The organism is Streptomyces hokutonensis (assembly GCF_000376565.1).
Classification (GTDB): domain Bacteria; phylum Actinomycetota; class Actinomycetes; order Streptomycetales; family Streptomycetaceae; genus Streptomyces; species Streptomyces hokutonensis.
In genome coordinates this window covers 167,154-224,824 of the sequence record NZ_BARG01000024.1, presented here as the reverse complement: position 1 = coordinate 224,824, position 57,671 = coordinate 167,154, and the positions used below count along the sequence as shown (strand labels likewise).

The following is a 57,671-nucleotide window of genomic DNA, read 5'->3' as shown; positions in this document are numbered from 1 at the left end:
GCTCCAGCATGTTGGTGCCGTAGTCGTCCTCCTCCTGGTACACCTTCCAGCTCACGCCGGCGTTCTGGAGGCGTTCCGCGTACGTCGTCCAGCGGTACGGCGTCGGCGCGACGTTGCTGATGATCGGGCCGCCCTGCGTGCCGGCGGGATCGATCGAACCGGTCATCCACATCAGGCGGTTGGGCCAGGTGGGCCCGAACACCGAGCAGAAGTAGTTGTCGCAGATGGTGAAGGTCTCGGCGAGCGCGAACTGGAACGGGATGTCCTCGCGCGTGTAATAGCCCATCACATAGGGGCCGTTGACGCCGTCGGCCTTGCGGTGGGCGGGCAGCCACTGGTCCATCTTGCCGTTGTTCCAGGCCTGGTGCTGCACCGACCAGGCGTGGCTGGTGGACGGGATGGCCTGGGCGCTGGAGGTGTGGGTGTCGAGGTGGAACGGGAGGAGGTAGCCCTTCGGGTTCACCGCGTCCGGCTGGTAGAAGACGCTGCGCCCGGTGTCGAGTTTGCGAGCGTGCGGATCGGCGAATCCGCGAACGCCGGACAGCGTGCCGAAGTAGTGGTCGAACGACCGGTTCTCCTGCATCAGGATGACGACGTGTTCGATGTCCCGCAGCGAGCCGTTCTTCGGCGGCTCGGCGGCGACGGCCTTCTGGACGCTCGGCGGGAGGAGGGAGAGCGCCGCGGCACCGCCCAGTGCCCCGGCGGCCGAACCCAGGAGTCTGCGACGTGTCAACTCGGCCATGATTGCCCCTTCTTGAAGAGCATCGAGGGATCTCGTGGACCAGACCTCGGATCACTCTCCGCCCGTGCGGGTATGGGGCGTCAGGGGCGTGCGGTGAATTTGCGGCCAACGTGCGGAAAGGGGTTGGCCAAGCCGTGACCGGCAACACCCGGGCGTTGCCGGGGTGTTGCCGAACCTTGGGTGACGACTGGCCGGGGCATGATCCGACCCGGCCGAGGGCATCGACCGCCGTACTTGTTTCCCGTTTGCGAAGTTATCCGGGAATCGAACCTCTGGGGCGCAGCCGGGCGGCGATCGCGGCGACGTCGTCCTCGGCCTCCTGGACGTGGAGGCGGAGCACGATGTCGTCGAGGAGACGGGAGACGCCCTGGCCGGGGTGGAGGCGCAGCCGGGCCAGGCGGGACAGGGAGACGTCGATGTCCTCGCCGCGCCGCTCGACCAGCCCGTCGGTGAACATGACCAGGGTGTCGTCGGGGGTGAGGGTGAGCGTGGTCATCTCGTAGTCGGCGGAGCCCGTGCCGAGGGGCGGGCCGACGGGGACGGGGATCAGTTCACCGGCGCCGTCCCGGTGGAAGACGGCGGGCGGCAGATGACCGGCGCTCGCGAAGGCGGCGGTGCCGCGGTCCGGGTCGAGGAGCGCGAGCAGGCAGGTCGCGGGGCGGCGGTTGTGCTCCTCGGACATGGCGGTGTCCATCTGGCGCAGGATGCGATGGGGCGGCAGGTCGGTGGAGGCGACGTAGCGCAGCATCGAGCGGTAGGCGTTCATGTCGACCGCCGCGTCCAGGCCGTGTCCCATGACGTCGCCGATGACGAGGAGGGTGCGGCCGTAGTGCAGTCGTACGGCCTCGAACCAGTCGCCGCCGACGAGGGTGCCGGTGCCCGCGGGCAGGTAGCGGGTGGCCATCTCGATGTTGGGATGGGGGCGGCTGGGCTCGGTGAGCAGGACCTGTTGGAGGTTCAGGGCGGTGGTGCGCAGTCGGTGGTGTTCGACGGCGTGGTGCAGATGGGCGGCGGTGAGACGGGCCGCGTAGTGCACGGCGGCGGCCTCGTCGTCGCCGAAGGTCCGTCCGGCGCGGATCGCGAGGAGCGCGCCGTAGGCCTTGCCCCATGCGGTCAGCGGCACGGACAGGGCGGCCAGGACGCCGTGGTCGTTGGTGGTGAAGGACGTGGTGATCGGGTGGCCGGCGTCCAGGGCGCGGACCATGACGTCCTCGCGTGGTGCGCTGCGCAGGCTGTCCAGCAGTTCCTTGCGGCCGACGGCCGCCATCGGGTGCAGCATGCCGTGCGGTGCCGGGCGCGCCTCGTCCTGCGCGAACAGGTCGACGGCCGCGGCCTCGCACAGCTCGTCGACAAGGAACCTCGCGCACTCCGCCGCGGTTCTGCGTTCGTCGAGCGTCGACCCGATCGCGGACACCGCCCGCCCCGCGAGCACGAACCGATCCGCCAAGCCCTGCTCGGCCCCGGTCACCTCGTCGTCGCTGTCCACCACGGCCCCTTTCTGCCACCTCCATCCCAACACCCGCGCGGGCGTTCGGACGGTAGCGACCCGTGGTGGGGTGCGATCGGGTGGGGCGACGAGGGGGCGGTCGCACCTCCGCCGGGAAGGGAACTCCGTGGCCGCGCCGCCCGTACGGCCGACGTTGACCGCCTGCGAGGACCGACCTGTGACCGACGGCCAGGGTGCGCTGCCTCACCGACCCAAGGGCCCGAATCCGGTAGGAGAGTTCAACCGGTGTGCCTGGCCGCCCCAGTTGGCCGAGCGGGTGCCGGGCGGGGAACCCGGAGTGCTCCACGACCACAGCGCCGGCTGGGGCAGGAACTCCGGCGACCTGCGGAAGCGCTGCTTCCCGGACGGCGACTCCCGGCCATCGGACGTACGGGCACCGTAGGACCCTCGTCCCGAGCCAGGCACGAAAGTGTTTCGTAACCGAGGAATTTCCCGTGCTTGTCCTGGGTGTGAATTCCGTGTCAGTGTCCCGGCCAGCAGGCAGGCGAGCCGCGGTGGGGCATCCGAAAGCCTTTCGGGCCGGTAGCCGTTTCCGCCTCTGTCCTGCGCACCTACGGCATGCCGAAAGAAGAGAGGCACACCATGCGGGGAATCCCGGTCACCGGACATCTCGGAAGCCCGAGAATTCGACGCGCCGTCGCGGCGGCGGTCACCCTGGCCGCCGCCGCGAGCCTGGCCGCCTGCGGCTCCTCGGGACCGTCCACCACCTCGTCGTCCAAGGGCCTGACGATGTGGGCGCTCAACGACCAGACGATCCTCAAGCAGTCGGTGGACGCCTACAACAAGGACCACCCCGACGCGAAGATCACCCTGCGGCTGTTCGCGAACGACGACTACAAGCAGAAGCTGCGCGTGGCCTTCGGCGCGAACCAGGCCCCGGACCTCTTCTTCAGCTGGGGCGGCGGCGCCCTGAACGACTACGTCAAGGCCGGCAAGGTCGACGTCCTGAACGCCACGGACGTGAACTCGGACCGCTACACCGACAGCGTGATGCAGAGCGCGACCTTCGACGGCAAGGTCTACGGCGTGCCCGTCAACGGTCTCGCCCCGGTCGTCCTCTACTACAACAAGAAGGTGCTGTCCGACGCGGGCGTCCAGCCGCCGAAGACCTACGACGACCTCCTCGCGGCCGTGAAGAAGCTCAAGGGCAAGGGCGTGACCCCGCTGTCGCTCGCGGCGAACTCCAAGTGGCCGACGCTGATGTACCTGGAGTACCTGCTCGACCGGACCGGCGGCTCGCGTGTGTTCGCGAACATAGCCTCCGGCGACGCCGCCGCCTGGAAGGACCCGTCGGTCACCAAGGCGAACCAGAAACTCCAGGACCTGGCGAAGGCCGGCGCCTTCGGCGACAACGCGTCCTCCGTCAGCTACGACCAGGGCGCCTCGACCGCGCTGCTGTACACGGGCAAGGCGGCGATGGAGGTGATGGGCACCTGGGAGTACGCCAACATCGCCAAGGCCGCGCCCGACTTCCTGAAGAAGGGCGAGCTGGGCTACACCGCGTTCCCGGCCCTCACCGGCGGCGCCGGCAGCCCGGCGAACATCGTCGGCAACCCGTCGAACTTCCTGTCGCTGAACAAGTCGTCCAAGCACAAGTCGGACGCGCTGACCTACCTGAAGGACTACATCCTCAACGGCTCCCAGGTCGACGCCTACCTCGCCGCGGGCAGCGTCCCGCCGGTCAAGGGCCTGGACTCCAAGCTGGCCGCAGTGTCGTCGGCCTCCGACAAGGCGTGGCTGACCTTCGTCTACGACCTGGTGGACAAGGCTCCGAGCTTCCAGCTCTCCTGGGACCAGGCGCTGCCGTCCGACCAGGCCGACCCGCTGCTGACCAACACCGACAAGTCGTTCCTGCGGCAGATCTCGCCGGCCGACTTCGGGGTGAACATGAGCAAGGCGGGGTCGTGACGATCACCACCACCCCCGTACGCCGGAGAGGAGGGAGCGGCCTCCTCATGGTCGCCCCAGCCCTGCTCCTCTTCGGTCTCTTCGGTCTCGTCCCCCTGGTCGGCGTGGCGGCGCTCAGCGTCGCCCGCTGGGACGGTCTCGGTTCCATCAGCTGGGCGGGCCTCACCAACTGGACGTCCGTCCTCACCGACAGCGCCACCTGGCAGTCGCTGTGGCTCACCGTCAAAGTGATGGTGGTCAGCTGGCTGGTGCAGACGCCCATCGCCCTGGCGCTCGGCCTGTTCCAGGCGCCCAGGGGCCGACTGCGCGCGCTGTTCGCCGTGCTGTTCTTCCTGCCGCTGCTGCTCTCCGCGGTGGCGATCGGTCTGACCTGGCAGGCACTGCTCGACCCGTCCTTCGGCATCGGTTCCACGCCCGGCCTGCACTGGCTGGCCAAGCCGCTGCTCGGCTCGCCCGAACTCGCCCTGTACACGGTGATCTTCGTGATCGCCTGGCAGTTTGTACCGTTCCACGCCCTGCTCTACCAGGCGGGCATACGGCAGATCCCGACCGCCCTGTACGAGGCCGCCGCGCTCGACGGTGCCGGGCCGGTGACCCGGTTCCTGCACATCACGCTGCCGCAGCTGAAGTACACGCTGGTCACGTCGAGCACGCTGATGCTGGTGGGCTCGCTCACCTACTTCGACCTGATCTTCGTCCTGTCGGGCGGCACCGGCGGGCCCGGCACCGCGACCCGCGTCCTTCCCCTCTCCATGTACATCACCGGTTTCCAGGCCCACGACATGGGCCGGGCCAGCGCGGTGGCCACCCTGCTGGTGGTCTTCGGCCTCGGCCTGTCGCTGCTGACCACCCGCCTGTCCGGCTTCACCCGGATGGACAGCCAGCAGGAGGGCATGTGAGCACCACCGTGACCAAGACCCGTACCCCCGCCACCGAACGGCGGACCGTTCCAAGCCACCGGGCCGCGACGCCCGGCCCCGTCCGGAAGAACCCCGTTCCGGGGATCCTGCGCCGCGCCCTCACCGGCGGCGCCGCGCTCTTCTGGACGGCGATCGTCGTCGTCCCCATCTACTGGCTGGTGGTCACCAGTCTGCGCAGCAAGTCCGACTTCACCTCGGACAGCCCCCTCGCCCTGCCCAGCCACCCGACGCTGGACAGCTACCGCACCGTCCTGGACGGCGACTTCACCACCTACCTCCTCAACAGCGTGGTCGTCACCGCGGGCACGGTCGTCATCGCCGTGGCCGTCGCCCTGATGGCCGCGTTCTCCATCGTCCGCAACGCGGGCAGCCGCTTCTCCCGGGTGTCGTTCCGCGTGTTCCTGCTGGGCCTGGCGATCCCGCTGCAAGCCGTGATCATCCCGGTCTACCTGCTGATCATCCGGATGCATCTCTACGACAGCCTGCTCGCGATCGTCCTGCCCTCGGCGGCGTTCGCGCTGCCGATCACCGTGATGATCCTGGTCAGCTTCCTGCGGGACGTACCCCGTTCGCTGTTCGAGGCGATGATCGTCGACGGCGCCGGCGACTGGCGGATGCTCTGGTCGCTCGCGGCGCCCCTGGCCCGCCCCGCGCTGATGACGGTCGCCGTCTACGACGGCCTCCAGGTCTGGAACGGCTTCCTCTTCCCCCTCATCCTCACCCAGAGCGGCGACAAGGCCGTACTGCCGCTGGCGCTGACCCTGTTCAGGGGCCAGTTCGGCATCGACGTACCGGCCACGATGGCCGCGGTGGTGCTCTCCACCCTGCCGATGCTGGCCCTGTTCATCCTGGCCCGCCGTCAGCTCGTCGCCGGTCTCACCGCCGGTTTCTCCAAGTAGCCCCCACTACCGGGCAGTTCACGCGCTACGACGGCCGGGCCAGGCGCCCGGCCCCGTCGGCGTGCCCGCGCAACACCGAGGAGTCGTGAATGACGACCACCATGCCCGACCACGGCGGCCTCCCCCAGGAGGAGAGCGACCGCCCCTGGACCGACCCCGCCCTGCCCGTCGCCGAACGCGTCGAGGCGCTGCTCGCCCGGCTCACCCTGCCGGAGAAGGTCGCGCAGTTGAGCAGCACCTGGGAGGACATCGAGGCCGACGGCCCCGAAGTGGCCCCGGGCAGCAACCACTTCGGCCGGGTCGGCGACCTCGACGAGACCGCCCGGCACGGCCTGGGCCAGCTCACCCGGCCCTACGGCACCCTGCCCCGGCCCGCGTTGGAGCACGCCCGCCTGCTGGCCGAGCACCAGCGGCAGGTGGTGGCGCAGAGCAGGTTCGACATCCCGGCCATGGCCCACGACGAGTGCCTGACCGGCTTCACCGCGTACGGCGCCACCATCTACCCCACCTCGCTGGGCATGGCGGCCACCTTCGACCCGGCGCTGATCCGCAGGGTGGGCGAGGCCATCGGCTCCGACATGGCCGAGGCGGGAGTCCATCAGGGTCTGTCCCCCGTGGTCGACGTCATCCGTGACTACCGCTGGGGCCGCTGCGAGGAGACCTACGGCGAAGACCCCTACCTGGTGGGCGAGTTGGCCGAGGCGTATGTCACCGGGCTGCAGAGCGCCGGGGTGTACGCGACCCTCAAGCACTTCGCCGGATACTCCGCCTCGATGGGCGGCCGCAACCACGCACCCGTGGGGATCGGCCGCCGTGAACTCTTCGACGTCATCCTGCCGCCCTTCGAACGGCTCGTCGCCGCGGGTGTGCGGTCGGTGATGAACTCGTACGCCGAGATCGACGGCGAGGCACCGGCCGCGAGCCGCTGGCTGCTGACCGAAGTCCTGCGCGACGCCTGGGGTTTCGAGGGAACCGTCGTCTCCGACTACTGGTCCCTGCCCTTCCTGGTCAACGACCACCGGGTCGCGGCCGATCTGCCGGAGGCCGGCGCGCTCGCCCTGACCGCCGGGCTGGACGTCGAACTGCCCGACCAGCGCGGCTTCGGCGACGCGCTCGTGCATGCCGTCGAACAGGGCCTGGTCGGTGAGGAGTTGGTCGACCGGGCTGTACGCCGGGTTCTGTTCCAGAAAGTCGAACTCGGACTGCTCGACGCCGACTGGGACCCGCGGCCGCCCGCCCTGATCGCGGGTGAACTGGACCTCGACAAGCCGACAAGTCGTCAACTCGCCCACGCCGTGGCCCAGTCGAGTGCCGTCCTGCTGTCGAACGACGGGACGCTGCCCCTCCCCGCGACCGGCCGCATCGCGCTCATCGGCCCGTGCGCCGACGACGTGCGCACGATGTTCGGCTGCTACAGCTTCCCCAACCATGTCCTCGCCGAGCGCGACGACCTTGGCAACGGTGTCGAGGCGGTCTCCCTTCGCCACGCTCTCGCGGCCGAACTGTCCTCCGTGGACTGGGACTTCGAGCCGGGCTGCCCGATCCGGGAGGCGGACCGCTCCGGTATCGCCGCCGCTGTCGAGGCGTCCGCCGGCTCCGACCTGACCGTGCTGGTCGTCGGTGACAAGGCAGGCATGTTCGGGATCGGCACCTCCGGCGAGGGCTGTGACGTGGAGGATCTGCGACTGCCGGGCGTGCAGGAGGAACTGGTCGAGGCGGTGTTGGCGACCGGTCGGCCGGTCGTCCTGGTCGTCAGCAGTGGCCGCCCCTACGCGGTGGGCCGGTTCGCGTCCACCGCGGCGGCCATGGTGCAGGTCTTCCTGCCGGGCGAGGAGGGCGGCCGTGCGGTGGCCCAACTCCTGGCGGGGAAGGCGAACTTCAGCGGCAAGCTGCCCGTGCAGATCCCGACCACGCCCGGCGGCCAGCCCTACACCTACCTCCACGCGCCGCTCGGCGACCGGCAGAGCTGGCTCTCCAACCTCGACCCGACACCGGCGTTCCCCTTCGGACACGGTCTGTCGTACACGGGCTTCGAGATCGAGGGGCTCGGCGTGGACCGTGAACTGGTGCCGGTGGACGGCGAGTTCACCGTCAGCGCGCGGGTGCGGAACACGGGGGCGGTCGCGGGGGCCGAGACGGTCCAGCTGTACGCGATCGACCCGGTCGCCCAGGTGACCCGGCCGGTGCGGTCCCTGCTCGGCTTCGCCAAGGTGGCCCTTGAGCCGGGCGAGGAGGCGACGGTCCGTTTCCACGTCCACACCGACCGGCTGGCCTTCACCGGTCTGGCGGGGCGGCGCATCGTCGAGCCCGGCGAGATCCTGCTGCAGATCGGCTCCTCCAGCCTGGACACTCTGGTGCGGGAGACGGTCCGACTCGTCGGCGAGGAAAGGGACGCGACGGTACTAGGGCGCCACGCGGTGCCGGTGAGCGTCGAGCGCGCGTAGCGAACCACCCGTACGAGAAGTGGCCCCGCCGGTCGATCCGATCGGCGGGGCCACTTTCTCGTTGAGCGATGACTAGCTGCGGGTCCACTGCTGGGTGGCGTTGCCGAGCCCGGTCCACAGCTCGACCTTCGAGCCGTTGGCCGTACCCCAGTTGGTCACGTCGATGACCAGGCCGTTGGAGCGGTTGACGATGGTGCCGTCCACCCGGAACGCCCACTTCTGGCTGGACTTCCCGTTGCAGGCCCAGAGGATGAGCGTGGTGCCCGCGGTGGTGCCGTCGCCGTTCGCGGCCAGGCAGTTGCCGTTGACGCGGAGTTCACCGGCCGCGGTCTGCGTGATGGTCTGATTGGCGTTGCCGGAGCAGTCGTAGATCTGGACCTGGACGCCCGTCGCACCGTTCGGGACGTCGAGGCAGCGGCCGGAGTTGGTGCCCTTCAGGGTGAAGGTGGCGGCCGTGGGCAGTGGGTCCTGGACCAGTTGCCAGTCCTGGGAGCCGTCGGTGGTGGCCGCCGCGACGGTGACGGAGCCGCCGGCGGTCGAACCGGTCATGTAGAGGCTGGTGTTGAGGACCGAGCGGAGCTTGTAGTAACCGCTGGTCGAGGACGCGACCTGGGTCCACTGTTTGTCGGTGGCTCCGTCGTCGACCCACTGGGCCAGTTTCTGTCCCGCCGTCGCGGTGCCGGTCCAGATGGCGACCGAGCGGCCCCCGGCCTTGTTGAGCAGCGTGATGTTGCTGCCCTTGGCGGTGAGGTGCCAACGCTGGGTGGCGTCGGTGGAGTTGGCGGCGCTCAGGATCAGGTCGGGGGTGTTCCCGGTGAGGTTGGCGTCCTGGGTCTTGCCGGACGCGGGGCTGAGCACCTGCCCGGTGAGCCGGTTGACGAGGCTGTAGTAGGCGCCGTCGGAGCGGCCGAGGTCGACCTCGGCGTACTTGACCGGGCCGACGCTGCTGCCGCTCCAGGACGCCTGGAGGATGAGTACGCGTCCGGTGCCGTCGACGTACTGGAGCGTGCGGCTGTAGCCGGCCGCGATCGACGTCTTGTACTCCTTCCAGGTGCCCGTGCTCGACCCGGACTCGTTCACCCAGACGTCGCCACTGCCCGCCGCGTTGTAGACGATCCGGCCGTCCGGCATGGGGAGGAGGACCGGGCTGCCGCCGGTGGCGAGGGTGGCTCCGCCCGAAGGGACGGGCAGTGAGGTGATCGGGTTGTCCGTGGCGGAGAAGAACTTCGTCGGGTCGTCGGATATCCGGTAGCGGACGTTCGTACCGCCGCCCCAGTACTCGTACGTCAGCAGCCACTTGCCGTCGGTCGTCGGGGCGATGGTCGTCATGCCGGGCCGGCCGCCGCCGATCTCCGTCTTGCCGCCGCTCATGGTCACCGTGGAACCGGGGACGTCAACGACCGGGGAACTCCAGGCAGTTGAGCTGGAGCCGTCCCAGGTGCGGTGGACGAGGACCTGGCCGCCGGAGTCCGTCGCCGTGTCGTTGGCCGGGTCGAGGGTCGGCGCACCGGTGGTGGTGCTGTAGCCGGTGTAGTCGTCCTCGTCGGAGTAGTAGGCGATGAGCCGGCCGTTGTGGGCGAGGAGATGGGGTTCCCACACGGGGTCGACCTGGGCGGAGGTGTTGGCCGTGGAGACCCGGCCGATGCTGCCCGCGCTGCCCCCCTGCCAGCCGCCGGCGGCGATGATGTTCTGGATGGTCCAGGTCGCGCCGTCGTCCGTGCTGGAGTACAGGGCCAGCGCCACGTCCTTGCGGTCGCCGTCACTGGTGGGCGTCCAGCTGGAGTTGGCCGCCTTCTGCTCCTGGTAGTAGTAGTCGTCCCCGGAGACGATGCTCGCGAGCAGCAGGGTGCCCGCGCTCAGGCTGCCGACGTTCTGCGGGAGAACGTAGAGATACGGGTTGGTCCAATTGCTCGTGTATTTCGCGTATTTGGAGTCGCTGGAGAGATAGGCGGGCGCTTGGACGTCGGACAGTTTCGCCCATGTCGTGCCGCTGTCGTCGCTCTTGTAGATGGGAAGCGTCTGGCCGACCGCAGCGGTCTGGTCGTTCTCGAACGTGGCCACGATCCGGCCGTCCGGCAACTGCGCCGACTTCGGATAGAGCACGCACGGACTCTTGTTGCAGGCGGCGGTGTTGGTCGCCGTATACAGATTGGCGGGACTCGGCTGATAGGCCGACGCGCTTGTCGCGGAGGCGATGGCGAATGCCACGCCTGTGCCGAAGGCTGCCGCCCACGCGAAAGCCTTTCGCACCCAGGATCTTGTCAACGGCTTTCCTTTCACCGGGAGGGGGTCCGGGCAGGAAGCCAGTATTCGCAGCGGACATGGCAATGTCACCGCCGCGTTTCGAAAGTGTTTCGCGGAATGGGGAGTTACGTGGTATTGACGCGTCTCCGCACGGACGTGGAAGTCCGCAGGACGAGTTCTGTCGCCAGCTCGATGCGCGGGGACACGGGCGGCCGGCCCTGGGCGAGTTCGAGGAGCACCCGGGTCGCCTCACGGCCGAGTTCCTCGAAGGGCTGGCGTACCGCGCTCAGCGGTGGGCAGGCCATCGCCGCGACGAGCGTGTCGTCGAAGGACATCACCGCGAGGTCGTCCGGTACGGCGAGCCCATGCTGCCGGGCCGCCTCCAGCACGCCGAGCGCCTGTGCGTCGCTGGCCGCGAAGACAGCGGTGGGCGGGTCGTCGGCACTCAGGATCTGGGCGCCGGTGGCGAGCGCCTCGGCGTAGTCGAAGTCGGTGGAGCGGACGATCGCCGGGTCGTAGGCGATCCCGGCCTCCTCCAGCGCGGCCCGGTAGCCGTGCACGCGGGCCGCCCCGGCCAGCGAGTGGGAGCGGCCCGCGACCATGCCGATCCGGGTGTGTCCGAGTCCCAGCAGGTGCTGTACGGCGTCACGGGCGCCGCTCCAGTTCGTCACGCCGATGCTGGGGATGTCCTCGGAAGGCGCGCTGAGCGGGTCGATGAGGACCACCGGGAGGCGCTGTTCGACGATGCGGCGCTGGTCCTCCTCGGACAGCATCGAGATCACGATGACGATCCCGGCGGCGCCGAGCGCGACGCACTGCTCCAGCCACCCGGAGATCGAGCGGCGGCCGGTCGTGCCGGTGACCACGTCGATGCCGAGCTCTCCGGCCGCGTCGACGATGCCGCGGACCACCTCCAGCGTGTACGGCCCGGAAAGGTCGCGGAAGACCGCGATGATCTGCCGGGGTGTCGCGGGGTCCCGCTCCCAGGGGCGTACGAAGCCGTGCCGCGCGAGGAGCTCCTCGACCCGCTCGCGTGTCCGGGCGCCGACGTCCCGGCGCCGGTGCACCACCTTGGACACCGTGCTGAGCGAGACGCCCGCCTCGGTGGCGATGCTCGTGAGGAGGCCGTACTGCGCCTCCAGTTGTCCCTTGCCGCGACCTGTCACCCGATGCCCGTTCCGCTCGCCGAACACCGATGCGCCGGACCGCATCGCGTAGCTGGCCTGTAACTTTGCCGCAAGGTAACGGGGCGCGGGCCGTGGAGGCAATACCGGTGCACGGCGTCCCGTACGGTTCGGCCTGCGGGGACGGCCCGGGTCGCGCGGTGTGCCGATCACCTGCTGTGCGCGACGCGCCGGTCAGTCCGCGATGTCGGTGCCCGGCACCCGCTCCGTGGCGGACGCGTGGTTCGCCGCCACGTGTCCGAACACCGCCGAGGCGGCGATGCTGGCTCCGGCGCCCAAGTACTTGCGCCCCATCACGGACGCGGTGCAGTTGCCCGTGGCGTAGAGCCCGTCGACCGGGTTGCCTTCGGTGTCGAGCACCCGGGCGAACTCGTCGCAGAGGATTCCCCCGCTGGTGCCGATGTCCCCCGGGTACAGGGCGACCGCGTAGAACGGCGGCTTCGCGACCGGCCCGAGGCAGGGATTCGGGGCATGGGTGGGGTCGCCGTAGAACCGTTCGTGGTCGCCCTCTCCCCGGTGGAAGTCCTCGTCGACGCCCCGCGCCGCGAACGTGTTGAACCGCTCGACGGTCTTGAGGAGTCCGCCGGCGTCGATCCCGCACTGGCTGGCGAGGTCCTCAAGGCTGTCGGCGCGCTTCATCGCGCCGCTGGTGATCCACTCCTTCGGTGTGCGGCCGGGGGGAGACATGCCGAACGGGTAGTGGCCGCGGTGCCGGGAGTCGACGACGAGCCAGGACGGGACGGCGCCTCCCACCTCCCGGTCGTGCGCGTACATCTGCTGGCCGGCCTCCTGGTAGGCAACGGCCTCGTTGAAATAGCGGCGGCCCTCCGCGTCGACGACGATCGAGCCCGGCCTGGTGCGCTCGGACATGCACATGTTGGGGGTGCCGTCGGGCATGATCCACGAGGGCATCCACCACGCCTCGTCCAGCATGTCCGTCGCGGCCCCGTGCGCCATGGCGATCCGGATCACCTCCCCGGTGTCGCCCGGGTTGGCCGAGGTCCACCGGTCGCTGGTGAGCCGGCCTCCCGAGTGCTCTTCGCGCATCTCCTTGTTGCGGGCGAAACCTCCGGCGGCGAGCAGCACGCCGTCCCGTGCCCGTACCCGGAGGTCACGACCGCCCCGGTGGACGACGGCGCCGACGACCCGCCCGTCCTCGACCACGAGGTCGGACAAGGCGGACTCCAGCCACACGGCCACGTCCTGTCGCAGCAGTATCTGGAGCAGACGAGCGGACAATGCCACCCCGTTCGTCACGAGCCGCTGCCTGCGGAGCCGGCCAAGGGCGGTCCGCAGTCCCACCCTGGCCAGGACGGTCAGCCCGGCCCGGGTCCGCATAAGCGTCAGACGGGACGCCTCACCGGTGTAGACGGCGAGGCCGCCCGAGAAGCCGGGGCGGATCCGGTCCTGCCAGGTCCCGAGCAGTTTCCTGTCGAAGGCCTTCGCCTCGATCGACCTGCCGCGTGCCGAGCCTCCCTCGCAGCCCCGGACTCCGGAGTAGTAGTCGCTGTAGCCCTCGCAGCGCCGCAGTTCCAGTCCTTCGGACTCCAGGAAGTCCACCATCTCGGCACCCGCGCGGACGTAGGCCTTCCTGCGGGCGGTCGACGACGCCAGGCCCGCGTCACCGACGACGGTGGCGAAGTACGTGAGTGCGGCGTCGGCCGAGTCGGGAACTCCCTCGCGTCGCATGAGCGGGTTGTCGGGAAGCCACATCACACCGCCCGACATACAGGTCGACCCGCCGAACCGGTCGGTCTTCTCCACGACGAGAACGTCCTTGCCGAGCGCGCGGGCGCGGATCGCCCCGGTGACGCCCGCGCCGCTCCCCACCACCAAGAAGTCGGTCGAGTGGTCCCAGTCGGTCATCGGACTGTCTCCCTCCGCGATCCGGCGCGGCAGCCCCTGACCGGGGTGCCGACAGGTGAGCCACACCGTAGGTTCGGGGACCGGGTCCGGCGTTCGTACTCCCGGTGAGTGGAACAACACCCCGTCGCCCCCAACTACGCCCGGACCGCGGTCACTTCGGCGTCGGCGTCCCGGCGGTCACCGGCGCCTGCCACAGCGCGACGATCGCGTCGACAAGACCGTCGGCGGTGTCGTGCCAGGTCGACCGGGTGGTGGGGGTGTCGTCGGCGAGGGCCCGTTCCCTCTCGACGGACATCTGCACGATCAAGTGCCGGGTCATCACGGCGCGATCGGTGTGCACCCCTGCGGGCAGGACGGGCACGCAGCGGGTGAGACCGTCCTCCAGTTTCCGCAGCGACGGGGAGGCTCCGAAGAACTCCTCCTCCGTGATCGCGTAGAGGGCGGGATCCGCCGAGACCTGCGCGATGAACCGGGCGTACCAGCTCGGACGCCCGAGTGCCGCCAGGTGCCGGGTGACCGGGCGCACCGAACAGTCCACCCAGTCCCGCAGGTCGGTGGAGTCCCCGATGTCGGCCAGCATGGCCACGCGAATGTTCTCGATCTCCTCCGCGTGTCTTCGGACGATGGCCCGCACCAGGTCCGTCTTGGTGCCGAAGTGGTAGCCGACCGCGGTGTTGTTGCCCTGCCCCGCCGCCTCGCTGATCCGGCGGTTGGACATCGCGTGCACCCCGTGCTCGGCGAACAGGCGCTCCGCCGTGTCCAGGAGCGCTTTCCGTGTCGCCCTGACCTGTTCGTCCCGCCGCGTACTGTCGGCCATCGTCACCACCGCCGTTCCGGGACATGGCGCCGCCCCGCGACGACTTGTCCCGTTGGTCCGACGCGCCTAGAACGTAGGTCACTTCGTTGATTTCCGTCCAGGGGCAGGTGGGAGCGACCGGCCGGGCACGGCCCCGGTACCGTGGTGGACATGACGGGTAGGAGTGTCCGGGCCGAACAGGTCAGAGTGACCCGGGAGCTCATCCGGAGCACGGCGGAGCGGCTGTTCGCCGAGCGTGGTGTGTACGCCGTGTCGAACCGGCAGATCAGCGAGGCGGCGGGGCAGGGCAACACCGCCGTGGTCGGCTACCACTTCGGCACCAAGACGGATCTGGTGCGCGCGATCGCCCGCCATCACGCCGAGCGGATCGAGCGCGTGAGCCGGCGTCTGCTGGCCGAGACCGGTGACTCCACCGACCTGCGGGACTGGGTGGCGTGCCTGGTGCGGCCGACCCCCGAGTACCTGGCGGAGTCGGGCAACCCCACGTGGTACGCGCGGTTCTGCGCCCAGGTGATGGCCGACCCCGCGCTGCACGAGATCCTGGTCGCCGAGACCCTGGACCTGCCCGTGTGGCGGCAGATCCTCGACGACCTGCACCGGTGCCTGCCCGACCTGCCGGCCGAGGTGCGCGCGGAACGAACCTCCATGACCCGCAACGTGATCCTCTACACGTGCGCCGAGCGTGAGCGCGCTCTCGCCCTCAACACGCCTACGCCGAGAGCCAGTTGGCACGATGCCGCGGACGGGCTGGTCGACGCGATCGTCGGACTGTGGACGGCGCCCGTGACCGAGAGTTCCTGACTGATCGTCAACTACAGCCCCCTCCACCCGTCTCGGTAAATTTTGAATCAGCCGATTGACTTACGAATGCGGCGGGAGTTCACTCGGAGGCGCGGTCGACGGAGCCCACAAGGGTGCCGCCTTGCCCCGACGCCAATGAGGGAGCAGCCCGTGAAAATAACCGTCGAGCAGGACAAATGCGTTGCGGCCGGCCAGTGCACGGCCACCGCGCCCGACGTGTTCGACCAGCGTGACGAGGACGGCGTCGTCGTCCTGCTGACCGACGACCCGCCCGCCGAACTGGCCGACGACGCCCGTGACGCGGCCGCCGTCTGTCCCGCGCTGGCGATCCACATCGCGCCATGACACTCCGGACGACACCTTGAGGACGGACATGTCCGACGCACCGACGAGCGCCGCAACCGGCAGCCCCGCCGAGGTCCCCGAGTGGCCGATGCCCCGGGCGGAGGGCTGCCCGTTCGATCCGCCCCCGGCCCTGCGGGAGTTGACCGCCCAGAAGCCCCTCGCCAGGGTGCGGATCTGGGACGGCAGCACTCCCTGGATCGTCACCGGCCACGCCGAGCAGCGCGCTCTGCTCGGCGACCCCCGTGTCAGCGTCGACGAACGGCTGCCCGGTTTCCCGCACTGGCACGAGGGCATGGCGGCGGCGGTGGCGTACCGCCCCCGGTCGGTCTTCAACTCGGACGCCCCCGAGCACACCGGGTTCCGCCGGATCATGACCCGGCCGTTCACCTTCAAGCGGGTGGAGGCGCTGCGCCCCACCATCCAGAAGATCACCGACGATCTGATCGACACGATGCTCGCCGGACCGAGGCCCGCCGACCTCGTCGAGGCGCTGGCGCTGCCCTTACCGACCCTGATGATCAGCGAACTGCTGGGCGTGCCGTACGAGGACCACGACTTCTTCCAGGAGAACGCGGCACGCGGTATCGCCCACGACGTGTCCGCCGAGGAGAGCATGCGGACCTTCGGGGCACTCAACGACTACCTGGTGCGGCTCGTCGAGAAGAAGGCCGCCGAACCCGCGGACGACGCGCTGTCCGAGATCGCGGCGCTCGTCACCGCCGGCGACATCAGCGTGTCCGAGGCGGCCATGATGGGCACGGGACTGCTCATCGCGGGCCACGAGACCAGCGCCAACATGATCGGCCTCGCCGTCGTCGCGCTGCTGGAGCACCCCGACCAACTCGCGGTCCTGCGTGACGCCGACGACCCGAAGGTCGTCGCGGGCGCGGTCGAGGAACTGCTGCGCTACCTGGGCATCATCCACGGCGGCCAGCGGCGGATCGCCACGGAGGACATCGAGATCGGCGGTGAGGTGATCCGCGCCGGCGAGGGCATCGTCGTGGAACTCTTCAGCGCCAACCGGGACGCGCACGTCTTCCCCGATCCCGACCTGCTGGACCTGCGCCGGGAGAACGCCCGTCACCACAACGCGTTCGGCTTCGGCATCCACCAGTGCGTGGGCCAGCAACTCGCCCGCGTGGAGCTCCAGGTGGTCTACGGCACGCTCTTCCGCCGGATCCCCACCCTGCGCCTGGCCGAGCCGCTGGACCGGATCGAGTTCAAGCACGACCGGCTGGCCTACGGGGTCTACTCGCTCCCCGTCACATGGGAGTGACCGCGATGGACAAGGAACTGTCGGAGAAGGTCGCCGTGGTCACCGGCGGTGCGGCGGGCCTGGGGCGCGCGACCGTCGAGAGGCTTCTCGAGGACGGTGCCCGGGTCGTCGTCGCCGATCTCGACCGGGACACCGGCGAGTCCCTGGCGACCGACTACGGCCCGGACGTGCGTTTCCGGCGGACGGACGTCGCGGACGCCGAGCAGGTCCGGTCGCTCGTCGGCTTCGCGGTGGCGGAGTTCGGCGGACTGCATCTCATGGTCAACAACGCGGGCGTGTCGGGCGCCATGCACCAGCGCTTCCTCGACGAGGACTTCAGCGATTTCCAGCGCGTCCTCTCGGTCAACCTGCTCGGCGTGATGGTCGGTACCCAGGCGGCGGCCCGGCACATGGCGGCGAACGGCGGCGGATCCATCGTCAACGTCAGTTCCGTGGGCGGGATCCAGGCCGGCGCGAGCGTGCCGACCTACCGCTCCTCGAAGGCCGCGGTCATCCACTTCACCAAAGGCGTCGCCGTCGATCTCGCCGAGTACGGAATCCGCGTCAACTGCGTGGCGCCGGGCGGCATCCCGACGCAGCTGCTGGCCTCGGCGACGGCGGCCGCGCAGGAGGGGGACGCCGAGGAAACCACCCGACGCATCCGCGCCCACATGGCGGCCGTCCAGCCGCTGAAGCGGCAGGGCACCCCCAGGGACGTCGCGGAAGCCGTCGCCTACCTGGCCGGCGACCGGTCGCTGCACATCACCGGAACTGTATTGACGATCGACGGCGGGATGACCGCGGGCCCGAAGCCCCTGCGGGCCTGACCCGCCCACTCCCCCGCCCGGCAGGAGCAGACGCACCACGCACGGACGTGAAACCCGCGGCTCCCCTTGGAGGACAATGATGTCCAGCCAGCCATCCACCCTGTATCCCCCCGAGGGCTTCGGCCCGCCCAAGGAACGGCACGGCCACTCCGACGGCTCCTCCCTTGGCCTTCCGCCGGGCACCGAGGTGTTCTCCGCCGACAACCACATCTCCCTCGCGGACGACATCTTCTACGACCGCTTCCCCGAGCGGCTCAGGAACCAGGCGCCGCGGGTGTGGTACGAGGACGGCGCCTACGAGCTGGGAATGGGCGGCAAGTCTTTCCTGCCGGGCGAGTTCAGCCATGTGCTCATGCAGTACGACCCCCTGACCGGCGCCGGCAGCGACAACCTCGAAGGACGTATCCAGGAACTCGGCTCGGACGGCATCACGAAGGAACTGGCGTTTCCCAACGCCCTGTTGGCCCTGTTCCACTACCCCGACAAGGAGGTCCGCGAGCTCTGCTTCCGCATCTACAACGAGTACATCGCGGAACTCCAGGAGCGCTCGAACGGCCGCTTCCACGGCGTCGGACTCATCAACTGGTGGGACGCGGAAGGGACTCGCAGGACCCTGGAGGAGATGAAGGGCCTGGGGCTGAGGACTTTCCTCATGCCGCTGAACCCCGGACAGGACGACGCGGGCAACCCCATCGACTACTCCGGCGCCGCGATGATCCCGGTCTGGGACGTGATCGAGGAGGTGGGGCTCCCGGTCTCGCACCACATCGGCGAGACCGGCCTCAAGGCCCCGTGCGAGGTCAACGCCATCGCCGTCGGAATGGTGGCCAACGTGGCGCCGTACCGGGAGATGTTCGGGAGGTACGTGCTCGGCGGCATCCTCGACCGTCATCCGGGGCTGCGCGTCGGCTGGTTCGAAGGGGGCGTGAACTGGGTTCCCTCCGCGCTCCAGGACGCCGAACACCTCCTCGCCTCCTACCGGCACATGCTGGACCGGCCCGTCGAGCACGACGTCCAGCACTACTGGGACCACCACATGTACGCGTCCTTCATGGTCGACCCGCTCGGTCTTGAACTGGTCGACCGCATCGGGGTGGACCGGGTGATGTGGTCCGCCGACTACCCGCACAACGAGAGCACGTTCGGCTACTCGGAGAAGTCGATCGCCCTGGTCGTGGACGCCGTCGGGCCCGAGAAGGCCGCCCGCGTGGTCAGCGGCAACGTCAAGGAGTACCTCGGCCTGTAGCACCGGCCGGGACCACGACAACCGACGGCGAAGCTCCATGACCTCGTGAGAGGAGACGGGAATGACCGTCATCGACATCCCGGCCGAACCCGACCTGCCCCGCATGAACCGCGAACGCGGCGCACGACTGCGAACCGCCATGGCGGGACAGGGCGTTGACGCCCTGATCCTGCTCGGCAACAACGCGGTGACCTACGCGACCGGAGCGAGCTGGCCGCTCGGCGACTCCGGTCTCGCCCACGTCGACCGTCCCGTGGCGGTGGTCGTGACGGACGATCCGTGGCCCCATCTGTTCATGCCGTTCCGCGAAGGGACCTCGGCACGGTCCCCGCTGCCCGCCGACCACGTCCATCCCCCGGTCTACCTCGAATTCGACGAAGGGGTACGGAACTTCGCCGCCGTGGTGGCCGACCTCGTGCCCGGCGGGGCGCGGGTCGCCGTCGACGAGGTGACCGGGGCGATGCGCAGAGCACAGAAGGCGCTGTTCCCGGGCGGGCCTCCCGGCGACGCCGCGCTGGTCCTTACCGCGGCCAAGGTGATCAAGACGCCCGACGAACTGGCCTGCATCCGCACGGCTTTACGGATCACCGAGCGGGCCATGGCCGACGTCGAGGGCGCACTCGCACCGGGGATGCGGCAGATCGACCTGTCGGCGGCGTTCGTGCGCCGGGCCCACGAACACGGCGCCCTGGCCAATGTGCTCGACCCCATCTGGCAGGTGATGCCGGCCTCCCGGGAGGCCGGGGTGTGGACCACCCACGGCGACCTCGCCCTCCCCCTCCTGACGACGGAGCGGGAACTGGCCCGGGGCGACGTCCTGTGGACCGACGTGAGCATCAACTACGCCGGATACTGCTCGGACTTCGGCCGCACCTGGATCGTCGGACAGGACCCGGACCCGCGCCAGCGAGAGCAGTTCGCGAAGTGGTGGGACATCCACAGTGCGGTGAAAGACGTACTGCGGGCAGGGGCCACCGCCGCCGACCTGACCCGGGCAGCCGTCGCCGCGAACGGCGGCTCGAAGCCCTGGCTCCCCCACTTCTACCTGGGCCACGGCATGGGCACCGACCCCGCCGAGATGCCCTTCGTCGGCACCGACCTGGGCGAGGAGTTCGACGCGCAGCTGGTGCTCGAAGCCGGCATGGTGCTCGTCCTGGAACCCGTGGTCTGGGAGGACGGCACCGGCGGCTACCGCAGCGAGGAGGTCCTGGTGATCGAGGAAGAGGGCTGGACAGCCCTGACCGACTACTCCTACGCCCCTTATGGCGACTGAGGTCCTGCCGGACGACCGCGCTCTCCGCAGTGGGCGGCGGAAGCGTGCGCTGGCACACATGGAAGCCCACGACCTCGACGTCCTCGTCCTCGGGCGGAGCGCCAACGTCCGCTACGTCACCGGGGCCCGCGGACTGTGGACCGCGGGCACCCATCCGTTCGCGCCCGCCGCCGTGGTGGTCCGCGCCACCGGTGCCATCCACATGCTCAGCACCTGGGACGAGGGCATCCCCGACGACATCCCGCACGAGCAGCTGTACGGCCTGACCTGGAACCCGATGAACTGGGTGACGGTGATCCGGGACATCGAGGGAGCGGCCACCGCCCGCCGGGTGGGCACGGACACCATCTCGCCGACCTTCGCCCAACTCCTGCCCCTGGCCTTCCCGTTCGCCGAGCTGGTCGACGGCGAACCGGCCATGCGCGCGGCCCGGCGGGTCAAGACGGCCGAGGAGGTGTCGGCCCTCCGGCAGGCCATCGGCGTGGCCGAGGCGAGCCTGGCGGCGGCGGTCGGCGAGTTGCGGCCGAGCGTCAGCGAACGGCACCTGTCGGGCGTACTGCTGGAGGCCGCGGCGGCCGGTGGCGTGACCACACCGGCGACCCAGGAGGTGGCGTGGGTGACGTCCCGGGACCACCCGTGGCGGCGGGTGGACACGGACAGCCGGGTGGGCCCCGGCGACCTCGTCGCCCTGACCGCGGGCGTGGTCGCGGGCGGCTACATCGGTGAGGTCGGACGGACCTGGCCGGTCGAGGGCGGTGATCCGGCCGCCGTCCGTGACCTGTACCGGCGATCCGCCGGCCTGTGGGAGCTGCTGTTCGCCGCCTGCCGGCCGGGCGCACCGGCCGGTGATCTGCTCGCCGCGTACGACACGGCCGGCGAGCCGCTGCCCCCGATGCCCGTCGCCCGAGGCCTCGGCCTGGGTTTCGACCCGCCCGTCGTCACCTCCGGGCTGCCGGCCACCGCGGCCGAGGAACGGCTCGAACCCGGCATGGCCCTGGCCGTGACCGCCTACGTCTGGCGGCGTGGCGTGGGCGCCGTCCTGCGCCGGGAGGCGGTGCTCATCACCCCGGACGGCGCCGAACGGCTGACCTCAAGTCCCGTCTGGAAACGGTAGTTAGGACCTACATGGCTGACAGCTCGCGTCCCTCGGCGGAGGAGATCATCCGCTACGAGAAGGACCCCAGGACGAAGATCGCCACCCTCACGCTGGACCGGCCCGACGCCCTCAACGCACCGACCGCGGCGGCCCGGCTGCGCTTCGGCGACCTGCTGCACCGCGCCAACGTCGACGACGAGGTGAAGGTCCTGGTGATCCGGGGCATCGGCGACGACCTGGGCTCGGGCGCCGACATCACGGAAACCATGGAGATGCACGCCGCGCCGACCGCCGGACCACTCCTCTCGGAGCTCGGGCTCGGCGAGGCGAACGACGTCCGCTATCCCCCCAAGGGCTCCTACCGCTACGGCGGCACCCCCGCGCAGTGGTACGCGAATCCGGGAGCCGGCTGCCGGAGCCTCCAGGACTTCAAGAAGATCAGCATCCTGGAGGTCAAGGGCTACTGCTACGGCTGGCACTTCTACCAGGCGGCCGACGCCGACCTGGTGATCTCCGCCGACGACGCCCTCTTCGGCCACCCCTCCTTCCGCTACGTCGGCTGGGCACCGCGCATGTGGACCTGGGCGCAGACGATGGGCCTGCGGAAGTTCCAGGAGATGGTGTTCACCGGCAGACCCTTCACCGCCCTGGAGATGTACGAGTGCAACTTCCTCAACAGCGTCGTCCCCCGGGACGAGTTGGAGAGGGAAGTGGAGAAGTACGCGCTGGCCTGCGCACGCAACCGGCCGACCGACACCGTGTTCATGCAGAAGGTCTTCTTCGAGATCTTCAAGCAGCACCAGGGCGAGTACATGGGCTCCCTGCTCACCGGTCTCCTCGAATCGGTCGGCGGGATGGCCCGGACCGACGGCGACGACCTGATGCTCGACGAGGAGACGATCGACGGCGGCGTACCCAACGCGGTCCGCAGCAACGACGACCGCTTCCCGCCGGACTTCCGGCTCAGCAGGTCGGGCCGCGAGCGAAGGGGCGACTCTTGAACCCCGCTCCGGCCCAACTCCCGCTCGGCGACTGCCTGGTGGTGGACCTGTCCACGGGAATCCCCGGCGCCTACTGCACGAAGCTGCTCGCCGACGGCGGCGCGGAAGTCGTCAAGGTCGAACCCCCGGAAGGCGATCCGCTACGACGGTGGTCGGCATCCGGCGCCACGCTTCAACCCGGCGACGACGGAGCCTTGTTCGGCTTCCTGGCCTGCTCGAAGGAGAGTGTCGTCGGCGATCCGGAGCTGGTGCGCGGACTCCTGGAGACCGCGGACGTCGCGGTGTGGTCGCCGGGCTCGCCGCTGTCACCGCAGGAGATCCACCGGGCCCACCCCCACCTCGTCGTCACGTCGATCACACCGTTCGGTCTTGAGGGACCGTGGCGGGACCGCGCGGCCACCGAGTTCACGCTCCAGGCCTGGTCCGGCGGCATCATCGGCCTGGGGCGCGGCGACCCGGACCGGGCGCCGGTCCACGTGGGAGGTCAGGTCGGTGACTGGGTCTCGGGGGCGTACGCCGCCGCCGCGACCATGGCCGTACGACTGCGCGCGCCCGGCACCGGCGAACTGGTCGACCTCTCCATGCTCGAAGCGCATGTCCTGTCCCTGACCTACCACCCGGTGACGTTCCGGGACATGCTGGACCGGCCGTGGCAGCAGACCCGCAGGCTGAACATGCCGGGCGTGGCCACCGCCAAGGACGGACTGGTGGCGCTCGGGTGCGCGACGGCCCAGCAGTTTTTCGACCTGTGTGCGATGGTCGGCCACCCGGAGTGGATCGACGAGAAGAACCCGGTCTCGATCGGCGCGCGCACCACCGAGGCGGCCCCGGTGATCCAGGAGTGGATCGCCGGCCGGACGGTCGCGGAGATCCGCGAGCTGGCCACCGCGTTCCGCATCCCCAACTCCGCGGTCGTCAACGGCGCCAACGCCCCCGCCATGGACCATTTCGAAGCACGCCGAAGCTTCCTGTCCAACCCGCGCGACGGCTTCCTCCAGCCCGCCCCGCCCTTCCGTCTGGAGCCCGCCCGGCTACGGCCGCCGACCCCGGCCCCGCGCCTCGGCGAGCACACCGAAAGCCGCCGTGGCGCGGCACGCCGGGCGAGCGGGAAGTCGGAGTCCGGACTGTCGTTCAGCGGTCTGCGGGTCCTCGACATGACCGCCTTCTGGGCCGGTCCCTCGTGCACGCACGTGCTCGCCCTGCTCGGGGCCGAGGTGATCCACCTGGAGTCCACCTCGCGGCCGGACGGGACCCGGTTGATCGCGGGCGTGCCGCCGACCGTGGACCAGTGGTGGGAACGGTCGCCGATCTTCGCGGGCCTCAACAGCGACAAGAAGAGCCTGACCATCGACTTCCGCACCGAGCGGGGGCGGGACCTGCTGCGCCGGCTGATCCCGACCTGCGATGTGCTCGTCGAGAACTACACCCCGCGCGTGCTGGACCAACTCGGCCTGGACTACGAGGCGGTACGGGCCCTGCGCCCCGACATGATCATGGTCCGCATGCCCGGCTTCGGCCTCGACGGACCGTGGCGCGACAACGCCGCGTTCGCCTTCGTCATCGAGGACGCGTCGGGGCTGACCTGGCTCACCGGCCATCCGGAGCGGAACCCGATCGAGCCGTACTCGATCGGTGATCCGAACGCCGGTGTCCACGCGCTGAACGGTCTGCTGCTGGCCCTGGAGCACCGGCGCCGCACCGGCGAGGGAGTGCTGGTCGAGGCGGCCATGGTCGACGCGGCCCTCAACGTGGCCGCCGAGCAGGTCATCGAGTACTCGGCCTACGGCGCGCTGCTGGAGCGGGCCGGGAACCGGGGGCCTCGCGCGGCCCCGCAGAACCTCTATCTCACCGCCGACACCGACGAGTTCGGCCGGGAGGACTCCTGGGTGGCCATCGCCGTGGCCACCGACGAACAGTGGGAGGCGCTGCGTGACGCCCTCGACCGCCCCGGCTGGGCGTCGGCCCCCGAGCTGTCCACCGCCGAAGGACGGCGTGCGCGTCACGACGCCCTCGACACACAACTCGCCGCCTGGTGCCGTGTGCGTGGTGCGGACGAGATCGTCGACCGTCTCTGGCCGGCCGGTGTCCCGGTGGGCAAAGTGCTGCAGCCGCACCGGCAGGCCGAGTTGGAGCAGTTGCGGTTCCGCGGCTTCTTCGAGGAGATCGACCACCCCGTGAGCGGCCGGGCCCGCTACAGCACCTTCCCGGCCCGGCTCTCCCGAAGCCCCGGCCCCCGCCGCACTCGCCCCGCGCCCCTGCTCGGGCAGCACAACCACGAACTGCTGACCGAACTCGGGCTGACAGCACGGGAGATCACCGCACTGGAGGCCGACGGGGTCATCGGCCGGGCGCCGTCCCGGTAGCCGGCCGGACACCCCGGCCAAGCCGGCGAGTTACGACGCGTTGGTCACGAAGCCGTCCCGGGCCGTGTCGAAGACGGGACGGTAGCTGTCCCACTTCGCGTCCGGGGCCGAGAGGTAGATGTCGTACTCGCGGTCGCCCTCCTTGCCGAAGCCGAGGTCGATGGCGCGGAACACCCGGACCCGGCCCTGGAAGGTGAACTCCCAGATCGCGGCGGGCAGTTGGCGGAAGGTGGTCTGCTGCATGCGGAGCCTGCGATAGGTCGGGTAGTTGACCTTGGTGTTGGCCTCGATGTCCGCGAAGTGCGTGCTCGGGTTGGGGCCCGCCGGGTCCACGACGCCGACGGTGAGTCCGGCGAGGCCCGTCGCGTCGGTGTAGGTGACGCTTTCGGCGGACCGCTTGCCGGCCTTCCAGTCGTCCGGGACCGGGAAGGAGACGCCGAGTTGGCGGTCCCGGACGAGGTGATAGCCCTCCGGGACAGGTGACGCGGAGGGCGTGGTGGTGGGCCGGCTCGTCGTGTGCCCGGGTGGCGATGTCGATGTCCCGTGCAGCGCGAACGCCGTGACCGCCGCGGCGAGGGCGAGCACCCCGACGACGATCCCCTTGCGGCCCCGGCGGCGCCCGCGACCCGCGTCTCCCGTCGGCTCCACGGTCGTCAACTCGGGTGCGGGCGGCGGCAGTTCGGCCGTCGCCTCGCCCCACCAGGCGGTCTGCAGGGCGCGCTCGGTCTGTTGTGCCGTTGGCCGCTCGTCGGGCTCCTTGATCAGAAGTGCCTCGATCAGCGGCTCCAGGGGTCCGGCCTGCTTCATGGGTTCGAGGGGGTCGACGGCGATGGCGTAGGCGGTCTCCATCGCGGTGGCCCGGCGGAACGGCGGGCGGCCCTCGACGGCCTGGTAGAGGGTGGCGCCCAGGGCCCACAGGTCGGAGGCGGTGCCGGGGGTGAGGCCGCGGATCCGCTCCGGGGCCATGTAGTGGATGGAGCCGACCATCTCGCCGGTCTTCGTCAGCGTCGACGCCCCGTCCGTCATGGCGATGCCGAAGTCGGTGAGGACGGTGCGGTCGCCGGTGCCGAGCAGGACGTTGCCGGGCTTGACGTCGCGGTGCAGTACGCCGGCGGCGTGGGCCGCGCGCAGGGCGGCGACCGTGTCCAGGCCGATGCGGGCGGCCTCCTCGTGCGGGAGGGTCCGGCCGTCCTTGAGGAGGTCGGCGAGCGTGGGGCCGGGGACGTACTCCATGACGATGCAGGGGCGGCCGTCGTCGTCGACGACGTCATGGACGACGATCACGTTCGGGTGCTGGATCCGGGCGGCGCTGCGGGCCTCGCGGCGGGTGCGCTCGTAGAGGGTGGCTAGTTCGTCGGCGGAGAGTTCCGGCCGCGCGTGGAGCCGTTTGATCGCGACCTGACGGCCGAGGACCTCGTCGTCGGCACGCCAGACGGTGCCCATGCCGCCGCGGCCGATCTGCTCGGCCAGCCGGTAGCGCCCGGCGATGCGACGCCCTTCGTCCGACACGGTGTCCTCCGCCGGTTCTGTCCCTGTTCGATTCGCCTGGTCACCATAACCGGCTCTTGTCCGGGATCGTGTGGGGCGGATCACGGCGCCCGCCCGGACCGGAGGGCCGCCCACCTCGACTGGAGGGTGGAGAGGGCCTAGTACCCCGGTACTAGTCACCCCGGCCGTTTTCACTTCCCCGGTGCTGCGGAGGGGAGGAAGAGCCCTCCTAGCGTGAAGTCGTGGGTCGAACAGACCCTCCTTCTTCTCTCTCGAACCTCTTTCTCTCGAACCTGGTGGGAGTACTCCGTGGCCACCTTCCTCTACCGACTGGGCCGGTTCTCGTTCCGGCGCCGACGGCTCGTCCTGATGCTGTGGATCGCCGTCCTGGCGGCCGTCGGTATCGGTGCGGCGAGCGTGTCGTCCAACACGTCCGACAGCTTCACCCTGCCCGGCACGCAGTCGCAGAAGGCGATCGACCTGCTGGGCAAGGAGTTCCCGCAGGCATCGGCCGCCGGCGCCACCGCCCGGGTGGTGTTCGAGGCGCCCGACGGGCAGCAGCTGAAGTCCGGGGCCAACAAGACCGAGGTCGAGTCGCTGATCGCCGACCTCAAGAAGGCGCCCCAGGTCGCGAACGTCAGCGACCCGTACCAGAGCGGTCTGATCAGCAAGTCCGGCACCATCACCTACGCCCAGGTCACCTACAAGGTCGCCCAGCCCGACGTCACCGACGCGGCCCGCGACGCGCTGCACTCCGTGGCCGACCGGGGCGAGAAGGCCGGACTCGCGGTCAGCCTGGGCGGCAACGCCGTACAGGAGAAGGCGGGCGGCGGCGCGACCGAGCTGATCGGTCTGCTGGTCGCCGCCGTGGCGCTGGTCATCACGTTCGGGTCGATGCTCGCGGCCGGGCTGCCGCTGCTGACCGCGATCTTCGGGGTCGGGGCGGCGGTCGCCTCCATCACGGTCGCGAGCGCCTTCGTCGACCTCAGCTCGACCGCCACGACCCTGGCGCTGATGCTGGGCCTGGCGGTTGCCATCGACTACGCCCTGTTCATCGTCTCCCGCTACCGCGGCGAGATCCGGGCCGGCCACGAACCGGAGGAGGCGGCGGGCCGCGCGCTGGGCACCGCCGGTTCCGCGGTGGTATTCGCCGGTCTCACCGTCGTCATCGCCCTGGTCGGTCTGAGCATCATCGGCATCAGCATGCTGACCTCCATGGGCCTGGGCGCCGCCTTCTCGGTCGTCGTCGCCGTACTGATCGCGCTGACCCTGCTGCCCGCGATGCTGGGCTTCGCCGGGATGCGGATCATGAGCGGCCGGTTCACCAGCCGCCGGATGCGCGCCTTCCAGGAGCGCGGCCAGGGCGAGACGACGGGCGTGCGCTGGGCCCGGTTCGTGACCCGCAACCCGGTGAAGATGCTGCTCGTCTCGGTCGCCGGACTCGGCATCCTCGCCATACCCGCCCTGTCGATGCGGCTGTCCCTGCCCGACGACAGCATGTCCGCGCCCGGCACCAGCGAGCGCATCGCCTACGACACCATCACCAAGGGCTTCGGCGACGGCTACAACGGCCCGCTCACGGTGGTCGTCGACGGTCGCGGCAGCAGCGACGCCAAGACCGCCGCGCAGGACACGGTCACGCAACTGGGCAAGCTGTCCGACGTCGCCGCCGTGCGTCCCGCGGTGTTCAACCAGAACGGCGACGTGGCCCTGATCTCCGTCGTCCCGAAGAGCTCCCCCAGCAGCCAGGACACCGTCGACCTGGTCTCCCAGATCCGCGACCGGGGCCCGGCGCTGAAGTCCGACACGGGTTCCGAGCTGATGGTGACCGGCACGACCGCGCTCAACATCGACGTGTCCAAGAAGCTCAGCGGCGCCCTGATCCCCTACCTCGGTGTGGTCGTCGGCCTGGCCCTGGTCCTGCTGCTCCTGGTGTTCCGCTCGATCCTGGTCCCGCTCAAGGCCGCCCTCGGCTTCCTCCTCAGCGTGGTCGCCACGCTCGGTGTCGTCGTCGCGGTGTTCCAGTGGGGCTGGCTGGCGGACCTGTTCGGCGTCGACGGGACCTCGCCGATCGTGAGCGTGCTGCCGATCTTCATGATCGGCGTGGTGTTCGGACTCGCCATGGACTACGAGGTGTTCCTGGTGACCCGGATGCGGGAGGAGTACGTCCACGGGGCCGAGCCCACCGAGGCCGTGATCGCGGGCTTCCGGCACGGGGCCCGGGTGGTCACGGCCGCCGCGGTCATCATGATCTCGGTGTTCGCCGGCTTCCTGCTGGACGACGTGGCGCTGGTCAAGTCGATCGGCCTGGGCCTCGCCTCCGCCGTCCTCTTCGACGCGTTCGTCGTCCGCATGACGCTCGTACCGGCGGTCATGACCCTGCTCGGCCGCCGCGCCTGGGCCCTGCCCGGCTGGCTGGACCGGATCCTGCCCAACGTGGACGTCGAGGGCGAACGCCTGCGCCACCTGCTGGCCGAGACCCCGGACGACGGCTCCGGCAGCCCGGACCGGGCACCCGTGTCGCCCGTCACCACCGGGAAGCGCTGAGGCCGCGGCCGTACGATCCACACCAGGACGCCGGTCCGGGCCCGCCCCGGCCGCACCGTCCCCGCCCGCCTGCACCATGGAGGGTGTGTCCCGTGACCTCACCACCGATGACGGCCCGGTCCTTCATGCCCGAGACCCTGATGGGCGGGGCCCGGCTGGGCGACTCCGAGTACCGCGCGGTCGTCGGGCTGCTCACCTGGCTGGGGCGGGTGCGGCAGGCCGACACGGCCCATCCGCGGGTCAGGCTGTGGGGGGTGCCGGCCTGTTACGCGCTGGCCGGGATTCCGGGCCTGGTGCGCGCGGCCCACGACTCCGCCTCCGCGTTCGTGCTGATGCTGGCGGTGACCGCGGGGTTCACCGTGCCGCTGCTGTGGCGGAGGCAGCGGCCGGTGCTGGTGTTCGTCGCCCTCGTCGTCCTCTCCGAGGTGTGCCTCGCCCTGAGGGTGGACTCCGGTTCGGGCGCGACCCAGCTGGTGGCGCTGCTCAACCTGGGGCGCTTCGGCACTCCGAGCCAGCTGGCCGTCGGCCTCGCGTACAACCTCCTGCAGACTTTCGTGTCGACCTTCTTCTTCGACGGCCTCAAGGGGGCGGACAAACAGGCCAGTACCCCGGTGCTGTTGTTCCTGGCCGTGGTCGCCATCCTGTCGATGGCCGCGCTCGGTCTGGCCGGGAAACTCGTGAACGCCTACATCGAGGCCCTCAAGGACCACGCCGTCCGTCTCGAGGTGGAGCGCGACCAGCGGGCCCGGCTGGCCGCCGCCGGTGAACGCGCCCGGGTGGCACGGGAGATGCACGACATCCTCGGCCACACCCTCGCCGTGATCGTCGGCCTCGCGGGCGGCGCCGCCGGGCTCGCCGAGAGCAAACCCAAGCGGGGCGCGGACACCTTGCGGATCATCGCGGAGAGCGGACGCGGCGCCCTGGCCGAACTGCGCAGACTGCTCGCCGTCATCCACGAGGACGAACCCGACGACACCCCGTTCGCGCCCCAGCCCGGACTGTCCGACCTCGGCCCCCTGATGGAGCGGGTCCGGGCCGCGGGCCCCGCCGCCGCCCTGCGCCTCAAGGGCGAACTCACCGGACTCCCCCAGGGACTTCAGCTCGCCGTCTACCGCATCGTGCAGGAAGCCCTCACCAACACGCTCAAGCACGCGGCACCGGACACGACCGTCGAGGTCACGGTCGCGGCCGCCCCCGAGGCCGTGCACGTCACCGTCGAGGACACCGGCCCGCGCCTGCCCCCCGGCACCGACGAGCAGGGCAAGGGCCTGGTCGGCATGCGCGAACGGGCCTCGCTCTACGGCGGACAGGTCGCCGCGGGCCCCAACTCCCGGGGCGGCTGGACCGTCCGCGCCCTCCTCCTGCCCACCTCGACCGCCCCCGACCTCTTGGAGAAGCACCCCGCATGACCACCGTCCTCATCGTCGACGACCAGGCACTGCAGCGCCTCGGCTTCAGCATGCTCATCGAGCAGTACCCCGACCTGAGCACCGTCGGCGAGGCCACGCACGGCGTCGAGGCGGTCCGGCTGACGGCCGAACTCCGTCCGGACGTGGTCCTGATGGACGTACGGATGCCCGGTATGGACGGCATCGAGGCCACCCGCCGGATCGTGCAGTCCGGGGGCCGCTCCCGCGTCCTCGTCCTGACCACCTTCGACCTCGACGAGTACGCGTACGCCGCGCTGCGCGCCGGGGCCAGCGGGTTCCTCCTCAAGGACGCGCTGCCCGAGGAACTGGTCGCGGGCATCCGGGCGGTGGCCGCCGGGGACGCGGTCATCTCCCCCGGCCTGACCCGCAAGCTCATCGACGCCTTCGGCGACCGGATGCCCGGCCGCACCCCCGAGCAGGACCGCCGCCTCGACACCCTCACCGACCGCGAGCGCGAGGTCCTCACCGTCATGGCCTCGGGCTGGAGCAACACCGAGATCGCCGAACGCCTCTGCCTCGCCGAGTCCACCGTCAAGTCCCACGTCAGCCGCATCCTCGCCAAGATCGGCGCGCGGGACCGGGTCCAGGCGGTGATCTTCGCGTACGACGCGGGACTGGTACGGCCGGCCTGAGGCCGGCGGGGGGCTCAGACCGTCGGCGTGGTCACGAACTTCCTTATGAGCGCGGTGAGTTCGGCCGGTTTCTCCACGGGCAGTTCATGACCGGCGTCGACGATCCGGACGACCGCGTCGCGCCGACGAACCCGTAGGGTGGCGTGCTCAGGCAGCCTCGGTCGCGATCTGTTCGGGTGCCGTCAGTACGGCTGTGGCGTCGGTCAGGTGGAGGACGGCGTCGGCCAGGGCGGCCAGGCGGTGGTCGTGGGTGAAGAGGAAGGTCGTGCGGCCGGCGGTGAGGTGGCGGAGGGGGGCCATGATGCGGGCGGCCGCCGCGTCGTCCAGGCCGGTCGTGGGTTCGTCGAGGACGAGTACGGGTGCGGTGCGCAGCATGGCGCGGGCCAGGGCGATCCTGCGGCGCTGGCCGCCGGAGAGGTTGTTGCCGTGCTTGCCGACCGGGGTGTCGTAGCCCTCGGGCAGCGCGCTGACGAATCCGTGCGCGTCGGCAGCGACTGCGGCGGCGAGGATCTCGCTGTCGGCGGCGGCCGGGCGGCCGTAGACGATGTTGGCGCGGACGGTGTCGTCGAAGAGCATGCTGTCCTGCGGGAGCAGGGTGATGTGGCGGCGCACCTCGTCCACCGGGAGTTCGGCGATGTCCCGGCCGTCGAGGAGGATGCGGCCCCGGGTGGGTTCGTGGAAGCGGAGCAGGAGTTTGCCGAGGGTGGACTTGCCGGCGCCGCTGGGGCCGGTGACGGCGACCAACAGGCCCGGGGGGATGTCGAGTTGGACGTGGTCGAGGACGGGGCCCGGCGCTCCGGGGTAGGAGAAGCCGACGTCCTGGAAGGTGACGGCGCCGCGTACGGGTTCGGGGAGTGGCCGGGCGTCGGGGCGGGAGGTGGGTTCGGGGGTGGTGCGCAGGACCTCGATCAGGCGCTCGCAGGCCGCCGTGGCCGTCGAGGCGCCTACGAGCAGTTCGCCGAGCTCTTGCAGTCTGGGGTGGAGATAGCTGAGGAAGGCGGCGAAGGAGAGCAGGCCACCCACGGTGAGGTGGTGTTCGGAGATCTGCCACGCCCCGGCGCCGATCACCGCCAACACGCTGAGGGTTTCCAGGAGTTCGCCGAGCGGGCCGTACACGGAGGACAGCCGGATCTGGCGGAGTCCGGCCCGCATCCAGGTGCGTCCCTCGCGGTGCACCTTGCTGCGTTCCGCGCGCTGACGGCCGTAGGCCTGCACGAGGGGCATGTTGGCGAGGCTCTCCTCCAGGAGGGAGGCGAGGCGTCCGTTGCTGTCGCGTTCCGCGCGGGTGGCGGTGCGCATCAGGGTGCCGAAGACGCGGGCGCCGAGCCAGATCAGCGGGGCGGCGCCGAGAGTGATGAGCGCCAGCTGCCAGCTGGTGCGGAACGCGGCGGCGGCGAAGACGAGGGCGCCCGCGGCGGAGGTGATCAGCTCGACGGGGGCGGAGGCGACCAGGGTCTCGACGACCTCGATGTCCCCGGTGAGGCGGGTGACCAGGTCGCCGGTGCCGTAGCGGTCGAGGGTGTCCGGCGGGATGCGCTGGAGGTGCTCGAAGACGTGGTCGCGCAGGCCCAGGAGGAAGTGCTCGCTGGTCCAGCCGGACAGGTAGCTGCCCGCGGCTGAGGCCGCCGCGCCCGCCACGGCGAGGCCGAGCCAGAGCGTGGCCGGGCCCCAGAAGGCGTCGAGGTCGCCGGGGGCGAGGACGTCGTCGGTGAGGCGGCCCGCGATGGCGATCGCGACGGCGTCGGCGGCGGACGAGGCGATGAGGAGCAGCGCGGAGAAGACGACGGCGAGGCGGTTGCCGCGGACCAGGGGCCAGAAGGCGCGGAAGGCGGCGAGCGGGGAGACGCGGGCGTGCCGCATCCGGGACGGGCGGTGTTCCCCTGCCGCCGTCCGGTCCCAAGGCGTGCCGGGGTCCATGTCAGGCGGACGGGCGGACCCCGGCACAGCCGTCACTTGCCGTGCTTCTTGTGCTTGCGGTGGTGCTTCTTCTCGTGGTGCTTGTGATGCGCCTCCTTGGCGCACTCCTTCTTCTTGGCCTTCTTGGCCAGGGTGATCTTCGCGAAGGACACGGCGTTCCCCTTTCCCGGAGTTGGCAACCGGTAGTACGGGGGCGGGAGTTGGCCAACTCAGGAAGGGAGGTGAGGGTTGGATGATGTTCCCTTACCGAGTCCCTTACCCGGTCGGTCCGTGCCATGCGGTGCCTGCCCCGACGTTACGGATGCGTTCCGGACTCTTGACGACAGCCGTATGACTGCGTAGACATGACAGCGCAGACATGACTGCGCAGCCAGACGGAGAAACCGGCCATCGGGAGACACCATGACGCGAGGGACAGCGCGGAGCGGGAACACCGCGGCTCCGCGCAGCGTGGACGTCGCGCGCCTGGCCGGGGTCTCGCAGAAGACGGTGTCGCGGGTCTTCAACGACGAGCAGTACGTCTCCGCCGACGTCCGCCGGCGCGTTCTCGAAGCCGCCGAGGAACTCGGCTACCGGCGCAACAACGCCGCCCGGGCACTGGCCTCCGGACGCACCCGCTCGATCGGAGTGGTGACGCTGGGGACGGCCCTGTACGGTCCGGCCTCGCTGCTCATGGGGGTCGAGCGGGTCGTCCGGGACACCGGCTACGCGCTCCGCGTGGTCAACACGATGGAAGGCGACCCGGCGGGCATGGCCGGTGCCGTGGACTCGCTCCTCGATCAGGGCGTGGACGGCATCGTCATCTCCGAGCCGATCGACGAGGAGGGCATCCCCGGGGACGACGCAAGTGCCGCTCCCCCTCTGAACGTTCCGATCCTCGTCCTCGGTGCGCCCTCCCCGGTCTCCGCGCCGCTCGTGCTGACCGCGGGCGACGGCGCCGACCTGATGGCCCACACCGCGACCGAACACCTCCTGGAACTCGGGCATGTGACGGTCCATCACCTCGCGGGCCCGCAACGCTGGTACGCCGCGCGGGACCGTCTCGACGGCTGGCGGGCCACCCTGACCGCACACGGCAGGACCGTACCGCCGCCCGTCGAGGGCGACTGGTCGGCCGCGTCCGGGTACCGGGCGGGACGCCAACTGGCCGAGGACAGTGGGGTCACGGCGGTGTTCGCCGCCAACGACGACATGGCGATCGGACTGATCCGCGCGCTGACGGAGGCCGGGCTGCGGGTGCCCGAGGATGTCAGTGTGGTCGGCTTCGACGACATCCCGGTCGCCGCCTATGTGACCCCTCCGCTGACCACGGTGCGCCAGCCGTTCGACGCCGTGGCACAGGAAGGGCTCAAGCGTCTGGTGCACGCCATCGAGAACCCGAACGCGGCGCCCTTACCGTCGAGCCCCCCGCCGGTCGACCTCATCATCCGTACCTCGACCGCGCCACCGCCCGGCCGGACGACCCCGGCCCGCGGCAGACGTACCGCCGCCCGTTCCCGAGGGCACGCGCACCACACTCCGCCGCCGAACGGGGGCCCGGCCAGCCACCACTGACGACGCCGGTCAGCCCGGACAGCACAAGCGCACGGCCGGTGCGTGACCAGAGGACGAGCCGCAGGTCCCGGTCACGCCCCGTCCCTCCGAACGCCCTTGCCAGGCAAGGCCGTTCCTGAAGCCGGCCGACGGCGAGCCGCCCTCCCCCACCGTCTCCGTCACCGGTTCACCACCTTCTTCCTCGGCCACGACCTCCCTCTCCGCATCCGGAGAAGTCGTCGGCCCGGTCCACGAGGACGTGTGCCCGACCCCGTCGGCGTCCGCTCCTCGGCCGGCGCGTCCGCGCCCTCCTTCACCACGCCTCCGCACGCCCTTGCCAGGCGTGCCGTCAACTTCGCCACCGGCGGGAGTTCACCATGCCCAGAATCACCTCTTCGTCCACGCCCGGCCCCTTCTCGATGAGCCGTCGCGGCTTCCTCGCCACGACCGGGGCCCTGTCGCTCGGCGTCACTCTCACCGCCTGCGGCGGCAGCGGCTCCGGCGGCTCGACCGCGTCCAGCAAGCCGGTCAGCCAGGCCGACATCGACAAGGCGATGAAGACGCCGACCGAGCTGACGTTCTGGACCTGGGTCCCGAACATCGACAAGGAGGTCGCGCTCTTCGAGAAGAAGTACCCGGCGGTCAAGGTCAAGGTCGTCAACGCCGGTCAGGGCACCCCGCAGTACACCAAGCTGCGCACCGCGCTCAAGGCGAACAGCGGCGCCCCGGACATGGTGCAGATCGAGTACCAGGCCATCCCGACCTTCACCATCACCGACAGCCTCCTGGACCTGCGCCCCTACGGCGCCTCGGCCCTCAAGTCGACGTTCGTGGACTGGACTTGGGGCCAGGTCACCGGCAGCGGCGGCCAGATCTGGGCGATCCCGCAGGACACCGGCCCGATGGGCATGCTGTACCGCAAGGACATCTTCGACAAGCACGGCATCGAAGTCCCCACCACCTGGGACGAGTTCGCCGCCGCCGCGCGCAAGCTGCACAAGGCCGACCCGGACGTCTACCTCACCAACCTCGCAGCCAACCAAGTGGCCGCCTGGCACGGCCTGTTGTGGCAGGCGGGCGCCAAGCCCTACGCGCTGTCCGGCAAGAGCGACATCACCATCGGGGTGGACGACGCCGTCTCCCAGAAGCTCGGCGACTACTGGGGCGGGCTCGCCAAGGAGGGCGTCATCGGCGTGGAGCCGGACTTCACCGACTCCTGGTACGCGGCCCTCAACAAGGGCAAGTACGCGACCTGGCTGACCGCAGCCTGGGGCCCGGTGTTCCTGTCCGGCTCCGCCAAGGCCACCGCGGGCAAGTGGCGCGCTGCCCCGCTCCCGCAGTGGGACGCGGCCAAGCCCAGCTCGGGCAACTGGGGCGGCTCGACCACCGCGGTCATCCGCTCCACCAAGAACCCCATCCAGGCGGCGGTGTTCGCCCAGTTCCTCAACACCGACCCGGCCAGCGCCAAGATGTTCGCCACCGAGCAGTTCTTCTTCCCGGCGACCAAGGCCCTGCTCACGGAGGCCGACTTCGTGTCGGACGCGCCGGCCTTCTACGGCGGCCAGAAGGTCAACCAGGTCTTCGCCGACATCAGCTCCACGGTCAACTCCTCCTTCCAGTGGCCCCCGTTCCTCGACCAGGCGGCCACCGACTGGACCGAGACCGTCGGCAAGTCCCTCGCCGACAAGACCAACACCGTTCGCGCGCTGGGCAGTTGGCAGTCGCGGCTGACCACGTACGCCAAGACCCAGGGCTTCACGGTCCACTCGGCCTGACGGCGTGCCGGGTCCCGCGCGGCGGCGCGGGGCCCGGTCCCCGGCACACCCCACCCCTCAGAAAGGCCCGATGATGACTGCCACAACCGCGGCCTCCCCCAAGGGCCGGCGCGGCGGCGCGCGCCGCCGCCGGTCGGCAGGGCCACTGTTCGTCGCGCCCTTCATGGCGCTGTTCCTGCTGCTCTTCCTCGCCCCGCTCGGCTACGCCGCCTACCTCAGCCTCTTCCAGGAACGGCTCATCGGCGGAACGGCGTTCGTCGGCCTCGACAACTACGTCCGGGCCCTGGGCGATCCCCAGCTCATCCACGGTGTCGTACGCGTCGCCCTGTTCTTCGTGATCCAGGTCCCGTTGATGCTGCTGCTGGCGCTGCTGTTCGCGCTCGCCCTCGACAGCGGGCTGCTGCGGTTCGCCAAGGTGATCCGGCTCGGCATCTTCGTCCCGTACGCCGTGCCGAGCGTGGTCGCCGCGCTCATGTGGGGCTATCTGTACGGACCGGACTTCGGCCCGTTCGCCCAGCTGAGCCACGATCTGCATCTGCCGGCCCCGGCCTTCCTCAGCGACGGCTGGATGCTCGGCAGCCTGTCGAACATCGTGACCTGGGAGTTCGTCGGCTACAACATGATCATCCTGTACGCCGCGCTGCGCACCATTCCCGAGGAGCTGTACGAGGCCGCCGCGATGGACGGCGCGGGTGCCTGGCGCATCGCCTGGTCCATCAAACTGCCCGCCCTGCGGCCCGCGTTGATGCTCACCCTGCTGTTCTCGGTGATCGGCAGCTTCCAGCTCTTCAACGAGCCGAAGCTGTTGATGAGCATCGCCCCGGACGTGATCAGCAGTTCCTACACCGCCAACCTCTACGCCTACACGCTCGCGTTCACCGGACAGCAGGTCAACTACGCGGCCACGGTGTCCTTCCTCCTCGGCCTCGTCATCGTGATCGTCTCCTACGCCGTCCTGCTCACCGCCAACCGCAGGAGGACATCATGACGACCACCCTTCCCACGGCCGAGCTCGCTCCGCCGTCGAAGCGGGTGCCGGCCACCGCGGGCAAGCGGCGGCGGAAGCGGCACAGCACCCCGCTGACGATCGCCATGCTGGCCGTCCTGGCGTACTTCCTGCTGCCGCTGCTGTGGCTGCTGGTCGCCTCGACCAAGAGCACCCAGGACCTCTTCAACACCTTCGGCCTGTGGTTCTCGCACGCCCCGCAGCTGCTGACGAACGTCAGGGCCACCTTCACCCAGGACGACGGCGTCTTCGTCCACTGGCTGCTCAACACGGTCATGTACGCGGGTGTCAGCTCGGTCGGCGCCGCGCTGCTCGCGGCGGCCGGCGGCTACGGGTTCGCCAAGTTCCGCTTCCGCGGCGACCGGGTGGCGTTCAACCTCGTCGTGGGCGCCGTGATGGTCCCGGCCACCGCGCTGGCGATCCCGACCTACCTGCTGTTCGCCAAGGCGGGCCTGGTCAACACCCCTTGGGCCGTCATCCTGCCGTCCCTGGTCAACCCGTTCGGCCTGTACCTGATGCGCGTGTACGCCGAGGACGCCGTCCCCGACAGCATCCTGGAGGCCGCCCGGATCGACGGCGCGGGCGAGGCGCGGATCTTCTTCCGCATCGTCCTGAGGCTGCTCGGCCCCGGACTGGTGACTGTGCTGCTGTTCACGCTGGTGGCGACCTGGAACAACTACTTCCTGCCGCTGATCATGCTCAACAACCCGAGCCTCTACCCCGTCACCGTCGGCCTCTCCTCCTGGGCCGCGCAGGCCCAGAACGGCGGGGCGGGCTCCAGCAGCGACATGCTCGCCCTGGTGGTGACCGGCTCCCTGATCTCGATCGTCCCGCTGGTCGTGGCCTTCCTGATGCTCCAGCGGTACTGGCAGAGCGGCCTGGCGTCCGGCGGCGTCAAGCAGTAGCGCGCGTCCGCGTCCCTCGTACCACTTCCCGTTTCCCCGGAGGTTTCCCCCCATGGCGGCTCTGCCTGCCCGTGTCCTGTTCGGTGCCGCGTACTACCACGAGTACACACCTGCCTACGGCTCCACAGCGCGGCCCGACGAACAGCTCAAGACCGACCTGGACCTCATGGCCGAGGCGCACTTCACCGTGATCCGGGTCGGCGAGTCCGTCTGGTCGACGTGGGAACCGGAGAACGGCCGGTTCGAACTCGACTGGCTGCAACCGGTGTTGGACGGCGCCCACGAGCGCGGCATCTCCGTGATCATCGGCACCCCGACCTACGCCGCGCCGCAGTGGCTGGTCCGCCTGTACCCGGAGATCACCGCCGAGTACGCCACCGGGCGGCGGCTCGGCTGGGGTGCCCGCCAGGAGATCGACTTCACCCACCCCGCGTTCCGTTTCCACGCGGAGCGGCTCATCCGCGCGATGGTCGCCCGGTACGCCGACCACCCGGCGGTCATCGGCTGGCAGGTGGACAACGAGCCGGGCCTGCACCTCCTCCACAACAACGGCGTCTTCCAGCGCTTCGTGGACCATCTGCGAGAGAAGTACGGCGACGTCGAGACCCTCAACCGCGAGTGGGGACTGGTCTATTGGTCCCACCGCCTGTCCACCTGGGCCGACCTGTGGACCCCGGACGGCAACGAACAGCCCCAATACGACGTCGCCTGGCGGGAGTTCCAGGCCCGCCAGGTCACCGAGTTCATCGGCTGGCAGGCCGACCTCGTCCGCGAGTACGCGCGGCCCGGCCAGTTCGTCACCACCTGCATCTCGTACACCCGCCAGGGAGTCGAGGACGACGAGCTGTCGGACCGCCTCGACATCGCCTCCGGCAACCCGTACTACGACATGCAGGACGGCCTCCTCCTGCCCGACCCCACCCCCGACGACCACGAACAGCAGTGGAAGACCACCGGGGTCTGGTCGATGTACCAGACGGCCGACTGGATGTTCTCCTCGCGCCAGGAGCCGTTCCTCGTCACCGAGACCAACGCCCAGAGCATCGGTTTCCCCTGGGACAACCGGCCCGGTTACGACGGCCAGTGGCGCCAGGCCGCCTGGGCGCATGTCGCGCGCGGGGCACGGATGATCGAGTACTGGCAGTGGCAGACGCTGCGCTTCGGCGCGGAGACCTACTGGGGCGGAGTCCTCCCGCACAGCGGGCAGCCGGGCCGTACGTATGCCGAAATCGCCCGTCTGGGCGCGGAGTTCAGCGCCGCGGGCGCACTCGTCGCCGGTCTCGAACCGGACGCGGACATCACGATGGTCTACTCGATGCCGAGCAAGTGGCTGATGCAGAAGTACCCGCCGCTCGCCAACGCCGACGGTGAACCGGACGCCGCCGCCTACCACCGCTTCTTCGACCCCTTCTACCGGGGCGCCTTCGACGCGGGCCGCCAGGTGCGCATCGTGCACGCCCGCCAACTGCACGATCCGCGCGGCGAACGGGACGGCATGACACCGGAGGAGGCCGTTCGACGCCACCCCGTGCTCGTCGCCCCGGCCCTGTATGTCGTCGACGACTCCACGCTCGACTGGCTGGAGGCGTACGCCCACGCCGGCGGCCACCTGGTCCTCGGCCCGCGCACCGGCTACGCCGACCACGAGGCACGGGCCCGCCAGGAGCCCGCGCCCGGACGGCTCGTCGCGGCGGCGGGCGTCCAGTACGACGAGTTCGGCAACCTCACGCCGGACGTGCCGGTCCGCGCGGTGCCCGGCGGCCCCTTCGAGGTGCCCGCCAACGCCCGTGCCACGCGGTGGATCGAGGGCCTCACGGCCGTCGACGCCGAGGTCCTCGCCGCGTACGAGCACCCGCACTACGGCCGCTGGCCTGCGGTGACCACCCGCAGCCACGGCGCGGGCCGGATCACCTGCGTCGGCACGGCGCCGGACCGTGACCTCGCCCGGGCACTGGCCGAGTGGCTGTCCCCGGCCGCGGCCAGCGGCTGGCAGCGCCTCCCCGCGACCGTCACCGCGACCACCGGCACCTCCCCCGACGGCCGCCGTGTCCACATCGTCCACAACTGGAGCTGGGAGCCCACGAGCGTCCCCGCCCCGACGGACCTCACCGACGCCCTGACCGGCGACGCGGTCGTCGCCGGCTCGGCCCTGAACCTCGGCGCCTGGGACGTACGCGTCCTCGTCGCCGCGACAGCCAATCGATCGTGATCCAACTCCCCTGAGGAGGGGCCATGCAGAGAAGACGGCTTGGACGAGCCCTCGGAACCTTTGCCGCTACATCCGCGATCCTCGCCATCCCCCTGGTCAGTGCGCAGGCGTACAACCCGACGGGCGGGACTCTCTACCAACTCGGCGGCGACGCCTGCCTGAAGGGGCGCGGCAACTGCGCGATCTACCCGAAGTCGGCGCAGCTGCCGAGCGGCCGGCTCGTCGCGTCCTTCGAGAAGTCGACGGTCGTGCCGGCGTCGGGCAGCGCCGACGGGCAGACCCTCCCGGTCTACAAGAGCGACGACGAGGGCACGAGCTGGCAGCCGCTGTCGGAGGTCAAGGCTCCGGCGTATCTCTCCAAGGACCCCCGGTACGCGAAGTACACCAGCAACTGGACCAACCCCTATCTCTACGTCCTTCCGCAGAAGGTCGGCAGCCTGAAGAAGGGCACGCTGCTCCTGGCGAGTGTCGTGTCGGGCGACGACTACTACTACAAGGAGCACAAGGCGGCCGACCCCAACTGGACGCCGAACAACGACGGGGACCGCAAGGACCTGGCGATCGCCCTGTATTCGAGCGGTGACGAGGGCCAGACCTGGAAGGTCGTCAACGTCATCGCCACCGGTGGGTGGCAGGGCGGCAGCGCGGGCGCCATCGGCCAGAACGTCGCGACCGCCAACACGGACAAGCAGGTCGACCCCCTGTGGGAGCCGTACCTGATGGTCTACAAGGGCAAGCTCGTCTGCTACTACTCCGACGAGAACGACTACACGGGCTTCGACCCGGTCACCGGTGTCGCGAGGCTCGACCCGGCCAATGACACCGCCGCCGACTCGCACGGCCAGGTCCTCGTGCACAAGACCTGGGACGGCGGCGACTCGAAGTGGAGCGACCCGGTCGTCGACATCTCCGGTTCCACCCAGGACATGGGTGGCGGCAAGACGGAGATCGGCGGCGGACGGCCGGGCATGACCAATGTCGTCCCCACGACGGACGGCCGCTGGATGCTGACGTTCGAGTACTGGGGCGGCGGGGCCAACACCCGGTACGCGATCGCCGACGACCCGCTGAAGTTCTTCCGCGGCACCCAGACCGGCATGTCCGTCGGCTCACTGCCCGTCGTCGCGGGTTCCCGCCCGCTCCCGGGCGGCGGCAGCCCGGTGATCGTCCGGCTCCCCGACGGACGCCTGGTCTACAACGCGGCGGGCAGCGGCGACGTCTGGGTCAACAGGAGCGGGCGCAGCGACGGAGTGTGGACCGAGTACCAGACGACCTCGCCGGCCGGCTACAGCCGCAATCTCCAGTACGTCGACGGCACCGGCCGCGTAGCGATCCTCAACAACCAGGGCACGTCCACGATCGCCTACGCCGAGGTCGACCTCGGGCACTCGGACGGCGCCTACTACAAGCTGGTGAACCGCAAGACCGGCCAGGTGATCGGCACCGGCAACAGGACCAACGACGCCAACCTCGGCAACGGGAACGTGCCCGACGTGGTCCTGGAGGACGCCGGCGCGGCGGCCGACCCGGACACCGAGTACTGGCACGTGGTGACCGAACCGCAGGGCGGTACGACCCTGCTCAACAAGTCGGGCGGCAGGGCGGCCGCCATCTGGACGGGCAACGCCACGGCCGGCCAGAAGATCGGCCAGTGGGTCGACAACAGCTCCACCGGCAGCTGGAACCTCGTCAAGAACAGCGACGGGTTCTACACACTGCAGTCCGTGAAGAACACGAGCCTGTACCTGACCGGCGCGACGGCCGGAGCGCAACTCACCCTGCAGACCGCGCTGACGGACGGCTCGCAGGACTGGAAGCTCGTCCAGTAGGCCCCGCCCGAGACCGGGCCTGGTCTCCGTCGGCCAGGCCCGCCAGGGCACACCGAATCACCGATCAGCAGAAGGACGGCCGGTTGTGAACGCACCGCACGAGGACCACGCGAACCTCGACACCTACGTCATCGGAGTCGACTACGGCACGCTGTCGGGGCGGGCTGTGGTGGTCCGGGTCGCCGACGGCGCCGAACTGGCCGTCGCCGAGCACCCGTACACCCACGCCGTCCTCGACCGGCAGCTCCCCGACGGCACCCCGCTGCCGCCCGACTGGGCGCTCCAGGTCCCCGCCGACTACATCGACGTCCTGCGCATCGCGGTACCCGAAGCACTGGCCCGCTCCGGCGTACGCCCTGACCAAGTCGTCGGCATCGGCACGGACTTCACCGCCTGTACGGTCCTGCCGGTCCTCGCCGACGGCACGCCTCTGTGCGAACTGCCGGAGTTCGCGGGCCGCCCGCACGCCTACGTCAAGCTCTGGCGCCACCACGCGGCGCAGGCCCAGGCGGACCGCATCACCGCACTGGCCGACGCGCGCAAGGAACCCTGGCTCAAGCGGTACGGCGGGAAGATCTCCTCGGAGTGGGAGTTCGCCAAGGCCCTCCAGCTGCTCGAAGAGGACCCGGAACTCTACGAGTTGACCGAGCGCTGGATCGAGGCCGCCGACTGGATCGTGTGGCGGCTGTCCGGCTCCTATGTCCGCAACGCGTGCACCGCCGGGTACAAGGGCCAGCTCCAGGACGGGAGTTACCCCTCCAGCGACTATCTGGCCGCGCTCAACCCCGACTTCTCCGGCTTCGTCATCGACAAGCTGGACCAGCCGATCGGTCAACTCGGCGACCGCGCCGGTGGGTTGACGGCCGAGGCGGCGGCCTGGACGGGCCTGCCCGAGGGCATCGCCGTGTGCGTCGGAAACGTCGACGCCCATGTGACCGCCCCCGCCGCCACCGCCGTCGAACCCGGCCGGATGGTCGCCATCATGGGCACCTCCACCTGCCATGTCATGAGCAGCGACCAGTGGGCCGAAGTGCCGGGCATGTGCGGGGTTGTTGAGGGCGGCATCCTGCCGGGACTGTGGGGCTACGAGGCCGGGCAGAGCGGCGTCGGGGACATCTTCGGCTGGTTCGTGCGCACCGGCTTCCCGGCCTCGTACGCCGAGGAGGCCGCCGCACTCGGCCGCGATCCGCACGAGCACCTCACCGCGCTGGCGGCCGAACAGCGAGTGGGCCAGCACGGGTTGATCGCGCTGGACTGGCACAGCGGCAACCGCAGCGTGCTCGTCGACCACGACCTCAGCGGTGTCGTGGTGGGCCTGACCCTGTCCACCCGGCCCGAGGACGTCTACCGGGCGCTGCTGGAGGCCACCGCCTTCGGCACCCGCACCATCATCGAGGCGTTCGAGACCTCGGGCGTGCCGGTCCGTGAACTGATCGTCGCGGGCGGCCTGATGAAGAACCCGCTGCTGATGCAGATCTACGCCGACGTCACCCGTCTGCCCCTCGGTGTCATCGACTCGGCGCAGGGTCCCGCGCTCGGTGCGGCGATGCACGCGGCGGTCGCGGCCGGCGCGCACGCGGACATCCGGGCCGCCGCCCACGCCATGGCCAAGGCCCGGCCCGCCGTCTATCAGCCCGACCCCGAGCGGGCCGCCGCCTACGACCGGCTGTACGCCGAATACCGGCTGCTGCACGACTACTTCGGCCGTGGCGCCAACGAGGTCATGCACCGCCTGCGCCGTCTCCGCACCGAGGCCTCCGCCTGAGCGCCACGCCCCGCCCGGCGGTCAACTCCCTTTGAAAGGAACTCTCATGGACACCACAGCCTCCCCCTACCCGGACCAGGAGATCTGGTTTCTCACCGGCAGCCAGGGCCTGTACGGCGACGACATCCTGCACCAGGTCGCCGAGCAGTCCCGCAGCATCGCCGAGATCCTCGGTGGCCCCGGGAAGATCCCGGTCCGCATCGTGTGGAAGCCGGTCCTCACCGACGCCGACGCGATCCGCCGGCTGTGCCAGGAGGCCAGCTCCTCCGACACCTGCGTGGGCGTGATCGTGTGGATGCACACCTTCTCGCCGGCCAAGATGTGGATCGCCGGACTCAGCGCCCTGGACCGGCCGTTGCTGCATCTGCACACCCAGTACAACCTGTCGCTGCCCTGGCCCAGCATCGACATGGACTTCATGAACCTCAACCAAGCCGCCCACGGCGACCGGGAGTTCGGGCACATCGAGTCCCGTCTCGGCATCGACCGCAAGGTCGTCGCCGGTCACGCCACCGACCCCAGAGTCGTCCACCGCGTCGCGGCCTGGGCACGGGCCGCCGTGGGCCGCCACGCCTCGCGCACCCTGCGGCTGGCCCGCTTCGGCGACAACATGCGGGACGTCGCCGTGACCGAGGGCGACAAGGTGGAGGCCCAACTGCGGTTCGGCTACTCGGTGAACACCTACGCGGTCAACGACCTGGTCGCCGTCGTCGATCAAGTAGAGGACAAGGAGGCCGCCCAACTCGCCGCCGACTACGTCGAGTTGTACGACGTCGTCCCGGCCCTGCGCCCCGGCGGCATCCGCCACGACTCCCTCGTGTACGCGGCCCGCCAGGAGATCGGTCTGCGCACCTTTCTCACCGAGGGCGGCTTCACCGCCTTCACCACCAACTTCGAAGACCTGGGCGGGCTGCGCCAGTTGCCCGGTCTCGCGGTCCAGCGCCTGATGGCGGACGGCTACGGCTTCGGCGGCGAGGGCGACTGGAAGACCTCCGCGCTGCTGCGCACGATGAAGGTCATGGGCACCGGCAAGCCGGGCGGCACCTCCTTCATGGAGGACTACACCTACCACCTCGGCCCCGGCACCCCGCGCATCCTCGGCGCCCACATGCTGGAGGTCTGCCCCTCGATCGCCGCCGACCGCCCGAGCTGCGAGATCCACCCGCTGTCCATCGGCGGCCGCGAGGACCCGGTCCGGCTCGTCTTCAACGCGGCCCCGGGCCCCGCCGTCGTCGTCGGCCTCTCCGATCTCGGCGACCGTTTCCGGCTGACCGCCAACACGGTCGACGTCGTCACCCCCAGCGAGCCCCTGCACCGGCTGGCGGTGGCCCGGGCCGTGTGGAAGCCGCGCCCCTCCCTCGCCGAGTCCGCCGAGAGCTGGTTGCTCGCCGGTGCCCCGCACCACACGGTGCTGAGCTCGGCCGTCGACACCGAGACCCTGACCGACTACGCGGCGATGACGGGCGTGGAGCTGCTGACCATCGACGAGACGACCAGCACCGGGCAGTTCACCAAGGAGATCCGCTGGAACGCCGCGTATCACCGGCTCGCCCAGGCCCTCTGACCCCCATGTTCCTGATCCATCTTCGAGGAGACGACCGATGACCGCACGAGTCCGTGACGGCCTGCGGCAAGAGGTACTGGACGCGAATCTGACCATCCCCCAGGTCGGTCTTGCGACGCTGACCTGGGGCAATGTGAGCGGCGTCGACCGCGAGGCGGGCGTGTTCGTCATCAAGCCCTCGGGCGTCCCCTACGAGGACCTCGCCCTCGACCACCTGGTGACCGTCCGGCTGTCCGACGGCAAGGTCGTCGCCGGGGACCTGCGCCCTTCCACCGACACCGAGACCCACCGCTGCCTCTACCTCGCCTTCCCCTCCATCGGCGGGGTCACCCACACCCACTCCACCCACGCGGTGGCCTTCGCCCAGGCCCGCCGTGACATCCCGGTCCTGGGCACCACCCACGCCGACACCTTCAACGGGCCCGTCCCCTGCACCCCTGACCTCACCGCCGACCAGTGCGCGAAGGACTACGAGTACAACACCGGGCGCGTGATCGTCGACCTGCTGGCCAGCGACGATCGCAGGGCGGCCGAGGTCCCGGCCGCCCTCGTCGCCAACCACGGTCCCTTCACCTGGGGCGCCACCGCCCGCAAGTCCCTGGAACACGCCATCATCTGCGAGGCCGTGGCCGAGATGGCCATCCAGACCCTGGCGCTCTCCCCCACCGCCCCGCCTCCCCCGCATCTCCTGGCCCGCCACTACACCCGCAAACACGGCCCCGACGCCTACTACGGAAATCCGACCCCGGAGCCCGCCGCCTGACGGGCCCGGACGCCGGCCATTCCTCTTCGCTATTCCCGTGCCACCGCATAACCGGATACGGACGGCCACCGAACAGTGACCAAAACGGATTCCTCTTCAGCGAACCAGGAATGGTCGACTCCGGGACCCCACACGACATAATCCCCCTGCTTCTCCAGAAGAACACTGCGCTCCGGGAATTCCACCCGGAACCGGCCGCTGACGAGCACCAGGAGCGCGGTCCGCTCATCACCTCTCACCCATTCCAGCCGTTCGTCGCCCTGTGGATGAATTCCCCACTTGACCTCTACGGCGTCGGTGTGGCGAGGATCGTCGGCGGCCTTGAAATGCCCGAGGAGCCAACCGCTGTCCAGCGGCGCATCCTTGCCCGCATTCCCCACATATATGTTTCCGCTCATGAATCCAGACCTTATCAGCCATCATTTTCGATATGCGCATAGGTCCGCACGCCGTACGCATCCGTGATGTCGACGGTGATGCTCGTCCACTCCTCGGCGGGCTCCTCGGGTACTTCGGCCGTCCGGTATTCGGCCAGTGCCAGCAGTTCCGCGGTCACCCGGACTCCGGTGAGGCGCTCGGCCAGTGCGAACACCGCGGCTTTGCGATCGACACGGGACGCTTCCTCGTCCGTGAGGCCCAGACCCACCTCGCAGATCAGGTTGTTGAGCTCGTCCGGGGTGCTGCCGCTTCTGACCGGGGGCCATTCGAACCCGGTGCGCAACTCCCCGTTCTCGTACCAGTGGAAGAAGTGCATCGGCTTCCCGCCATTGCTCGAATGGGAGACGGCACGGGTCCCGGCGGAGAGGCTTTCCATGAATCCGGGCGGCCATGAATCCCCACCGAGGGCCAGGGCGAGGGTCCAGTCGCCTTCCTCGCCCTGGACCACGCACGCTCCCGCGAGAACGTAGGGGCCGTCCCCGTCATCCGGTTCTTCGAGGAGCTCCTGATGTCCCTCGATCAGTTCGTCGAGCCCTTCGCACACGCCCGTCGGCTCGGCTCCCGCCAGGGCGAGCAGTTCCGCGGGGGCGACTCCCCGCACCAGAGTCAGGATGTACCCGCTCTCCAGCGCATAGCGGAACGGTGATGTCGAGGAGCTTGTCCAGCCGTAGTCGGCCGCGGTGGCTGTGGTCATGGAGTGCATGCTGCCAGCCGCCACTGACACCCGGCCCGGCCCGATCGGTCCGACCGCCGATCCCCGATCGTGGGCGAACACCCCCGACCCGCCAGTAGGGTAGGGAAGCTGCGGACTCCCCACCAACACCCGTTCCTGCAAAGGGACATGGGCCGCAGCGGTCGAGTCGGTCTCACTGCGTGAGGATGAAACAACAGGTGCTGATAGCGGGCCGGTACCGGCTGCACGTCGCCATCGGACGCGGCGCGATGGGCGAGGTCTGGCAGGCGTACGACGAGGTGGGCGGCAGACCCGTGGCCGTCAAACTCCTGCACGCCCAGAACTCCGAACCCACCGCCGCCGCCCGCTTCCGTCTGGAGGCGCAGACGGCGGGCCGGCTCAGCCACCCCCATGTGGTCGGCGTCCTCGACTTCGGCGAGCAGGAGGGCCGGCTGTTCCTGGTGATGGAACTGGTCCAGGGCGACAGCCTCTCCCATGTGCTCGCCCAGGCGGGATCCCTGCCGGCCGAGCAGGTGGCCCGCATCGCCGCCCACTCGGCCGCCGGGATGGCCGCCGCCCACGAACAGGGCATCGTGCACCGGGACATCAAGCCCGGCAACCTGCTCCTCGACGCCGACGGGTCCGTGAAGATCGCCGACTTCGGGATCGCGCAGTTCATGAACGACCCCGGTGGCGCTCTCACCGCGACCGGCCAGATCGTCGGGACGAGCCTGTACATCGCCCCCGAGCGTGCCCTCGGCCAGCCCGCAGGGCCGCCGTCCGACGTCTACTCGCTCGGCTGTGTGCTCTACCAACTCCTCGTCGGACAGCCGCCGTTCCGCGCGAGCAGCGCCATCGCCGTCCTCCATCACCACCTCGACACGCCCCCCGTGCCACCACGGGAGCTGGGCGTCGGGCTGCCGCCCGCCTTCGAGAACTACCTGCTCGGGCTGCTCGCCAAGCGGCCCGAGGACCGCCCCACGGCGGGTCAGGCGGCCAACTGGTTCGCCACCGGCGCCTGGAAAGGACATCCCGAGCCCCTCCCCGCAGCCGCACCGCCTCCCCGGCCGGCGCCACGTGCGACGCCCCGGGAGACGGTCGGCGAGCCCAGGACGAACACGGCTGCCGGTTCGGTGACCACGTACGCCTTCCCGACCTCCACCGGCAACACCGCTCCGGCCCACCGGACGCGGCGCCGGCCGCGCGAGGGGGTCCGCGCCACCTCCGGACGCCGGTCGCAGACTTCGCGGACCTCGCGGATGGTGGTCACGGTCGCCGCCGTGCTGATCTTCCTTGGTGCGCTGTTGGTCGGCGTGGCGCTGTTCTCCCCCGACCACAGCTCGGCGGATACTCCGCCGACGAACCCGTCAAGCGCCACCAGCCCCTGACGCGCCGACCGGCCCGTACGCGTCAGCGCGCGGGCCGGTTGTCCTGTTCGAGCACTCCCGGCTCCTCGATGCAGTCGAGCAGGAACGGCACCAATCCCCATTCCAGCAGGGCGAGTTCCCACTCCTCCTGTATCCAGCCGCCCTCGGCCGCTCCCTCTTCGGACGGGACTTCATCCGCGCCCGGGCGGTCGTGGGCCGGTGCCTTCCACGACCAGACGAGGTCGCCCACGATCGCCCCCACGGCCACGGCACCGACGATCAGTCCTGCCGTCATCACGCCGTCGCCGACGTAGGGCCGCCCGACAAAGGCCCGCAGCGTGAACCCGAGTGCCAGCAACGCGACCGCGACGACGGCCACGAAGGCGAGCGCGGCCATCAGCCAGCCACCGCCCCGCTTGCCGGCCGCGGCCGGGGCGCCGGTGTCCCCACGGGCGTCCTGCCGGCCGCCGGCCTCCACGTACTCGCGGTACTCGGCCGCGGCCGCCTCGGCGATCGCGGCGCGCTCCCGGAGCGCGCGCGTCCGCAGGCACTCGCGGTCGAGCTTCCCGCAGGACCGGCCCAGCGCCTCCCTGACCCGCCCGGAATCCAGCGCCCGGCACAGGAGCCGTTCGAAAGCCGGGCCGGCGTCCGGCCCGGATTGCTCTGGATCCCGCATGGGTCTCCCCCGATGAATGAATGCCCGCGGCAGCGGGAGCCGACCGCGCACGCGTGAGCGGTCAGGGGAGGCGAGTGTAGTGGCTCCGGCTTACGGGACCGTGAGAGGGACGTTCGACCTACGGCGGCGGATCTTGTCCGACGGTCGCCAGCAGACGTGCGACCAGGGGATTGCGGTCGTTCTTGCGCCAGGCGACGGCCACTCGGGTGCGGGCGGTGCCGGGTTCGATCCGGCGGAAGGCGACGCCTTTGAGGCGGATGCGTCGGATGCTCGCCGGAGCCACGGAGACTCCCAGACCGGTCTCCACGAGGGCGCAGACGGTCTGCCACTCCACCGCGTGCTGGACTATCCGCGGTGCGAACCCCGCCGCGGTGCACAGGCCGATGATCTGGTCGTGCAGGGTCGGGCCGACCGCGCGGGGCAGCAGCACGAAGGGCGAGTCCGCCAACTGCGCGAGCCGGACGGTCCGTTGGCCGGCCAGCGGATGGGTGGACGGCAGCACGGCGACGAAAGGCTCGGTGAGCACCGTGGCGAAGCCGAGCTCTGTCTCGTCGGTGGGAGGTTCCCGCAGCAGACCGATGTCGATGGTCCCCTCGTGCAGGGCGGCGAGCTGTGGAGCGGTGGTCATCTCGTGGATGTCCAGGTCCACGCCGGGGAACCGGTCACGGAAGGCGCGCAGCAGGCCGGGCAGGACCGTCAGCGCGAGGGAGGCGGCGAAGCCGATCCGCAGCCGGCCGGCCCGGCCGCTGCCGACGGCCCGGGCCGCGGCCAGGCCGTCCGCGAGGTCGGTGAGCGCCCGCCGGGCGGCGGGCAGCAGTTCGTTGCCGGCCGGGGTCAGGGCGACATGCCCCGGGGCGCGGGTGAACAGCTCGTGGCCGACCTTGTCCTCCAGGCGGCGGATCTGCTGGCTCAGCGGCGGCTGGGCGATGCCCAGGCGGGCGGCCGCGTGGCCGAAGTGGAGTTCCTCCGCGAGCACGACGAAGGCGTGCAGCTGCGGCAGGGGAAGTTCGGGGCGTTCCATACGCGCAGAGATATCAGACCATGCAACTGGCCGTATTAGACGTATCGGTGACGGCCGCTTAGCGTTCGGCGCATGACAGAGCGACGCGCGATCCTCGGCGGCTCGGCCTTCGAGGAGCGGATCGGCTACGCCCGTGCCGTGGTCGACGGCGACCGGGTGCATGTGTCCGGGACGACCGGGTTCGACTACGCCACCATGACGATCTCCGACGACGTCGTGGAGCAGGCCGAGCAGTGCCTCCGCAACATCGGGGCCGCACTGGCCGAGGCGGAATGCACCTTCGCGGACGTGGTGCGCGTGCGCTACCTGCTGCCCGACCGCGAGGACTTCGAACCCTGCCGGCCGGTCCTGCGCCGCTGCTTCGGCGACGTGCGGCCCGCCGCCACGATGCTCGTGTGCGGTCTCTCCGACCCACGGATGAAGATCGAGATAGAGGTGGAGGCGCGGCGACCCGCCCCGCCTCTCCCGGCAGCGACCGTCCTGCCCGTCACGCCCGTCGAGGCCCATGAACCCCCTTACTACGCGGCCGTGTTCACCACGGTGCGCACCCAGGACCAGAGCGACTACGGCGAGACCAGCGCGCACTTGGAGGAGTCGGTGAAGAGCGTCCCCGGCTACCTGGGGATGGACCACGCCCAGACTCCTGGCGGGCTGGGCATCACCGTCAGCTACTTCCGTGACGCCGACGCGCTCAAGGAGTGGCGGACCGACGTCGAGCATCGCGCGGCACAGAATCGCGGGCGGGCCCAGTGGTATCAGGCCTACACGCTGCACGTGGCGAAGGTGGAACGAAGCCGCGGGTTCGTGCGCGCGGATGCCCCGCAGGGCCCGGCAGCGGGCTGACCGACCGCCCTCATCCCCAGTCCGTCGGGATCCATTGGACGTCATCAGTGGATTCACGGGCCGGAGAAACCCCTCGAAGATACGGGTCGGCCAGGCCCAGCAACCGATCACGGCATCGCCCGCCACCACACTCACCGCCGCAGTAGCGGCAGCGAGGTCCATCGGGATCGGACAGACCGACCGGATGCCGGTCGATGCCACGGACGATGCTTCGACCAGGGCAACCGGACCCGGCCGGGCGAACAGGAGGCTGGGGCGGCGCTGCTGCTCCGGGACCTCGCGCAGAAGAGCAAGGAGGCTGTTGTCACACGGTGTTCCTGAAGCGGTGCCGTGACCGCCACATGCGGACCCGGCAGCGGGAGAACTGGTCGCCGAGACGCTCGACTACGGCGGCGGCCGGCAGGTCACGGTCTACGTCCCGCCCGGTGCGTCCGGGGCGGTCGTGTTCGCCGGTGACGGACAAGGGGTCGCACGCTGGGGCGAGTTTCTCGATGCGGCGGGCCTGCCGCCCACGGTGATCGTCGGCGTACACGGGCCCGCGGACGAGACGCTGCGGCTCAAGGAGTACTCGCCGGTCTTCGACGCGGAACGGTTCGCGGCCGATGAGCGGTTCTTAGTGGAGGACCTACGCCGCTGGGTGCGATCGCGGTTCGCGATCGCCGGGAGGACCGTGTGGTTGCGGGTGCGGGTGCGGGTGCGGGTGGCCTGCCGTTGTGCGGCTTCCTACCGTTTCATGGCAGCCGCGGTTGCGACGGCCGCAGCCAGGGGGTCGCGAACGGGGTGGCCGAGGAAGTCGGCGAGGTCGGGGCCGGTGCCGGCCAGGAAGCCGTGCCGGATACCGGTCGCGATCGAGGTGAGCATGGGCGGTTGGAACGGCAGCAGTTCCGGCATCTCTTCGAGCAGTCTGCGCCGGTACTCGCCGATGCCGATGGTGCGGTGCGGGACTCCGAGCCGGTCGGCCACCTGAGCTGCCGTGATGGGCGTGCCGGTCAGATCGTAGGTGTGCCCGGTGTGCCGTGTCGGATCCGCCGCGACGGTCGCCGCGGCCTCGGCGAGGTCCGCGCGGGCGACCGCGGCCAGGGCGCCGTCGCCGAACGCGGACTCCACCGCGTCCCCGGCCCACATCATCAGGCCGCCGAAGAGTTCGGCGTAGAGACCGTTGCGCAGGATCGTCCACGGCAGACCGCAGGCGCGCACGAGCCGTTCGGTCGCGCGGTGCGCCAGTGCGAAACCGAGATGGTCACCGGCTCCCGTCAGGCTCGTGTAGACGACATGCCGGACGCCGTCTCGGGCTGCTGCGTCCAGGACGGCCGCGTGCCGCCCGATGACCTGGTCGTCCTCGGCGTAGCCGGCGGAGATCAGCACCAGGGTCGACACACCGGCAAGATCCATGCCCGCGTGGTCGTCGAAATCGAGCCGCCGCAACCCGTCGCCCGGGGTTCGGCTGCCGCCCGTGGCGTTCACACCGCGTGTGCGCAGCTCCGCGAGAGTGGCCGAGCCGAGGTTCCCGTTCGCTCCGGTCACCAAGATCATGTCAGTCACGGTCTTCCGTAGTGGTTCTCTTCGGTAACTACGCTTGATCCTGATCCGCCCGCACACCGGCCACAAGGAGGCACTTCGATGTCACCCACGCACACCGAGGTAACCCCGGCACCCGCCGACCTCGACCCCTGCGGGCAGGAGGATCACCCGGACTGCGGGATCCGCGACGTCCTGGACCGCATCGGGGACAGGTGGTCGGTACTCGTGATCGTCGAACTCGCCGGCGGGCCACGCCGATTCCGCGCACTGCAGCGCGCGATCGACGGCATCTCCCAGCGCATGCTCACCCTCACCGTGCGCAGGCTGGAACGCGACGGACTCGTCCTGCGCACCGTGTACCCGACCGTCCCTGCCCAGGTCGACTATCGCCTGACCGAGACCGGCGCCGGCCTGACCCACCTGGTCAAAGCGCTCGCCGACTGGTCTCTCGCCCACCGCGCCGTCATCGCCGAGGCACGGCACGAGTACGACCGGGCCCACCCCGACCACGACATCCGATAGCGAGGACCGCCGCCGCACGCCGGACGGGTCGCCGTGAAGGCGAGCAGGACGTGGGCGAGCATGTCGTGAACCCCGTCAACTCCCGCCTCTCGCAAAAGAGTTGAGACGTACTGATGGAAGGCACGGCCGGTGTCGGAGGCGTGGCGGCGGTCGTGGAGCACCTGACACCCTCGCCCGGCAGACAGCCGCCGCAGCAGCAGCCGAGCATGAGATCGCACACCGCGCGCTGGACTGGTGCCCCGGCGAACCCGTCTGCCGTGCGCCGAGCGACTCCTGGACATTGCGGCCGCCCTCGGACGTGCGGCTTCACCGATCGGTCGGCCGACTCGACTCCGGAAGATGAGTCCTCTCCCATTCTGCGAGTTCTGTGAGTGCGGGCTCCAACGCCGCACCCGCTCGCGTCAGTTGGTAGGACACCCGCAGGGGCGGCCCCTTGTCCACTTCGCGGACGACGAGTTCTGTGGCGGCAAGCTCGGCCAGCCGGTTGGAAAGCATGCGCTCGCTGATTCCGGGTATCGCCCGGCGCAGGTCGGCGAAGTAGGCCGGTCCCATGATCAGGACCGACATGATGGGGCCGGTCCAGCGCTTTCCGAGGAGCAGGAAGACGCGTGTGATGCCCTCGTCGACCTGTGTACGGCTCTGCGCGTCATGACGGGCTGCGCTCTCGCGGGCCCGGTGCGTCGGCGGATTCATACGGCGGGTGCCGTGCGGAGGGACCGATGGGTGAGGTATCGGCGGCGGCCTTCGCCCAGACAGCCGTCCCAACTGGCCTGTGCGACAAGGCGGTTCCACATGCGCAATGCCTCCGCACCCGGAGTACGCAGCACCCGGACGGCGGAACGTGGCCCGCTCGGGAACGGCCGTGGCCACGGTGTGATCTCGCGGTCGCCCGCACAGGTCATGGCGTCTCCTCGACGGGCACATGCTGGGACGGCTTAGGGGGGGGCGGTGCTCCTGGCAGGACGAACAGTCGTGGGTCAGCCTCTGAAGATTCGCTCGGACTGGTCGCGGTGGTTCATGTGCAGGTCCCAGTGGAGGAGCGCGAGTTGGTCAGCCGTGGCCCGTGGCTGTCCGTAGAAGGTGGGGGTGCCGATCGTCGCGTCGATGCCGATGTGGGCGGCCTGGATGCCGGTGTCGGTCAGCTCCTTGTGCAGGTTGATCGCCCAACTGCGCAAGGACTTCGACCCTCCGGACCTGGTGCTGCTGCACATGGCCAACCTCGGCGTCGTCAACGCCTGCGGCGACGCGGCTCCCGACGCCTGGCGACGTGTCGTAGCCCTGATGATCCAGTCCTTCGAGGCCCCGGCCCGGGCTCCCCTTCCCGCCTCGCCCGCACACGACGACCTCTACAGGGCCATGCTCCGCGCCCTGCCCGCAGGCGACACCGTCACGCGGAAGCCCGCCCCGAACCGCTGACCTTCCCGACCCCTCCGCCGACCAAGGGAGGTCGACAGGCCCGTCACGGGCTCACGGCCTCACGGGTGGAGTCGGCCGGCAAGCATCGCATCCCGGCGATGATCCACGTCGTACGAGCGCCAACCCCGCCTTCCACACCACGGGCGCGCACTACCTCAACGCCGTAGACATCGGCCCGACCGGGTCGATCGGCCCCGACCGGGAACGCATGACGCGGTCAGCGGGTCATGCTCCGATGAAGGACACGGTTTCTGTCATGTCCGCGCGACCGGTACGCAGCGCCGGCACGCCTTCCTTCTCGAATCCCACGGAGACACCGCAGAACAGCACGAGTCCGTTGTCAGCTCCGACTATTTGACCGACGGTCTCGCGGTACATCGTCCACATCACCTGCGGGCAGCTGTGCAGCCCTTCCGCCCTCAGCAACAGCATGACCGTCTGCAGGTACATCCCCGCGTCCCCCCACTGTCCGGGGCCCATCGTCCGGTCGAGGTAGCAGAACAGGACGACCGGCGCCCCGAACGCCTCCGAGTTCAGGGTGGCGATCTTCGTGGGCCGGGCGGGGTCGTCGCGCTCGATGCCCAACGCCGCGTACCGCTGGGCGGCCGCCGCGGCGAAACGGTCCAGATAGCGTGAGGCCAGTTCGGCCGGGTACATCGGATACTCCCGCTCATCGCCCGGGTCTCCCGCCCGCGCCCTGGCCGTCGCGCGTCTCTTCAGCTCGGCCAAGGGCTCGCCGGTCACGACATACACACGCCACGGCTGGAGGTTCCCGCTCGACGGAGCCCGCGTCGCCGCTGCCAGCACGCGTTCGAGTACCTCTCTGGCTACCGGCGCGTCGCTGAACGCCCGCACGGCCCTGCGACTGTCCACGGCTTCATACACATCCACGTCTTCTCGTCCTCTCACTCCAAGGCAGGCAGCGAAAACACGAGGATGATCATCGCACCCGGCGAGCAGCCCGGGCGGAGCTTGGGCGCTGCCGTGACTCCCCCGCACGGGCTGTCGGATCTCAACGACAAAGCCGGACCGAGGAGCCCGCGAGGTACACGCTGGAGCAGTTCGCGGCGGGCGAGGGCTTCACCCGTCACCGCGGTTCCTCGCCGGCCTGGGCCGCGACGTCCCCCCGACCACAATTTCGGCGCCGCGTCATTTGCGCTCCCTTTTGGGAAACACGTACTCGTCGAGAATCAGGCCGACAGCGACCGCCGCCGGGATGGCGACGAGGGCGCCGATGATGCCGAGGAGCGCCCCGCCGACGAGTACCGCCAGGACCGTGACCAGCGGGTGGACGTCGACGGCGAACTTCATGGCCCTGGGCACGATGAGGTAGTCCTCGGCGACCCGGAAGACGACGTAGAAGACCGCGGTCGCGATCGCGATGGGCAGGGACACCGAGAGGGCGACGAGGCTGACGACGATCCCGGCGAGCGTGGAGCCGACGATCGGGATCAGGTCCATCAGGGCGGTGAAGACGCCCAGCGCGGCGGCGTACGGCACACCGGTGGCCGCGCACCAGCCGAAGGTCGCCACGCCCGCGATCCCCGAGGTGACGAGGTTGCCGAGCATGAACCTGCCCGTCCGGTCCATGATCTCCTCGGCCACGCCCGCGACGCGCTCACGGCGGCTGGCCGCCACGAAACGCAGGCCGAACTGCTTGATCGTCGGCAGGGCGGCCATGCAGTACAGGGTCACCGTGATCACGATCACCGTGGACGTGACCGTACTCAGCACCATCTGCCCGGCACCGAGGACACCGCCCGCCAGCCCGGACGCTCCGCTTCCCGAACCGATCTGCTCCTTGGCCTTCTCAACCAGGTGGAAGCGGTCCTCCAGGCGGCCGATCGTGGACTGGTGGTTGTGGAGCTGCTCCAGCCACCCGGGCACCGCGTCGACCAGTGCGCCGATCTCCTTGGCCACCGGCGGAATCACCAGGGCCAGGAATCCGCCGAGTACGACGACGAACCCCGTCAGGACGATCGTGACGGCCCAGCCGCGCCGCAGACCCCGGCGCGTGAACCACAGGACCAGCGGTTCCAGGCTGACCGCGATGAACACGGCCAGCAGGAGCAGGGTCAGCATCGAACTGACCCGCAGGACGGTCTGCACGGCGAGCCAGGCCAGGCTCGCGCCCAGGCCCAGCGCGAATCCCACCGTCACCCATGACCGTCTGCGCCCGCCGCGTGACTCCATGGGCGGGGGCTGCTGCGGCGCATGCCGAGACTCCTCTACGGCGTCCGGCGGGCCGGGATCCGCGCCGTTCGCGCCGGCCTCTCCCACCGCGTCGTGGTGTTCCCGGGCGGGCTCGGACTGGGGGGACATCGCGGTGGCTCTCCTCGGCGGTCTCACTGTCTCGAATGGGCGGGGGTGTCCCGGGTACCCAGGCATTCGGCTCGTACCGCGACCGGCCGGCGCGTCGTGGGCCGACCGGGGCGCGGAAGCGTTGAACGCTTGGCCGACATCCGATCTCTTGTGACGGGAGCCGAACACCGTGACCGATCTCGATCCCTTCACCGACCTGCTCGACCACCCGATGTACGTCGTGACCGCCGAGGCCGACGGGGAGCGAGCCGGCTGCCTGGTCGGCTTCGCCTCGCAGTGCTCTATCCGGCCCGCCCGCTTCATGGTCTGGCTGTCCAGGGCCAACCGGACCTACCGGGTCGCCGAACGCGCCGAACGACTCGCGGTCCATCTCCTCCGTCGCGACCAGGACCGGCTGGCCCGGCTCTTCGGCGGGGAGACCGGCGATCGTACGGACAAGTTCACCGCCGTCCCGTGGCACCGGGGACCGGGCGGATCAGTGATCCTCGACGAGGCCCCTGCCTGGTTCGTGGGCCGCGTCGAGAACCGGATCGACGGCGGCGACCACGTCGGATTCCTGCTCGCGCCGGAGACGACGGAGAATCTCGCGGTCGGCCGCATCCCTCTGCTGACCCTGCACGACGCCCACGGCATCGCCCCCGGCCACCCGGTGAACTGAGCGGCCTCCCTGTCCGAGCTAGCGCGGTCGCCTGCGCCGGATGACCGCTCCGACACCCGCCGCTGCCGCTCCCGTCACGGCGGCCAGCACGAGGCCGGGGTGTCGTGCGAGTG

At 70.3% G+C, this 57,671-nt stretch carries 50 protein-coding genes and 2 pseudogenes (2 of these 52 cut by a window edge); 32 read left to right on the top strand and 20 right to left on the bottom strand.

All coding sequences use genetic code 11. The features are described from left to right. Both SSP08S_RS13000 and SSP08S_RS12995 read right to left on the bottom strand, forming a co-directional pair. Positions 1-742, bottom strand: the 5' portion of a protein-coding gene (locus SSP08S_RS13000; RefSeq protein WP_019068035.1) for an alkaline phosphatase family protein. It extends 686 nt beyond the left edge of the window; the window shows 742 of its 1,428 coding nt (coding positions 1-742); its start codon is at positions 740-742; the stop codon falls past the left edge of the window. Between the two features lie 253 nt (positions 743-995). After that, on the bottom strand, positions 996-2,228 hold the full coding sequence (locus SSP08S_RS12995; protein WP_245607874.1) for a PP2C family protein-serine/threonine phosphatase: 1,233 nt from the start codon (positions 2,226-2,228) through the stop codon (positions 996-998). Positions 2,229-2,406: 178 nt separating this feature from the next. Here SSP08S_RS12995 and SSP08S_RS12990 point away from each other — a divergent pair, with 178 nt between their 5' ends. The 5 genes from SSP08S_RS12990 (at position 2,407) to SSP08S_RS12970 (ending at position 8,420) form a co-directional block, all read left to right on the top strand. Beyond that, positions 2,407-2,631, top strand: coding sequence for a hypothetical protein (locus tag SSP08S_RS12990; RefSeq protein ID WP_019068033.1), 225 nt, complete (start codon positions 2,407-2,409; stop codon positions 2,629-2,631). 200 nt (positions 2,632-2,831) lie between these two features. Continuing rightward, positions 2,832-4,157: an extracellular solute-binding protein gene (locus tag SSP08S_RS12985; protein WP_019068032.1), complete on the top strand. Its 1,326-nt coding sequence runs from the start codon at positions 2,832-2,834 to the stop codon at positions 4,155-4,157. Between the two features lie 47 nt (positions 4,158-4,204). Beyond that, positions 4,205-5,056: a carbohydrate ABC transporter permease gene (locus tag SSP08S_RS12980; RefSeq protein ID WP_019068031.1), complete on the top strand. Its 852-nt coding sequence runs from the start codon at positions 4,205-4,207 to the stop codon at positions 5,054-5,056. Continuing rightward, the gene (locus SSP08S_RS12975; protein ID WP_019068030.1) at positions 5,053-5,976 is read left to right on the top strand and encodes a carbohydrate ABC transporter permease; all 924 of its coding nucleotides are present in this window, start codon (positions 5,053-5,055) and stop codon (positions 5,974-5,976) included. The genes SSP08S_RS12980 and SSP08S_RS12975 overlap by 4 nt, the downstream gene beginning before the upstream one ends. A gap of 89 nt (positions 5,977-6,065) precedes the next feature. Continuing rightward, entirely contained in the window at positions 6,066-8,420 is a 2,355-nt protein-coding gene (locus SSP08S_RS12970; protein ID WP_019068029.1) for a glycoside hydrolase family 3 N-terminal domain-containing protein, read from the top strand. Between the two features lie 72 nt (positions 8,421-8,492). On the opposite strand, the gene SSP08S_RS12965 is transcribed toward SSP08S_RS12970, so the two are convergent. From SSP08S_RS12965 to SSP08S_RS12950, 4 genes are all read right to left on the bottom strand, one after another. Beyond that, positions 8,493-10,628, bottom strand: a complete 2,136-nt coding sequence (locus SSP08S_RS12965; RefSeq protein WP_439654573.1) for an RICIN domain-containing protein — start codon at positions 10,626-10,628, stop codon at positions 8,493-8,495. Between the two features lie 161 nt (positions 10,629-10,789). Further along, on the bottom strand, positions 10,790-11,830 hold the full coding sequence (locus tag SSP08S_RS12960) for a LacI family DNA-binding transcriptional regulator (RefSeq protein WP_019068027.1): 1,041 nt from the start codon (positions 11,828-11,830) through the stop codon (positions 10,790-10,792). Between the two features lie 192 nt (positions 11,831-12,022). Then, positions 12,023-13,714, bottom strand: coding sequence for an FAD-binding protein (locus SSP08S_RS12955; protein WP_019068026.1), 1,692 nt, complete (start codon positions 13,712-13,714; stop codon positions 12,023-12,025). A 151-nt stretch (positions 13,715-13,865) separates the two neighbouring features. Then, positions 13,866-14,531 (bottom strand): TetR/AcrR family transcriptional regulator, encoded by a 666-nt coding sequence (locus SSP08S_RS12950; protein ID WP_043259428.1) that lies wholly within the window; start codon positions 14,529-14,531, stop codon positions 13,866-13,868. A 150-nt stretch (positions 14,532-14,681) separates the two neighbouring features. Between SSP08S_RS12950 and SSP08S_RS12945 the strand changes: the two genes are divergently transcribed. The 9 genes from SSP08S_RS12945 (at position 14,682) to SSP08S_RS12905 (ending at position 24,738) form a co-directional block, all read left to right on the top strand. After that, on the top strand, positions 14,682-15,332 hold the full coding sequence (locus SSP08S_RS12945) for a TetR/AcrR family transcriptional regulator (protein ID WP_026178439.1): 651 nt from the start codon (positions 14,682-14,684) through the stop codon (positions 15,330-15,332). Between the two features lie 150 nt (positions 15,333-15,482). Continuing rightward, a complete protein-coding gene (locus tag SSP08S_RS12940) occupies positions 15,483-15,677 on the top strand; it encodes a ferredoxin (RefSeq protein ID WP_019068023.1) in 195 nt (64 codons plus the stop codon). A 28-nt stretch (positions 15,678-15,705) separates the two neighbouring features. Then, positions 15,706-16,953 (top strand): cytochrome P450, encoded by a 1,248-nt coding sequence (locus SSP08S_RS12935; protein WP_019068022.1) that lies wholly within the window; start codon positions 15,706-15,708, stop codon positions 16,951-16,953. A gap of 5 nt (positions 16,954-16,958) precedes the next feature. After that, positions 16,959-17,759, top strand: coding sequence for an SDR family NAD(P)-dependent oxidoreductase (locus tag SSP08S_RS12930; RefSeq protein ID WP_019068021.1), 801 nt, complete (start codon positions 16,959-16,961; stop codon positions 17,757-17,759). 79 nt (positions 17,760-17,838) lie between these two features. After that, the gene (locus SSP08S_RS12925; protein ID WP_019068020.1) at positions 17,839-19,005 is read left to right on the top strand and encodes an amidohydrolase family protein; all 1,167 of its coding nucleotides are present in this window, start codon (positions 17,839-17,841) and stop codon (positions 19,003-19,005) included. A gap of 61 nt (positions 19,006-19,066) precedes the next feature. Then, positions 19,067-20,278, top strand: a complete 1,212-nt coding sequence (locus SSP08S_RS12920; protein ID WP_019068019.1) for a M24 family metallopeptidase — start codon at positions 19,067-19,069, stop codon at positions 20,276-20,278. After that, positions 20,268-21,392: a M24 family metallopeptidase gene (locus tag SSP08S_RS12915; RefSeq protein WP_019068018.1), complete on the top strand. Its 1,125-nt coding sequence runs from the start codon at positions 20,268-20,270 to the stop codon at positions 21,390-21,392. Before SSP08S_RS12920 ends, SSP08S_RS12915 begins: the two co-directional genes overlap by 11 nt. 11 nt (positions 21,393-21,403) lie before the next feature. Beyond that, positions 21,404-22,375 (top strand): enoyl-CoA hydratase/isomerase family protein, encoded by a 972-nt coding sequence (locus SSP08S_RS12910; protein WP_019068017.1) that lies wholly within the window; start codon positions 21,404-21,406, stop codon positions 22,373-22,375. Further along, positions 22,372-24,738 carry a CaiB/BaiF CoA-transferase family protein gene (locus tag SSP08S_RS12905; protein WP_019068016.1) on the top strand — a complete coding sequence of 789 codons (2,367 nt, stop codon included), beginning with the start codon at positions 22,372-22,374 and terminating at the stop codon, positions 24,736-24,738. The genes SSP08S_RS12910 and SSP08S_RS12905 overlap by 4 nt, the downstream gene beginning before the upstream one ends. A gap of 30 nt (positions 24,739-24,768) precedes the next feature. Here SSP08S_RS12905 and SSP08S_RS12900 read toward each other — a convergent pair whose 3' ends face one another. Continuing rightward, positions 24,769-26,247: a serine/threonine-protein kinase gene (locus SSP08S_RS12900; RefSeq protein WP_019068015.1), complete on the bottom strand. Its 1,479-nt coding sequence runs from the start codon at positions 26,245-26,247 to the stop codon at positions 24,769-24,771. 288 nt (positions 26,248-26,535) lie between these two features. On the opposite strand from SSP08S_RS12900, the gene SSP08S_RS12895 reads away from it, so the two are divergent. The 3 genes from SSP08S_RS12895 (at position 26,536) to SSP08S_RS12885 (ending at position 30,835) form a co-directional block, all read left to right on the top strand. After that, the gene (locus SSP08S_RS12895) at positions 26,536-28,773 is read left to right on the top strand and encodes an MMPL family transporter (protein ID WP_019068014.1); all 2,238 of its coding nucleotides are present in this window, start codon (positions 26,536-26,538) and stop codon (positions 28,771-28,773) included. Between the two features lie 92 nt (positions 28,774-28,865). Next, positions 28,866-30,182 carry a sensor histidine kinase gene (locus SSP08S_RS12890; protein WP_245607873.1) on the top strand — a complete coding sequence of 439 codons (1,317 nt, stop codon included), beginning with the start codon at positions 28,866-28,868 and terminating at the stop codon, positions 30,180-30,182. Further along, entirely contained in the window at positions 30,179-30,835 is a 657-nt protein-coding gene (locus SSP08S_RS12885) for a response regulator (RefSeq protein WP_019068012.1), read from the top strand. The genes SSP08S_RS12890 and SSP08S_RS12885 overlap by 4 nt, the downstream gene beginning before the upstream one ends. A gap of 14 nt (positions 30,836-30,849) precedes the next feature. Here the strand turns inward: SSP08S_RS12885 and SSP08S_RS64775 are convergent. Continuing rightward, positions 30,850-30,954: pseudogene (locus SSP08S_RS64775) on the bottom strand (alpha/beta fold hydrolase); the annotation flags it as partial. A gap of 28 nt (positions 30,955-30,982) precedes the next feature. After that, the gene (locus tag SSP08S_RS55250; RefSeq protein ID WP_158697162.1) at positions 30,983-32,788 is read right to left on the bottom strand and encodes an ABC transporter ATP-binding protein; all 1,806 of its coding nucleotides are present in this window, start codon (positions 32,786-32,788) and stop codon (positions 30,983-30,985) included. Between the two features lie 366 nt (positions 32,789-33,154). Between SSP08S_RS55250 and SSP08S_RS12870 the strand changes: the two genes are divergently transcribed. The 9 genes from SSP08S_RS12870 (at position 33,155) to araD (ending at position 46,101) form a co-directional block, all read left to right on the top strand. Then, positions 33,155-34,306: a LacI family DNA-binding transcriptional regulator gene (locus SSP08S_RS12870; RefSeq protein WP_078532418.1), complete on the top strand. Its 1,152-nt coding sequence runs from the start codon at positions 33,155-33,157 to the stop codon at positions 34,304-34,306. Between the two features lie 356 nt (positions 34,307-34,662). Continuing rightward, entirely contained in the window at positions 34,663-36,060 is a 1,398-nt protein-coding gene (locus SSP08S_RS12865; RefSeq protein WP_019068008.1) for an ABC transporter substrate-binding protein, read from the top strand. A gap of 70 nt (positions 36,061-36,130) precedes the next feature. Beyond that, complete coding sequence (locus tag SSP08S_RS12860; protein WP_019068007.1) at positions 36,131-37,048, top strand: carbohydrate ABC transporter permease; 918 nt, start codon at positions 36,131-36,133, stop codon at positions 37,046-37,048. Continuing rightward, complete coding sequence (locus SSP08S_RS12855) at positions 37,045-37,971, top strand: carbohydrate ABC transporter permease (RefSeq protein ID WP_019068006.1); 927 nt, start codon at positions 37,045-37,047, stop codon at positions 37,969-37,971. The genes SSP08S_RS12860 and SSP08S_RS12855 overlap by 4 nt, the downstream gene beginning before the upstream one ends. Positions 37,972-38,023: 52 nt before the next feature. Beyond that, positions 38,024-40,180: a beta-galactosidase gene (locus SSP08S_RS12850; RefSeq protein WP_019068005.1), complete on the top strand. Its 2,157-nt coding sequence runs from the start codon at positions 38,024-38,026 to the stop codon at positions 40,178-40,180. 23 nt (positions 40,181-40,203) lie between these two features. Then, positions 40,204-42,009 carry an RICIN domain-containing protein gene (locus SSP08S_RS12845; protein ID WP_019068004.1) on the top strand — a complete coding sequence of 602 codons (1,806 nt, stop codon included), beginning with the start codon at positions 40,204-40,206 and terminating at the stop codon, positions 42,007-42,009. 85 nt (positions 42,010-42,094) lie between these two features. Continuing rightward, positions 42,095-43,774: a ribulokinase gene (araB, locus tag SSP08S_RS12840; RefSeq protein WP_019068003.1), complete on the top strand. Its 1,680-nt coding sequence runs from the start codon at positions 42,095-42,097 to the stop codon at positions 43,772-43,774. A 46-nt stretch (positions 43,775-43,820) separates the two neighbouring features. Further along, complete coding sequence (gene araA, locus SSP08S_RS12835) at positions 43,821-45,338, top strand: L-arabinose isomerase (RefSeq protein ID WP_019068002.1); 1,518 nt, start codon at positions 43,821-43,823, stop codon at positions 45,336-45,338. A 37-nt stretch (positions 45,339-45,375) separates the two neighbouring features. Then, positions 45,376-46,101, top strand: a complete 726-nt coding sequence (araD, locus tag SSP08S_RS12830; RefSeq protein WP_019068001.1) for an L-ribulose-5-phosphate 4-epimerase AraD — start codon at positions 45,376-45,378, stop codon at positions 46,099-46,101. Positions 46,102-46,130: 29 nt separating this feature from the next. Here araD and SSP08S_RS59245 read toward each other — a convergent pair whose 3' ends face one another. Then, on the bottom strand, positions 46,131-46,499 hold the full coding sequence (locus tag SSP08S_RS59245; protein WP_078532417.1) for a cupin domain-containing protein: 369 nt from the start codon (positions 46,497-46,499) through the stop codon (positions 46,131-46,133). A gap of 14 nt (positions 46,500-46,513) precedes the next feature. Then, positions 46,514-47,233, bottom strand: coding sequence for a DUF6461 domain-containing protein (locus SSP08S_RS12825; protein ID WP_043259427.1), 720 nt, complete (start codon positions 47,231-47,233; stop codon positions 46,514-46,516). A gap of 197 nt (positions 47,234-47,430) precedes the next feature. Between SSP08S_RS12825 and SSP08S_RS12820 the strand changes: the two genes are divergently transcribed. Continuing rightward, positions 47,431-48,600 carry a serine/threonine-protein kinase gene (locus SSP08S_RS12820; RefSeq protein ID WP_019067999.1) on the top strand — a complete coding sequence of 390 codons (1,170 nt, stop codon included), beginning with the start codon at positions 47,431-47,433 and terminating at the stop codon, positions 48,598-48,600. A gap of 22 nt (positions 48,601-48,622) precedes the next feature. Here SSP08S_RS12820 and SSP08S_RS12815 read toward each other — a convergent pair whose 3' ends face one another. Both SSP08S_RS12815 and SSP08S_RS12810 read right to left on the bottom strand, forming a co-directional pair. After that, positions 48,623-49,255, bottom strand: a complete 633-nt coding sequence (locus tag SSP08S_RS12815) for a hypothetical protein (RefSeq protein ID WP_019067998.1) — start codon at positions 49,253-49,255, stop codon at positions 48,623-48,625. A 118-nt stretch (positions 49,256-49,373) separates the two neighbouring features. After that, on the bottom strand, positions 49,374-50,276 hold the full coding sequence (locus SSP08S_RS12810) for a LysR family transcriptional regulator (RefSeq protein WP_019067997.1): 903 nt from the start codon (positions 50,274-50,276) through the stop codon (positions 49,374-49,376). Positions 50,277-50,348: 72 nt separating this feature from the next. On the opposite strand from SSP08S_RS12810, the pseudogene SSP08S_RS63350 reads away from it, so the two are divergent. Both SSP08S_RS63350 and SSP08S_RS63345 read left to right on the top strand, forming a co-directional pair. Further along, positions 50,349-50,732, top strand: a pseudogene (locus SSP08S_RS63350) (RidA family protein); the annotation flags it as partial. A 24-nt stretch (positions 50,733-50,756) separates the two neighbouring features. Beyond that, the gene (locus SSP08S_RS63345) at positions 50,757-51,119 is read left to right on the top strand and encodes an antibiotic biosynthesis monooxygenase family protein (protein ID WP_439654574.1); all 363 of its coding nucleotides are present in this window, start codon (positions 50,757-50,759) and stop codon (positions 51,117-51,119) included. Positions 51,120-51,423: 304 nt separating this feature from the next. Here SSP08S_RS63345 and SSP08S_RS12800 read toward each other — a convergent pair whose 3' ends face one another. Both SSP08S_RS12800 and SSP08S_RS12795 read right to left on the bottom strand, forming a co-directional pair. Further along, complete coding sequence (locus SSP08S_RS12800) at positions 51,424-51,651, bottom strand: hypothetical protein (protein WP_019067995.1); 228 nt, start codon at positions 51,649-51,651, stop codon at positions 51,424-51,426. Positions 51,652-51,842: 191 nt separating this feature from the next. Then, a complete protein-coding gene (locus SSP08S_RS12795) occupies positions 51,843-52,652 on the bottom strand; it encodes an NAD(P)H-binding protein (RefSeq protein ID WP_019067994.1) in 810 nt (269 codons plus the stop codon). 87 nt (positions 52,653-52,739) lie between these two features. Here SSP08S_RS12795 and SSP08S_RS12790 point away from each other — a divergent pair, with 87 nt between their 5' ends. Then, positions 52,740-53,162, top strand: coding sequence for a winged helix-turn-helix transcriptional regulator (locus SSP08S_RS12790; protein WP_019067993.1), 423 nt, complete (start codon positions 52,740-52,742; stop codon positions 53,160-53,162). 306 nt (positions 53,163-53,468) lie between these two features. Here the strand turns inward: SSP08S_RS12790 and SSP08S_RS12785 are convergent, their stop codons facing one another. Next, the gene (locus tag SSP08S_RS12785; RefSeq protein WP_019067992.1) at positions 53,469-53,855 is read right to left on the bottom strand and encodes a winged helix-turn-helix transcriptional regulator; all 387 of its coding nucleotides are present in this window, start codon (positions 53,853-53,855) and stop codon (positions 53,469-53,471) included. Positions 53,856-54,139: 284 nt separating this feature from the next. Beyond that, a complete protein-coding gene (locus SSP08S_RS12780; RefSeq protein WP_019067991.1) occupies positions 54,140-54,337 on the bottom strand; it encodes a hypothetical protein in 198 nt (65 codons plus the stop codon). On the opposite strand from SSP08S_RS12780, the gene SSP08S_RS12775 reads away from it, so the two are divergent. Beyond that, positions 54,318-54,578, top strand: coding sequence for a hypothetical protein (locus SSP08S_RS12775; protein WP_245607872.1), 261 nt, complete (start codon positions 54,318-54,320; stop codon positions 54,576-54,578). The two genes, SSP08S_RS12780 and SSP08S_RS12775, sit on opposite strands and share 20 nt — an antisense overlap. Before the next feature lie 225 nt (positions 54,579-54,803). Here the strand turns inward: SSP08S_RS12775 and SSP08S_RS12770 are convergent, their stop codons facing one another. Together SSP08S_RS12770 and SSP08S_RS12765 are read right to left on the bottom strand one after the other, a co-directional pair. After that, a complete protein-coding gene (locus SSP08S_RS12770; RefSeq protein ID WP_019067989.1) occupies positions 54,804-55,469 on the bottom strand; it encodes a nitroreductase in 666 nt (221 codons plus the stop codon). Positions 55,470-55,727: 258 nt separating this feature from the next. Beyond that, entirely contained in the window at positions 55,728-56,900 is a 1,173-nt protein-coding gene (locus SSP08S_RS12765) for an AI-2E family transporter (protein ID WP_245607871.1), read from the bottom strand. 169 nt (positions 56,901-57,069) lie between these two features. On the opposite strand from SSP08S_RS12765, the gene SSP08S_RS12760 reads away from it, so the two are divergent. Beyond that, the gene (locus SSP08S_RS12760; RefSeq protein ID WP_019067987.1) at positions 57,070-57,558 is read left to right on the top strand and encodes a flavin reductase family protein; all 489 of its coding nucleotides are present in this window, start codon (positions 57,070-57,072) and stop codon (positions 57,556-57,558) included. Positions 57,559-57,576: 18 nt separating this feature from the next. On the opposite strand, the gene SSP08S_RS12755 is transcribed toward SSP08S_RS12760, so the two are convergent. Beyond that, a protein-coding gene (locus tag SSP08S_RS12755; RefSeq protein ID WP_019067986.1) for an SDR family oxidoreductase crosses the window boundary here: on the bottom strand, positions 57,577-57,671 show its final stretch. Its footprint extends 919 nt past the window's final position; the window shows 95 of its 1,014 coding nt (coding positions 920-1,014); the start codon falls outside the window, past its right edge; the stop codon is at positions 57,577-57,579.

What these genes read in the sequence shown, in the direction of transcription:
- SSP08S_RS12985 (WP_019068032.1), top strand. Translation starts at nt 2,832, where the DNA reads ATGCGGGGAATCCCGGTCACCGGACATCTCGGAAGCCCGAGAATTCGA.
- SSP08S_RS12980 (WP_019068031.1), top strand. Translation starts at nt 4,205, where the DNA reads ATGGTCGCCCCAGCCCTGCTCCTCTTCGGTCTCTTCGGTCTCGTCCCC.
- SSP08S_RS12970 (WP_019068029.1), top strand. Translation starts at nt 6,066, where the DNA reads ATGACGACCACCATGCCCGACCACGGCGGCCTCCCCCAGGAGGAGAGC.
- SSP08S_RS12955 (WP_019068026.1), bottom strand. Translation starts at nt 13,714, where the DNA reads ATGACCGACTGGGACCACTCGACCGACTTCTTGGTGGTGGGGAGCGGC.
- SSP08S_RS12950 (WP_043259428.1), bottom strand. Translation starts at nt 14,531, where the DNA reads ATGGCCGACAGTACGCGGCGGGACGAACAGGTCAGGGCGACACGGAAA.
- SSP08S_RS12945 (WP_026178439.1), top strand. Translation starts at nt 14,682, where the DNA reads ATGACGGGTAGGAGTGTCCGGGCCGAACAGGTCAGAGTGACCCGGGAG.
- SSP08S_RS12935 (WP_019068022.1), top strand. Translation starts at nt 15,706, where the DNA reads ATGTCCGACGCACCGACGAGCGCCGCAACCGGCAGCCCCGCCGAGGTC.
- SSP08S_RS12930 (WP_019068021.1), top strand. Translation starts at nt 16,959, where the DNA reads ATGGACAAGGAACTGTCGGAGAAGGTCGCCGTGGTCACCGGCGGTGCG.
- SSP08S_RS12925 (WP_019068020.1), top strand. Translation starts at nt 17,839, where the DNA reads ATGTCCAGCCAGCCATCCACCCTGTATCCCCCCGAGGGCTTCGGCCCG.
- SSP08S_RS12920 (WP_019068019.1), top strand. Translation starts at nt 19,067, where the DNA reads ATGACCGTCATCGACATCCCGGCCGAACCCGACCTGCCCCGCATGAAC.
- SSP08S_RS12915 (WP_019068018.1), top strand. Translation starts at nt 20,268, where the DNA reads ATGGCGACTGAGGTCCTGCCGGACGACCGCGCTCTCCGCAGTGGGCGG.
- SSP08S_RS12910 (WP_019068017.1), top strand. Translation starts at nt 21,404, where the DNA reads ATGGCTGACAGCTCGCGTCCCTCGGCGGAGGAGATCATCCGCTACGAG.
- SSP08S_RS12885 (WP_019068012.1), top strand. Translation starts at nt 30,179, where the DNA reads ATGACCACCGTCCTCATCGTCGACGACCAGGCACTGCAGCGCCTCGGC.
- SSP08S_RS12870 (WP_078532418.1), top strand. Translation starts at nt 33,155, where the DNA reads ATGACGCGAGGGACAGCGCGGAGCGGGAACACCGCGGCTCCGCGCAGC.
- SSP08S_RS12865 (WP_019068008.1), top strand. Translation starts at nt 34,663, where the DNA reads ATGCCCAGAATCACCTCTTCGTCCACGCCCGGCCCCTTCTCGATGAGC.
- SSP08S_RS12860 (WP_019068007.1), top strand. Translation starts at nt 36,131, where the DNA reads ATGATGACTGCCACAACCGCGGCCTCCCCCAAGGGCCGGCGCGGCGGC.
- SSP08S_RS12855 (WP_019068006.1), top strand. Translation starts at nt 37,045, where the DNA reads ATGACGACCACCCTTCCCACGGCCGAGCTCGCTCCGCCGTCGAAGCGG.
- SSP08S_RS12850 (WP_019068005.1), top strand. Translation starts at nt 38,024, where the DNA reads ATGGCGGCTCTGCCTGCCCGTGTCCTGTTCGGTGCCGCGTACTACCAC.
- SSP08S_RS12845 (WP_019068004.1), top strand. Translation starts at nt 40,204, where the DNA reads ATGCAGAGAAGACGGCTTGGACGAGCCCTCGGAACCTTTGCCGCTACA.
- araA (WP_019068002.1), top strand. Translation starts at nt 43,821, where the DNA reads ATGGACACCACAGCCTCCCCCTACCCGGACCAGGAGATCTGGTTTCTC.
- araD (WP_019068001.1), top strand. Translation starts at nt 45,376, where the DNA reads ATGACCGCACGAGTCCGTGACGGCCTGCGGCAAGAGGTACTGGACGCG.
- SSP08S_RS59245 (WP_078532417.1), bottom strand. Translation starts at nt 46,499, where the DNA reads ATGAGCGGAAACATATATGTGGGGAATGCGGGCAAGGATGCGCCGCTG.
- SSP08S_RS12825 (WP_043259427.1), bottom strand. Translation starts at nt 47,233, where the DNA reads ATGACCACAGCCACCGCGGCCGACTACGGCTGGACAAGCTCCTCGACA.
- SSP08S_RS12815 (WP_019067998.1), bottom strand. Translation starts at nt 49,255, where the DNA reads ATGCGGGATCCAGAGCAATCCGGGCCGGACGCCGGCCCGGCTTTCGAA.
- SSP08S_RS12810 (WP_019067997.1), bottom strand. Translation starts at nt 50,276, where the DNA reads ATGGAACGCCCCGAACTTCCCCTGCCGCAGCTGCACGCCTTCGTCGTG.
- SSP08S_RS12795 (WP_019067994.1), bottom strand. Translation starts at nt 52,652, where the DNA reads ATGATCTTGGTGACCGGAGCGAACGGGAACCTCGGCTCGGCCACTCTC.
- SSP08S_RS12790 (WP_019067993.1), top strand. Translation starts at nt 52,740, where the DNA reads ATGTCACCCACGCACACCGAGGTAACCCCGGCACCCGCCGACCTCGAC.
- SSP08S_RS12785 (WP_019067992.1), bottom strand. Translation starts at nt 53,855, where the DNA reads ATGAATCCGCCGACGCACCGGGCCCGCGAGAGCGCAGCCCGTCATGAC.
- SSP08S_RS12765 (WP_245607871.1), bottom strand. Translation starts at nt 56,900, where the DNA reads ATGTCCCCCCAGTCCGAGCCCGCCCGGGAACACCACGACGCGGTGGGA.